We start from the raw sequence: 57671 nt of genomic DNA on the forward strand, positions 1-57671 counted from the left end.
AATTTCCTGCCGCGAAAACCGGTTTTTTTCCAATATACTTTTCTATTGCAACTGGTTTTCCCTCTTTGTCATCATTAAAATCCAGGGCAGGCAGTTTTGTTATCACCGGTTTGCCATTGTTGTAGTCATATTTTGCCTGAAGTGTGCTGCCCACAATCTGGTCTTTTGGGATTCCGTAGACTTCCTCAGCCCATGCGCGCATGAAATCAATACCGCCCCCAGAAACGATAAATACTTTGAAATGGTTATCCTGTAGATATTTAACCAATTCAAGCATAGGCTGGTAAATGAGTTCTTTGTAAAGTTTTTTCTTTGTCGGATGCTTCGCCGTGCTGATCCATTTGCCCACGCTAGCCTCGAATTCATCGGTAGACATTCCTGCATGGCTGACGGCTACAATCTGCATCAATCCAGCTTTGCCCTGCTTCATCAGTTCCCCCATATTATTTTCCAGCACTGCTTTAAAAGGTCGCTTGCTTTTCCATTCCGGATGTTTGGGAGCTAGGGCTTTGACCTGATCCAAGGCGAAGAAAAGTTGGAAATAAAAAGGCTGTTCAGCCCATAAAGTACCGTCATTGTCAAAAGTTGCGATGCGGTCCTTTACAGGTATAAAATTAGGGCTTTCTGTATTGGTTACATCTTTTACATAGGCAATGATGTCCTGTTTTACTTTTGTATCGTTCCATGAGCTCAGAGGAGAATTATTCTCAGATGAGATCTCTTGGGCCGGCCTATCTTTATTCTGATCTTTTAACGTTTCTTTTTTACAGCCTGCAGCTAGTGCCATTAATAACCAGATAAGTGCCAGTTTACATCCTGTAGTTTTTATTGTCTTTTTCATCTTATTTTATATAAATGTTTCGGATTAAAAAAGTCTTGATTCAAAAAAAGGTGAAATTTTTAATCCCACCTTTTTTTTCAGTTTAGATTAGCTGTGAATTAATATTTGACATCTTCAGGCAGTTTCATGCCTTTTTCTTCCATTAATTTTTTCGCCTCCTGAATATTTCTGAACCTTGTTATAGTTTCATTCCCTAAATAAACTTCTCCCTGCAGAGGTCGTGGAGGATACTGGATATATGTTTTCATAAGATCCTGAATGGCTTTATTGAAAACTGGAAGTGTCCATGTTTTTTCTGTAAAGCTGTTCATAAACAAATCATATCGCTCCTGCGGATCCTGCCATAGATCATATATGGCTGGCACAGTTGCAACATAAGTTTCATCACCTCTCCAACCCAGTTGTTGTCCAGGCGCATCACTTCCTGCCTGAGCTCCATTATCACCTCTCGTGTTATATACTGCTTTGAAGTGGCTTACTCGAACTGCACCAGGAGATAATTCAGATTCCGTGAAATAATACCAGTTATTGCGAAGCGGTTTTCCTTTTTGGAATAATACATTAGACATATCATAACTGTCAAAAACCATAGGCTTGCCTTCTCTGTCATTTTTAGGAAGCTCAACACCGGCAAGACTGGCAAAGGTTGCCATCAGGTCAAGGCCACCAACAATATCATGATTTTGTTTCCCTGCTTCGATCTGTCCAGGCCACCATGCAATTGCAGGAACTCGGCTTCCTCCTTCTCTGTCTGTTCCTTTTGAACCTCTAAAAGGCGTATATCCGGCGTCAGGATGCACGTCCTGCCATGCTCCATTATCAACAGTATAAATTACAATGGTGTTATCTGCAATACCCAGTTTCTTAATTTCATCCATTACGCGCCCTACATTATAGTCCATCTCCATAACGCAGTCTGCATATTTGCTTGCTCCCGGGATTTTCCTTTAAACTGTTTTGATGGCAGGTTAGGCTGATGGTTTTTAGCAAAGTTTACGCACATAAAAAACGGGTCCTTTGCAGCTGCATAACCATCAAGCTGTTTCAAAACATTTTCTGTCATCATCATATCAAGTTCGGCTATATTCTCTTCGGTAACTTTAGAAACTTCCCTTACTTTTCCTCCAGCTTCACCTTCTAATACACCTGTAGTTACTTTCTTAAAGAATGCCAGCATTTCCGGGGTCATATCAGGATTCCATGACTGAAAGGCATATGTATATGCATTTAAATGATACAACACTACATTCTGCATTTTATCAAAACCATGTGCTGTCGGCATTGCATAATCTGCTTCTCCCAAATGCCATTTTCCAGAAAAATACGTTTTGTAATTCGCTTTCTTTAAAACGGAAGCCAGAGTCCATTCTCCAGCCGGAAGACCTCCGCCCTGACCTTGGAAAGCCACCGTAGTCATACCGCTTCGGTTTGGAATACGTCCAGTTATCATTGCCGCTCTTCCGGGCGTACAGCTCGGCTGTCCGTAGAACTCCCAGAACTGCATTCCTTCTTTGGCCATCTTATCCAGATTAGGAGTAGGCATTCCACGCGACTCACCTCCTCCATAAACACCAAGGTCTCCCCATCCTGTATCGTCAGAAATCAACATTATGATATTAGGTTTCTTTTTGGACTGTGCTTCAGCGCTAAAAAATAACAGCAAGCAGTAAACTTGTTAAAACTATAGATAAGGCATTTTTTTTCATAAGTACAACATTTATAAATTAGTATCATTATAAAAATAAGAAGTAACCATTAAAGCGCGGCACATTCATAACAATATGATGTTGCAAATTATAATCTGAAACCATTTTTTTTGAAAATGTAAAACTTACAGACTCCAAAATTTGGAGCTTCGTCCTATTTTACCGTAAAAGCTATGTCGATTTTAATACGAGCTTACCCTTTTGTTTTTTATGCTATAAATGTGCAGATGAAACCTTGCGAAAGCTTAAATAGTGTTTACCTGAAAATGTAAAAAGTAGGATATTATGCCTAAAGTTTCTCACTGGCAACTAACTTTATATCTTCCAATTTTAAAAGTATGAAAAATAAGAAGAAAATGTTTACTTTGAATTTTAAGATTCTGACCGCTACCATGAGCATCCACTGCGAAAGAGCGAGTGAGTAGGCAAGAGAGCTCAATATCAGCACAAGTAATCTGCAGTATTGGAAGAAGCTTTACAGGAAGGCACATTTACTAGGAAGGCAGATTTACCACAATAAAGACTTTAGCTGAAATATCACATAAAAATGAACTGCCGAAACTGCGGAAGCAGATCAAAGAGTTAGAAATTGAAAGGGATTCATCAGGGAAAATTCTGAAATATTTCCTCTCGAGAAGACGTGTCTCATTTTTCAGATCCACAAAAGCAGTTTCTTCTGATCGCGCAAAATAACACTCACTGCAAGATTAGTACGAAAAGCCCACAACATAAGCGAAATTATAAGAATTTATCACTAGTGCCAATGTCGATACGGAAGCCCGAGAATTGCTAAATAATTAGATTCTGTCGGGATAAAAGTCTCCAGAAATATACAGATTCAAACCCTCTCTCGCTACCATTTAAAAAGCTTCAGATTTCTCTGAAGCTTTTTTACTTTCAATCAATTTGAATCACTCTCAAATCTGTTTACTAAACATGACATTACTAATTAACTGTCTTTTGGAAGTAATTTATTTGTCAATCAATTTAAACACCATTTCAATAGCTTCATCTCCATTATCTATTTTTTTCTTTAATTTTCTAATAAAGACATTTTCGTTATGGGAATAGTTTATTTTTTTATTTGGGGGAATTCCTATGCTTTCATAACAAGTTCCATTAATATCTTGGTAAATTTCATTGGAAAGGTTCAATATCCAGCCATTAGGCAATTTTTTTTCTAAAATATCAGAAAATATACCTTCAGTATTAGATCCTATGCGCGTAATATTTTGTATTGCAATTGAACCAAGAGATAATACTTCCGGAGCGCTGGCAGTCTGATGGCTTGTGAGAAGAAAAACTGGTTTATTATATGTTGTGTCAGCAGGTAAAATAGAAACAAACTCCGGTTCTGTATAACCGTTTAACAACTTGGCTTTTTTGGAATATAATTTAGTTTCTTCGGCAATAAAATGCCTTAGTATTTCTAATGACACCAAATCATAGCCTCCTGAATTGAAACGCAAATCTATAATTACGGCATTTGTTCCCTGTAACTCTTTGATGATTTTCCCCATTAGCGTTCTAATTCCGCTTTTTTCATCTTCAAAATGATTAGGATTACTTTCGGATGCGTTCAGGTAACCGAATAAATAATCATATCCTGAAAGTGCATCAGGATTTTTGTACTTATCAGAAAAAAACAACATATTGTTTATCTGTATATAACCTATATTATTTTCAGTGATTCCATAGTTTAACAGACCATTACCCTTAATACTCGTTCCAAATCTTATTGGATTCTTGACATAACGTCCTAAAATTTCATTTTCTAAAACGGCTGTTTTATGATTTGTTCTGTAATGGGGAAATGCACTATTTTTTTTAGGTACAATCAAGGTTGTATGCCCATCATTTAACTGTTTGATTATACTTTTCAAAGTATGACGTAACTGAGTTTTATTTTTGATTTTGCCTGAATATTTTTCCTTTATGCTGAGCCAATCCATTTTTCGCTCGCTAAAAAAAGGATAATTTTCATTCATCATATTCCAAAAAACATCAAAATTATAATTAGGGTCCTCGAGTTTTGCTACATTACATTCAGCGGTGTTTGGCAGTTCACTTATTTTATCTAGTGTGTATATTTTGATACCCTGCGTAATGGTAAGCAAATTTTGATCCACTCTTTTAATAGTTCCCAATTGCAAAATATCATTTCTTTTCAATTGAGAACTTAGTGTACATGAAATAGATGTTGTTTCGTAGCTGTTTACTGCGGTGTCATTAATAGTTATAATTTTTCCATATCCTCTCATTTTCCAGATGCCATTTAGAACATCTTCAGTTTCTGTTTGAGCAAACAGGCTTTGGATCGAAGATAAGATAATAAAATAGAAAATAGTTTTTAATTTGAAACAATTTTGACAAATTAGAAATTGCAATTGTAGTTTTCTTCTCATAAATGGATTAGTTTTAAATTGTAAAACTATTCTTTTGTTTTTTAGTGCGTGTTAAAAAAGCTACAATTAAAACTTAAAAAAGCTACAAATTATAAAAGTGAAAAATAGTAGTTGTCTAGTTTATAGGAGTTGATACCTTTTTGCTACTAAAATTTAAGATTGCAGCCTGCAGAAATCAATCACCCTAAATTTTGACATGAATTTGAACAGCATTCCTACTTCAAAAAATTTAGATCAATGTTAATGGCGATTTTTAAAAGCTTGGTCAAATGATTTTAGAATCCACAATTTTTAATATATTTGTGATACAAAAAAAGACTACTACTACTTCCTGTTAATTCGTTAGTTTTTAAAGCTTTGTGAATGTTTTAATATTGAAAAAGTAAAAAATTGAATTTGGTGCAGAATCGGTGCACTTGGTTCAAGACATTTATAAAAACGTAGCGTAGACGGGTTTCAACACATATAGTTCGAATCCTGCTCTCCTCATCCCTAATAAATGCATACATAATTATCTACTAATTAGATTAAAGCGGTTTAAAAAGTTTAATATCCCGACCAAATTTTGATTTGAATAATCTCAAAATTATTATATAATTTTACTAAAAACTAACCCAGTACCAAATTTATTTTCAGGAACTATATAAAAAGCTATTACGTCTTAATAAATTTAAATACACATATGTTTTAACATTTTTTAACGTTTTACCCTTACGATACATACAAACCGTTTACAAATAAAAATTTAAAATAATTATCTTACAAATTCACTTGAAAGTAAGCCAATTTCTTTAAATCGTTCATAAAATGATTTGTAAATTGTTCAGTCGAGGTCACAAAATTAAAATCCCATTTCCGAACGAAATGGGATTTTTTTTATTTTAAAACACAGGTTTTAATTCAAAAAATGGCTTTATCTTTAAGCCTTTAGAAAATTGATATTTGTTATGGAACAGAAAATACATCAAGGAAGAAACGTAAAACGTTTTAGAGAAATGCTAAGTATAAAGCAGGAATCATTAGCTTATGATCTGGGAGAAGACTGGAACCAAAAGAAAATTTCTATGCTAGAGCAGAAAGATGTAATTGAAGAAAGTCTTCTAAAACAAATTTCAGCTGTATTAAAAATTCCTGTTGAAGCTTTTCAGAATTTTGATGAAGAACAGGCTGTAAATTTAATTTCATGCAATTTCTCGGATAACGCAATGTTCAATAACAGAATTGAAATTTTTAACAACAATCCTATTGAGGAAATCAAAAAACTTCATGAAGAAAAAATTGCTTTATTTGAGCGTATGCTGAAAGAGAAAGATGAAATGATGTCTAAGCTTGAGAAATTGATTGGTAAATAATTATTAATAAAGATATTAATTAAAAAAGAGACTTTCAAAGTCTCTTTTTTGGTTTTAGAATATTATTTCTTGGTAAGAAGTCAGAAGACATTCATAAGGCTTTTATAAAAACTCTTTGAAATATTCACGGAACTATCCATACAAATTTTTTATCTCCGACATAACAAAGGTACTTTGGGTACTCCCTATACTTTCAACTGATCCCAATTTATTAAATACAAAATCCTGATAATGCTTCATGTCTTTGGCGGAAACTTTCATTAAAAAATCGTAATCTCCTGAAATATTGTAACATTCTACAACCTCTTCTATTTTCATAATATCACTAACAAACTGATTCCCGATATTACGATCGTGTTGTTTAAGTTTGATATTACAAAAAACAATGAAACCTCTATTTAATTTTTCTGCATCAAGCAGGGCAATGTATTTTTTAATATAGCCGCTGTTTTCTAATCTTTTAATCCGCTCAAAAACTGGCGAAGCAGAAAGATTTACCATTTTAGCAAGCTCTTTTACAGTGTATTTAGAATTATCGTGTAGTATATTTAATAACTGAAGATCAATATCGTCTATTTGTTCCATAGAATATTTTGGTTTAATTTATTGCGAATACAGAATAAAATTCTTCAAATATAACCAAAAACAATACAAAAATCTTGATTTACATAAATTAAAAACATAACATACTGCAGCATTCATCTTCACAGTATAAAAATCTACAAGGCAATGTTTTATACTTCTTTTCTCCGAGCCATACCCTGAGCAATGATACTGGCAGCAATCAATTGCAAGGCATGGTAAAGCATGAGTGGCAATAATACGATGCCGGTGATGGTACTGTGTTGAAAAAGTACTTTTGACATAACGGTGCCGTGTACCAATGACTTTTTAGAACCGCAGAATAAGACAGTAATACGGTCTTCATCTGAAAAACCAAGCAATCGACTGAGTAGTCCGACACAAAAGAATACGGCAAAAAACAATGCCATCATACCTGCAGCGAGTTCTGCAAGTTCAAGGGCGGTGAAACCGTCAAAAAGATGTTCGGAAAATGACTTGCAAAACGACGTATAAATAATCGTTAGAATAACTGTCTGATCAAAATATTTAAGCTGTTTCTTGTATTTTTCGGCAATAGCGCCGAAACGAGAATTGAGGCTTATGCCAATGATGACAGGCAACAAGACTTGAAGAATCAACTTTATGACGATTTGAGTAACATCAAAATCGCCTGTCGCAGAAGCTATAAAGAGTCCAACCCAGAGAGGTGTAACCACTACTCCGATCAAACTGGAAATGCTTGCATTGAAAATGGCTGCGGGAATGTTTCCTTTGGCGATGGAAACCATAACCACCGAAGAGGAAACTGTAGACGGTAATGCTTGCCAGAAAAAATACACCCAGCCAAAGCAGCTCGAAGCCGTTATTGACAAACAACGGGCGAAATGCCAAAACAAGGAGCGGAAAAAACAAAAAAGTTGTCAACTGGACAACAATGTGCATTTTCCAGTTGGAAAGTCCAGCTTTTAGTTTCTCAACGCTCAGTCGCATACCATAAAATAAGAAAATCAAGGAAACGCTTGCATTGGCAATCTCCTCCAGCGAAATAGGTTCTTTGACCATGCCTGGCTTTGGCAAAAAATAAGCCATCAGAATCATGGTGGCTATCATTAACAGGAAATTGTCGAAACCTGCTTTTTTTAGTACTTCTAATAATTTATTCAATGTGTTTTAAATATTATTTCTCCGTGGAGACACGGACTTTCTTATTAATATATTAAGACTAAATCCCAAGTTCTTTGCGTATAATTTCTGCTCCTGCGCTTAAAGCACTTAACTTGCCTCTAGCCACGTTTCGTGATAGCGGAGCCATACCGCAGTTTGTAGAAGGGTAAAGATTTTCGGCATCTACAAACTCAAGCGCTTTACGTAGCGTATTAGCCACTTCTTCTGGTGTTTCGATAGTGTTGGTTGCCACATCAATTGCACCTACCATAACTTTTTTACCACGAACAAGTTCCATTAAATTTAAAGGCACATTGGAGTTGTGGCATTCTAAAGACACCACATCAATTTTAGATTTTTGAATTTTCGGAAAAATTTCTTCGTATTGTCGCCACTCTGAACCTAATGTCTTTTTCCAATCGTTATTTGCCTGTATTCCATAACCATAGCAAATATGAACCGCAGTTTGGCAGTGTAAACCTTCAATGGCTCTTTCTAATGCTGCCATTCCCCAATCGTTTACTTCATCAAAAAATACATTAAATGCAGGTTCATCAAACTGGATAATATCTACACCTGCATCTTGAAGTTCTCTTGCTTCTTCGTTGAGTGCTTTCGCAAATTCCCACGCCAATTTTTCTCGGCTTTTATAATGGTCGTCGTACAAAGTATCTACCATTGTAAGCGGGCCTGGTAATGCCCACTTTATAGGCTTATTAGTCTGTTTGCGTAAAAATTTAGCATCTTCAACAAAAACTGCTTTTTGACGTGCAACCTCACCTACAACTACTGGAACACTCGCGTCATAACGGTTACGGATCTTTACTGTTTTACGATTTTCAAAATCTACACCGCTTAAATGCTCGATAAAAGTCGTTACAAAATGCTGGCGTGTCTGCTCACCGTCACAAATGATATCTAAATCTGCCAACTGTTGTTCCTGCAGAGAAATGCGCAACGCATCTTGTTTACCTTCAAGCAGCTGATCATCTTCTAATTTCCATGGTGACCAAAGCTTTTCTGGTGGTGCAAGCCAGGCAGGTTTGGGTAAACTTCCAACAATAGAGGTGGGTAATAATAATTTCTTCATAATAGTATAATTTTAATGTGTTGTAATCAGTTAAAGGGTAAAATTAGCAGACCATTGTTCCAAAAGGCTTTTGTAAGGCTTAATGAAATGCTCTTCTGCATATTTACCCTGTTCAACAGCCAGTCGGCTGCGTTCTTCGCGGTCATAATCCACGCGAGTTAGTGAATAATCTTCGTGTTTAAGACTAGGTTGATAAATTTTCCCAGCCACTGAATTTGCATTGTAAATTTCAGGGCGATAAATCTTCTGAAAAGTCTCCATCGTACTGATTGAGCTGATTAATCCAAGATCAGTATAATCGGCAAGTAGATCTCCGGAATGATAAAAAGCCATCGGCGCCACACTATTCAAAGGCATGAAAAAACGAACTTTTAAGCCCATTTGAGAGAAATATTCATCAGTGATAGAATACTGATCTTGCAGATACTCAAAACCCAGAACTGGATGCTGATACTCTGTGCGACTATAAGTTTTGTTACTCGATACACTTAGACAAATGATCGGTGATATCTTAAAGTGCTCTTTATAAGTGGCTGAATTCACAAAACACTTATAAAGTTTTCCGTGCAACTCACCAAAATTCTCAGGAATAGAAAAATTAGATTTATTTTTATTATGGTCAATCAATAAAATACTGAAATCATAATCCCGAACATAAGAGGAATAATTATTTCCGGCAACTCCTTCGATTTGCTGGCCGGTCTTACGGTCAATAATATTTGTTTTTAAAACTTCAATCATCGGTAGATCATTACTACCGTTCTTATCATCAATAATCATTGTTACTGTGAGAATTTCAAGTTCTACATGGTAACGATCTCCTTTTGGATTATCCAAATGAGCCAATGCATTGAATCGATTGTTAATCATATTTAAGGCATTGCGTAAGTTTTGCTGGCGATTAGCTCCTCTGGCCAAGTTGGCAAAATTGGTTGTCAAACGCGTTTTACTTGAGGGGTGATAATTTTCATCTAAACAAGTGCTTTTTAGCGTGAACACAAAATCATTTTGGATTGTATTCTGGGTATTTTCAATATCCTGCTTTTCGCTTATTCTTAAATCTTCTTGTATTTTCGCTTTCATTTGATGACAAGGTTTAGTTTTTTTACCTTGCAAATTTTAAAACAAAAGATTTAATATCCTATTAAATCAAAAAATACAGTTAAATATTCTTTTTTAATATATTTTTAAAGATTATTAATCTCTTCACAAATAAAATATTGAAAGAAAACAGATAATTATTCTTTGGAGAGCTAGGACATGACCCATTTGAAATTTCCCATAACAATTCAAACCTCGAAAAAGAAAACAATATAATTTATATTTGCCAAAATTTAAGATAGATATAGTAATGAATTTAATAGAAAATTTAAAATGGCGCTACGCCGCCAAAGCTTATTCCAACGTTAAACTAGCAGAAGAAAAAGTTGATCAAATCTTAGAGGCTATAAATCTCTCAGCATCTTCTTGTGGTCTGCAATCTTACCGTGTTTTTGTTGTAAGCAACCCAGAAATCCAAAAAAAATTAGGTGCTGATTCGTATAATAGACAAATTGAATCTTGTTCTCATTTGTTGGTTTTTGTCGCACTCAATAACATGTCTTCGAGTTACATTGACAATTACATGGCAATGACAGAAAAACAAAGAGGTCTTGATGCTGGCGCTTTATCAGGATTTAGAAATGGATTGCATGCTTATTTTAACGCTATTAACTCAGAACAAAAAGCACTTTGGGCGAGCAAAACAGGCTTATATTGCACTGGGAACAGCACTTATTGCTGCGGCAGAATTGAAAGTGGATGCCACTCCTATCGAAGGATTTAATGCTTCTATTATCGACGAGGTTTTAGGTTTGAAAGAGAAAGGACTGCATTCTACAGTTATTCTTGCTTTAGGATACCGTGATTTGGAAAAGGACTACATGGCAACTATGAAAAAAGTTCGTTTGCCTATAGATGAAATGGTAACGAAAGTTTATTAATACTATTAAATATGTTAAATTATTATGGGAAAAGTATACATTCAACCTTTTGGAATTGATAACTTCTCTGCCATAAAGAGCTAAGCAAATTATACAGTATTGTCTTGTATAAATTTCATGGCAGAATCATGGTGCATTGCATGCTATTTATTTTTTGAATATTGACTCTGTTGCTGAACGAGAAATCTAAAACTAACTGGCATGAAGCTTAAATAAAAAACAGCCCGAAGGCTGTTTTAATTTTTATACTATAATACTATAAAACTCTAATTTTCCGTAAAAGTTAGATGCAATAATTAACCATCGATACATCTGACAAATTACCTTATTTTTTCAAAATAAATTTCTGAGCTTTAAATGAACCGTTATCTGTTTTTTTAATTAAATAAATACCATCTTCAAGATTTTCTAAGTGAATTGTATTTAGAATATCTGCTTTTAGATTTACTGATTTTATAATTTTTCCAGAGGTATCTATTATAATGTAATTTCCATCATATTTGGTAACAATATTTAAAATTCCTTTACTTGGAACAGGGTACATTTTAAAGTCGGATACTTTGAAATCGTCTAGCCCCAAAGTACTTACATTAATACAATCAGAAACAATTGTACACCCTCCAACAGTAATTTCAACTTTATAATCTCCAGCGACTGTTGCTTTAAATGATTGGTTAGTTTCATTTGTTAGCAGTGTGTTTGGACACTTATACCATTGATAAGTCTGCTCCAGAATAATCAGATGTTAATATTCCAGAATTTAAGGTTACTGTTCTCAGAATTGCGGAAGAATTGCTAATGGTTAATGCTAAAGTCTTGGTGTCACATCCAGAAGAATAGGTGTAATTTCCAGAAGAGGTATAAGTAGTACCATTTACTGGCCACGTATAGCTATCGCAAGCGCTTTCAGTTTGTGTAGAACTTGTAGAACTAGTGATTGTTAATGCTAAAGTCTTGGTGTCGCATCCTATTTTATGAGTATAAGTTCCAGATGTTGTATAATTAGTGCCATTTACCGGCCAAGTGTAAGAATCACATCTAGAAATAGTTTCGGTTGGAGACGAAGTTGAGGGGGTGATTGTTAAGTCTAGAGTTTTAGTATCACATCCGACAACTGTAGTATACGTTCCAGTAGCGGTATAAGTTGTTCCATTTGCACTCCATGTGTAAGAATCACATGCAGTTATCGTTTCAGGTGTAGAAGTTGTAGATGGAGTAATAGTCAAATTAAGAGTTTTAGTATCACATCCACTCACAATTGTGTATGTTCCAGAAGCAGTATAAGTTGTTCCATTTGCACTCCATGTATAAGAATCACATGCATTTACCGTTTCAGGTGAAGAAGTTGTAGATGGAGTTCCTGTTACAGTTTTTACCAGAACTCTATCGCTTGCACAATAAGCTGTTTCGCAAGCAACACAATAAGTAGTATTATTTTCTGTAGGTGTTGCAGAAACTGAATTTCCTGTTGCAAAACTTGTTCCGCCAGTCATTGCGTTATACCAGGTAGCAGTTGTACCAAGTGGACAAGAAGCGTTTAAAGTAACAGCAGTACTTCCTAAACAAGGAATATTTTGTGTGTCTTCAGTAACTGTTGCACTTTCTGGTTTAATTGATGTCGTTGTAATATTAGAATTTACAGTTGTAAAATTAGAACCACTAACGGTTGCCAGATTTGTAACAGAACAGGTATTTTGCGGTAATGTGCCCGCAGCGTTAATTGTCGCACTAAAAGTAATTACAGTGCTTTTTCCTGCAGATAAAGCAAATGGTCCGGCAGTAAGCGTTTGATTAACCACTTTTATTGTGGCAGTTTTAGCTGATACTGAATTATTAGTTGTATTACTATTCACGGATTCTGTTGTAGGAGCAGACTGTTTCTTCTTGTCTTGCTTCTTTCTGCGTAGCCATTCTTGAAGCACTTCCATTGTCAGGAATAGTGACAGTTCCTGAAGTTATAACTCCAGTACCTCCTTCATCCACCCCTACTCCTGTTGGAGTGCTAGTATTATTGCTATTCCAGAAAGCTGTCAATGCAGCACTTCTGTCTCCGCTTCCTGGAACATAGGGTGGACTGCCCTGCAAAATTACCGAACAATTTGGCCCCTGAGAGAACACGTCAAAATTTCCTTTTGCCAATCCGGTGGCGGAGTTAACTATATTGCCAGTAACCTTTGCGGCACTAATCATTGTGCTAGCAGACAATATCTGCATTGGCAACTACTCCAATATGAGTGTAAGCATTATTTACAACACTAATGTTATTATTAGTAATAGAAGCATCAATTCTTCCCACACTTAATACAGCATTATCATTTGCTTCAGAGAAAATACCGTAATTAGCGGCATTAGTAATTATATTATTAGCTATTTCAGTAATATGTTTGGCATTTCCATAAGCGGCAACACTAATACCATTACTAGAAGAAGTTGAGCCTCCACCATCAATAGTATTATTATTTATACGCCCTTTTATAGTTCCCGAGCCTTGATTTCCAACACTGCATGCAGAAAGACCATTATAACTTGATTTTAAAGTGTTATTTAGAATATTGTAGCTCACAGTTGCTGTACCGCCTACTTGCAAAGATAAACCATTGCTTCCAGGACTTACAGTTGCTGCATTTATAGTATTAGCATCTGTGGATGCATTATCTCCTCCAATTTGAACTGTATTTACAGAAGATCCGCTAAAATTCAGAGCTAAACCAGTAGTTTTTGAATTAGAAAAATCATTCTTTTTAAAAACTAATGTATTGTTTGTTGTTCCTTTAGCTTGAAAAATAAAATTACTGTCTCCGTTTGATTTATTAAAAGAGTTTTTAAATTGACAACCGGTTACTGTCAAATTAAGTGCAGGATTTTGAGAAAGTTGTCCATTAAATCCAAAAAAGCCTCTTCCCCAAGAATCATTAACATTTGTGTTTGTTATCGAACATGTCCCTTTTAAATTTAATGCAAATATTCCTCCAACACTTACGTTTCCTCCATTTGCACTTCCACAGCCTGTAATTGTACTATTAGCTAATACTAAATTATTAACATCATTCAAGTTTATTCCAACAGAGTTTGTAGTACCAATGATAACAATATTATCTAAACTAACACCTCCAGAGATGGTTTTAAAATGCAGTGCACCATAAGAATTAGTGTTATCATCTTCAGGATCACTAATTACAGTAGTAGAATTATTTGCATTAGTAAAATTCATGTTTTTAAGCGTAACATTGGCACACGATATAAACTCAACACCTCTTAAAGCTATATTTTGTATTGTCCCTCCAGATCCTGCAATAGGTCCTGTTCCAGTAACCTGAAAACTTCCTTGTGAACTACTTACTGAAATTCCTTTAGAGACTCCACTAGCAGAAATACTGGTAAAAATACAATCTAAAGTACCACCGCTGGTAATATTAACGGCCTGTGCATTTGTTGTACTAATAGTTGTATTCCTAACTTTTAAAGCTCCAATAGATGAACCAGATAAAGTACCTGTTAACGCAACAGCTTGAATATCATTATTTGCTTTTAAATTGACACCGGCAATAGTAGGATTTGTTCCGCCAGTAGAAGGTAAAACATTACTATAAGTTGGCACGGAAAGACTTAATATAGAAGCCAGACTTGCACTTGCCCCTTGTCCAATTACTTTTTGATTATCATTTAAAGTCAAAAGTCCAGTAACTGTACCTGAGTAAATAAAAATAGGATATGCAGCGCTTCCTGTAATACTATTTAAAGTTTGGTAAGGTGTAGCTAAAGTTCCGTTTCCTGCTGTTGCAGCCGCACTATTAACAAAGATAATAGGAGTTGTTACCGCAATATTTACTGTTGCAGTTGCGGTTTTACCATTAGCTGATGTTAAAGTGTAGGTAAAACTATCAGATCCGGAATATCCTGCGTTTGGATTATAAGTAAAAGAACCGTTTGCATTTAGAATTACAGATCCGTTTGTTGCTCCTGTCAATAAAGAAACTGATAAAACAGTTCCATCAGGGCTAAAATCATTTGCTAAAACACCGCCTGCTGCATCTACATCTATTCCAACATTTCCGATACAGGAATAAGAATTATTGTTTGCTATTGGTGTTGCTTTAAAAGAGTTTGGAACTAAGGTTAGATTAGAATCTAAAATATCTTCGAAATTCATTCCTAAAGCATCTTCCGCACCTGTATTTGTTATCGTTACTGTAAAATCAAGCTGAGAACCAGGTTGAGCGTTTCCACCTCCATTTACCGCTACACTATTTGTTACGGTAACTGTAGCGACTACAGCTGGCGCGCTTGTTTTACCTGTTTTAATTTCAACTTTTTTAACTTTACTTTCTTTTTTTGAACTATAAAAGTTTTTTCAGCTTTTACAAAACTTTCAACTATAGGAGCAACAAAATTTTTCTTAATAATAGTATTGTATTTCATTCCAAAACTTAGAAATCCAACTAGTATTATTACAACTAAGAGTTTGTTATTTTTCATTTTTTTTGCTTTTAATTAGCCTAATTAAGAAAATACCGCTTCATATTTCATTCCCACTTCATCAAACCCAAGTGGTGTAAGAAATAATTCTAGATTGCCTTCTTCAGGGTGTATAATATTAAAAATCCCCTGTTCGTAATATTCGTCTTTTTGCTGAGTTCGAAAAACTAGAGAAAATGGAGTTCTTTGTAACGGAGAGTAACTATCGAATTCAGTTACAGAAATTAACTCCGCATCATGCTGAATTTCTTCTGAAAATTTAATAACAAATACTCTATTAAGCATAGAATTAAACTTATTTGCAGAGAGTAAAGATATATCCATATAATTTTGTTAATCGTTAAAATCAGTTATTAGAATTCCATTCCATTAAATGGTAAACACCATTTGTTTCACTTATTTTTTTAAATCCTAATCGTTTATATAAATTCATTGCTGGGTTAAAAGCCTCAACATGTATCGAGACATTTAAATTATTGTCGCCTGCTTTTTTAAGGATTTCATTTAAAATGGAGTCGCCAATATTTTTATTTCTCCATTCAGGCAATATTGTAATATCTATAATTCTCACAGGTTCATTTTCAGAAAGGAAATCAATATATAATCTTCCAACCGGAACTTTTTCTTTTTCAATTATATAAAATTTTGCATCTAAAAAATTCTTCTGATAATATTCATGTTGGACAGAAAATTGCTGATCAATAAAAAGTCTTTTCTGTTCATCATTCCAATTAGTTCCTTTATCTAGTTCTTCTTGACGAGTACTGCCATATATTTCCCGAAGAAGAGTTTTATCACTTTTCTGAATCTCTCGAAAACTAATATCTTTTATTTCTAAATTCAAATCCATTTAAATTAGCTTCTTGGTGGAAAAATTCCCTGAAGCGCAATACAAAAATTCATTGTCAAATAAGGCATCATATTATTGTGTGGCAAACCCGAGCCAGCTATAGCTACGGAGTTTAAGCTCATATTGGTATTTGTTCCCGTCTGGCCATAAATTCGTATAGGATTTCCACGGCCTAAACTATTATTAGTCGGAGATGTTGACTGTGAGTTTGAAGTTGCGACCATCAATGAATGATTGTGAGATGGAATTTCAGACTCAAGCAAACTAACATTTTCACTTCCGCCTGTTTCCCCTAAATCGTGTAAAGATAATCCTGGACCTTGTCCTGGATGCATAGGAACACTCCCTTGTAAATTCGGGAGAGCAAAAGTGCTTTTCCCGTCACCTCCATATGTAGTTCCCAGCAAAGAAAAAAGCGATGTATTTTGAGATATAGGCAATAATTGCCCATTGCACATGGCCCAACCTTTTGGTGCAAAATTGAAGGGAAAAAGGCGTATCTCGGCAACAAATTGATCCATAGATATATTGTTTTTTATTTTTATTTAAAAAGTATTGAAAATTTTAAAATTTCTATGTTTGACTAGGAAATATTCCATACAACGAAAGAATAAAATTAACGCACAAATAAGGCTGAAAATTAGTGTGAGGCTGACTTCCTCCTGCACTTGTAACCGATGATGCATTTAAATCTGATGTTGGTACAGCACTAGAAAACATTTTACTTCCTGGAGGATTAGTGCTAAATAGCGCATTAGACGGACTTGCAGTATCTGCCAAATCTGTAGTCGCTATTAAATTATGCGTGTGAGCAGGAATTTGATTAATGGTTAACGTAATATTTTCTGCCCCACCTGTTTCTGCCAATGTATAGTTTGTACCGCTAGAGGATGTGCCGAAATGGATAGGAACTCTTCCGCGTAAATCTGGTAGAGCAAAAGTACTTTGGCCATCACCTCCATAAGTAGTGCCAATTAATTGAAATAATGTATCATACTCAGAAATAGGAAGAATCTGTCCTTCACAGAACATCCATCCTGCAGGAGCAAAGTTTCCTCCAAACATTCTGATTTCCCCAACGAAAGGTTGTGCCATATCTTTACTTTTTACAATTAATAATTAATTTTGAGAAGGAAAAATACCTTGTAAAGAAATACAAAAATTCAAGGTAAGGAATGGCTGCATGTTTAAATGAGGCTGACTTCCGCCGATACTTTTAAGAGAACCAGAGTTCATCGAAGTAAAATTTTGACTTTGACCGCTATAAACTAAATTAGGGGCAGTATTAGCCAATGAATTTAAAGAGCTAGGTACATTGGTACTTACCGAATCTGTTTTCGCCTGCAATATATGAGTGTGCTGAGGCAGTTCTGATACACTTACAGTATGTGCTTCTTCTCCACCTTGGTCTCCTATTGTATGCCCATTTCCAAAATGAATAGGAATTCTTCCTTTTAAATTTGGTAAAGCAAATGTCGTTTGTCCATTGCCTCCATACATTGTTCCTAGTAGAGAAAACAAAGCTTGATTTTGGTTTATAGGCAAAAACTGCCCATTACATAAAGTCCAGCCTTTTGGAGCAAAGTTAAAAGACATGATACGTATTTCTCCTAAATAAGGTGTTGCCATAATATTGACTATTTGTAAGTTTTACGAAGTAAAATATATTAGACCAAAAAAGAATCTGAAGCAAAACTATGCTTAGAAATTATTTCCTTTTGATATACAATAGAATTGCCTTCTTTTATCATAATTTTTGTCACGGTTTGTTCTGGGGATAAATTAGTTTGCAGAGAAACGCTTCCTTTTCTTGTATAAAAGCCATAAGGATCTAATTTCTGTACTGGAGCAGGAAATAAATAATGAGATAAATTAACATCGTTACGATATATATTTAAGTCTTTCATAGCTACAGTAATAGCTTCTAAATCAAATCCCGATAAAGGTCTTAGAGATTTCCAGTTACCATTTGAATCTTTTCCAAAGCATAACAAAACATTATCTACTTTTCCAGTAGCCTCAGTTTGAAGATGCATAGGAAACATTTTTAACAGACCGTCCGAAGAACCGAAACAATAATTTCCAGAAGCAATGTATCCCGTTTTCTCCCAATTTAAAATAGATTTTTTATAGCAATCTGCCAGAGATTGATCTAAAAGGAAAGCATCAAAAAAAGTTATTTTTGAGAATTTGGCTAGAATATTTTCTTCATCATTTTCTGAAATCGAAAAATTTTCCAGAGTGCTCTGAGCTGCTAGAGAGCCACAAAAAAGAGTTGTTACACCAACAAATCCAACATTTTTTATAAAATTTCTTCGTGCTAAATTGATCATAATCCTCTGCTTTTCTGTTAAATTCACAGTAAAAGTAATAAAAGGAAATATGAAATGGTAATTTTTTGTTAAAGAACACAATAAAAACCGTATAAGTACGTTAAATAGCTCTTTTTTTAAAGAAAACACTTATACGGAAAAAATATGCAAAGATAAAGTGTAGAGTTAAAAAGGAAGTCCAACAAATCCTAATAAAATCAATAAGCTAACAATTCTTTGCTATTTCATATTTTTTGTTTTAAAAGTTATTTTACTTCTGGAACAATAATTTGATATTTTCCGCTAAGATGCATTAGACCAAAAAGATACATTAGCCCATCATAATACGGATCAAAATAACCGTCTTCATAAGGTTCGAGCTTTGCATTCCAAACTGCATGAACAAAATCTAAACTTTCTTTATCCTGATTGACCAATGATGCTGTTGCCGAAGTAGCCACTAGACCAATAGAATGTCTTAGTTTTTTAACAGGGCCCGCCTGAAGGACAAATTCGGGAGTCGAACCATCCAAATTAAATTGATCTTCGAACTTGTCTAATCCTTTAGATCTAAGAAAATTTTGAAATCGCTTCGCATAGCCTTCTTGCCATTCTTTATCTTTTCGGTACCAAGTATAATCCATAGCAATATTCATAGGGACACGCCAAGAATCATAACGGAATCCAGGAGGCATCCAAGGTGTCGGATGCGGTTCTCCGTTAAATTCTGTATAATCTGAATTTAGCCCCGTAACAGGATGGCAAGCCTTATGTAAAAAGTTGCGTGACACACCGGCACATTCCTTATAAAACTGTTCATGTCCGTCTTTAGCATAGCATGCCCATATTTCATAAAAGGCTGGAACATGATAAGAAGGATCTGTCCAATTGTAACCGCCTCCTTCTGGCACAAAAGAAATTTGCTTATGTTCTGTATTTATAATATTATGTACATTGCCTGTTCCGTCTTTTTTCCACATGGCATCTAGTATTCTTCTGGCTTCTTTGTAGTAGTTTATTCCTGTATCATTACCCCATTTATTAGAAGCGAAAAGCAAGCTCGTTATATAATACAGTTCTCCATCTGAAGCAGAACCTAGAGAATTTTGTTTTTTAGTCTCTGGATTTACGCTCCACGCAAAATATCCTTCTCTAGGTCCATCTTGATGCTTGCATGTATTTTACAGACCATCTCCATAAACGATCGAAAACCTCTTTTTTGTTAAGCTGAACGGCAACCATCATACCATAAGACATTCCCTCGGTACGGGCATCTTTATTTTTAACGTCAGAAACATATCCTAGAGAATCACCTTCTTCAAAATACACTTTATTTGGACCTTCGAATATATCAAAATAAGCTTTGGCTAATTTCTTGTCTATTTCGTCTTGACTGTAGCCTGCTTCCTTAAAGAGATTTCTATACTGAGGCCTTTCAGATTCTGTTTTAGCTGTTTTCTTCTTATTCTGCCCTAGTCCCGATAACGGCAGTGTCAGTATGAAGATCATCACAAATGCAGAAATTTTAATGTTTAATTTTTTATATTCTATCATGTTTATCTTTTTAAATAGTATTTCTTCATATGAAAAAATAAAATGAGATTTTATTTTACAGAACTTACGCCATCTGTAGTTTGTACAATTTTTTGAATGGTTCCGTCTTTATTATAATGCATATAGTCTACGCAGATTGAACGTCTGTAACTGCCTCCTGTTGGCAAACTTCCATTGTGGTAAAAAAAGTACGACTTTCCTTTATAGTCAATAATTCCGGGATGTGTGGTAAAACTATTTGGTACATTTTCCTGAATAATTCCCTGATACTTCCATGGTCCAGTTATACTTTTTGCTGTACAATACTCTATCATTTCGGGTTTTGTTCCTTCACTGGCGTACACTAAATAATAAAGTCCTCTTCTTTTATAGACCCATGGACCTTCAATATAATTTTTAGGCTTAAAAGTGGTAATTTCACCATCTACCTCTATCATGTTCTTCTTAAGCTTTACCCATTTGCAACTTCCATTTCCCCAAAACATATAGGCTTGCCCATCATCGTCTATAAATACTGTTGGGTCAATATCATCCCAACCATACTTCATATCTGTTGTCATTTCATTTATAATAAGTGCTTTTCCTATTGCATCTTCAAAAGGCCCCGTTGGACTATCTGAAACAGCCACTCCTATTGCAAGCACCGCCTTGGCTTACTTCATCTTTTTTATGAAATGTCGAAACAAACCAATAAAACTTTCCATCTCTCTCGATGCATTGAGCGAGCATAAGCGTCGCCAGTTGCCCATGAAAATGCGCTTGGCGAAAGCAACACTCCGTGATCTTTCCAGTCCTTCATATTTGTTGTCGAAAACACATGCCAGTCAGCCATTTTATAATTGGTATCATCCTGAGTTGCTACATCGTGTCCTGTATATAAATACAAGATTCCTTTATGTACAAGAGGAGCTGGATCTGCTGTAAAGATGTTTCTAATAATAGGATTTTGTGCTTCTATGTTTACTGTAAAAAAACAAGAAATGGTCACAAATAAAATTTTACTTATATTTTTCATTTTTTAATTCTATTAATTCAAAATACAATTTGACTTTTTCTTCAATACTATTTCTTTAAACAATAAACAGCGCATTTACTGCGCTGTTTATAAAAACTAACTTAACTTAAACTAACCAAAATTTAAAGCCTTAATAACCAGGATTATTATCGCTAGGCTTTATTTTAGGATTAGACGAGGTTTCTCTGTTTGGTATTGGCCATAATTCGCTTTTACCAGCAGTAAAACCTGTTCCTTGCAATACAGTACTTGCTATACCCCATCTTATAATATCATCAAAACGAGATTGCTCTCCGGCAAATTCTACTTGACGTTCGTGAACAATTGCAGCAAAAACGGCATCTTTTGATGCTGTAATATTTGTTGTTAAATTTGCCCTATCACGAACTTCTTTAATGTATGCTATGGCCGCTGTTTGTGAGCCGCCATCTCTTTGGTTTTCACATTCTGCTTTCATAAGCAATACATCTGCATAACGCATTACTTTAAAGTTAATGCTTGAACGTGTTGCCTCATCTTCTCTATCGTAATAGTTTTGATATTTTTTCCAACCCGCTCTTCTAATACCAGCAGAGGTTGTAAAATCACTTGCCACCATTACCTTAGTTCCCTTTAAATAAGATGATCCTGGTACATAAAAAGTATCTCCAAAGCGGTTATCGCCTACTTCATAAGAATCTAAAAGATCATCTGAAGGATAAACATTGTACCAGCTAAGATTACCATATTCTTGACCTCTTAGTGTTGATTCTTCAAAACCTGTTCCTTGACTATCACCAGCAGCACCCCATTGATCACCAGTTCCATTTTTTTCATCAAACTCAATTTCAAAAATAGATTCTCTACCATGTTCAGTTTCTTCCATAAAATTGTTGTAAAAACTCCCTTTATCTTCAAGACTATAACTTGTAACATTATTAAGCGCGACTAAAGCTTCATTGTATTTTTTCTGATATAACAATACTTTACCCAATTGAGCATAAGCGGCTTCTTTATTGGCTCTTCCTGCCGCTTCTGATGTTTTTGGCAAAAGGTTTTGTGACGCAAATACAAGATCTTCCTCAATCAGAGCATATACCTCTGCTTTAGGGCTTCTTGCGTTTCCGATAATAGTACCAGTTTTATAAATTGGCAAATCGCCAAAACGTTTCACTAAAAGGAAATAATAGTATGCTCTTAAAAAATGAGCTTCACCTAGATATTTGTTCTTTTTTTCCTGAGATAAAACAGCATTTGGAAGGGCATTAATTTTAGCTTCATTGTCTAACACGAAATTTGCTCTTGAAATTCCGATATAACAAGATTCCCAGTAATATTGAATAATATCGTTTCCTGCATTAAAAGAAAAATCCTGAAAAGGTTTCTTATTACCTTCTAATTGAGGATTTCCTAAAGCATCATGTCCCATAAGATCCATGGCAAAGAAAAGATTTCTTCCATAAAGTCCTCTTGTCTGAAGATTTGCATATGAAGCATTTACCGCAGACTGCACCTGTGCTTCTGTTTTAAAGAAAGTTTCAGGCGATAAAGTATTGGGATTACTCAATTCTAATTCGCTACTGTCACATGAAGTCATTGTTAAAGCTCCAGACAGTACTATAAGTATATATTTAATTTTTTTCATCGTCTTTAAGTATTAAAATGTAACATCAATTCCAAAAATTACTGATTTCGGCTGTGGATATCTTCCTAAATCAATACCTGCTGAATTTGCATTACCGTCTGCACGTGCAATTTCTGGATCTAAACCAGAGTAATTTGTAATTGTTATAAGATTTTGTCCGCTTATATAGAATCTTGCTTTAGAGAAATAGCTCTTAAAGGCATCTCCAGTTAATGTATAACCTAAAGCTATGTTTTTTAATCTTGTGAAAGAACCATCTTCAATATAGCGTTGGTTTGCAGAAGACCAGTTAATATCGGCTCCCTGAGCTCTTGGCAAGGTAGCAGAAGGGTTTGTTACAACACCGTTTTGAACAATTGCCCTGTCTAAAACATCAGTGCTTGCATTAAACAAACGATTCATTCCTTTTAAATCAAAAGTATTTGCATTATAAATATCGTTACCCGCAACTCCAGTTATAAAACAGTTAAAATCAAAGTTTTTATATGCTTGCGCTTAAATTTAATCCGTAAGTAAAATCAGGATATGGATTTCCGATGTTTATTTTATCCTCAGAATTGATGATTTTATTGCCATCACGGTCAACAATTTTAATATCTCCCGGTTTTATAGCAGTCTGGCCCGGTCCAAAAACAGCATCAACTTCTGCTTGGTTTTGGTAAATTCCATTAGTCTGATATCCATAAAAATAAAATAACGGCTGTCCTACTTCTAATCTAGAGAAATTTTCAAGACCCGCTCTTGGTGTAGGACCTCCTAATACGCTAGTTACGCCAGGCGCTAAGCTCGTTACCTCATTTTTACTTGTTCCTAAATTTGCCACTGCAGACCATGTAAAGTCTCCTTTTCTGTCATTGTAGCCAAGCGAAACTTCAAAACCGCTTACTTTTACGTCTGCGATATTTTGAATTTGAGTTCCACCACCTGCAGATCCAACAGAAGCAGACAAGCGGAACTGCAAAAAGAATGTCACTACTTTTATTGTTAAAATATTCAAACGAACCTGTTAGTTTATCATCAAATAAACCAAAATCAACCCCTATATTTCTATCTAATTTTGACTCCCATTTCAAGTCTGGATTAGCCGCAACACCTAAAGAAACCCCAGGCGTATTTGCTCCTCCAATTGGATAGTTATAATTTGCCAATAAAGTAGCGCTATATTGATAGTTGTCTATTCTATCATTTCCAGTGGTTCCTGTACTAGCTCTAAGTTTTAATGTGCTGAAAATAGAATTTTCCATAAAACTTTCTTTAGCTATGTTCCATCCTACAGCAACAGAATAGAAATTACCCCAACGGTTATTTGATCCAAAACGAGAAGATGCATCTCTACGCCCTGAAACAGCTAATAAGTATTTATCAGCATAATCATAGTTGATACGAGCAATATATCCTAAGTTTTTTTCTTCATAATTAGCAGATCCTAAACTTCCTTCATTATAACGCAGCTGATCAATTTCGTTTGAAATATAATAGCGGCTTCCTGCTGCTAAGCTTTGTGATTTTCCGTCAATTTTAGTAATAACTCCTAATACTTCAAGGTTGTGTTTTTGAGCAATAGTTGTTTTATATGTTAAGCTATTATCAAAAACGATAGTTTGTCCTTGTGAATTTGTTTCGTTTGTTGAAGAAAATGCCTGTTTGTGATAAGAACCATCCTGAAAACCAGGAATAAAAGTATGGTCTTTGCTTGTATAGTAATCTAAAGAAACTTGTGATCTGAATTTCAAACCTTTGTAAATTTCTAACTCGGCATAAATATTTCCGATAATAGATAAATTATTAATTTTCTGATATCCTAAATTAGCTACACGCACTGGATTTTCTGCATCGTTTCCATCAATAGCACTAGGACCTTGATAGCCTCCGATATTATCTTCATTATAAATTGGTAAATAAGGAGCCATTTTAATAGCATGCTCTAAGAGTGTTCTTCCGCCCGAGCTGCGTTCTGGATTTATTGTACTGAAAGAAATTCCCATGTTGCTTCCAATTCTTAGTTTACCAATATCTTGTGTATTATTAGCTCTAAAAGAATAACGTTCGAAACCAGTGTTTATAATAGCTCCGTCTTGTTTCATATATTCTGCAGAATAACGTCCTGTCGAAGTTTCTGTACCATTCGAAAAGCTCAGGTTATAATCCTGCATAACTCCAGTTTGAAAAATCTGGTCCTGCCAATTTGTGTTAATGTTTCCAAATTCAGCCGCTCTTGCTGTTAGATCGCTTCCTAAATCTTTAGCATATTGAAGATATTGTTGCGTATTTAAGACATTGTATCTTTTTGTCACTTCCTGTCCTCCAACGTAAGTGCTAAAACTTAATTGCCCTGGACCTTTTTTACCTTTTTTAGTAGTAACCATAATTACACCGTTAAAAGCTTTAGAACCGTACAAAGCTGTAGTCGAAGCGTCTTTTAAAACAGAGATACTCTCGATATCATTAGGGCTTAAACCAGAAAGATTTCCAGTTAAAACTCCATCGATTACATACAAAGGAGCGCTATTTCCCATTGTAGCCAGACCACGAATACTAACGGTAGGATTAGAACCTGGTGCACCATTTACAACTGTAACCCCTGCTGCACGTCCTTGTAAAGCAGATTCGGCATTCGTAATAGGCACTGCGGCAATATCTTTTGAGCTTACTGTTGAAACTGCTCCTGTAACCTTAGTTCTCTTTTGAGTACCATAAGCTACTACAACTTCATTTAAATTTTGTGCAGATTGAATAAGAGTTACATTTATTGAGTTTCTTTCGCCCACAGTAATAGTCTGTGACACTAAGCCAACATAAGAATACGTTATTTTATCAGTAGGATTAACTCCTTTTAAAGAGTATTTACCGTCAAAATCTGTTGATGCGCTATTCTGCGTACCTTCTACATTGATGCTGGCACCTGGCAACGGAAACCCAGAAGGATCTGTAATCACGCCATGAATGGTCTTTGATTGTGCCATTATACTATGACTGCCCACGATCAGCAGTCCGATTAGTGCAATTTTGAGTTTTAAGTTCATGTTAATAGTTTTTTTGTTTGGTTTAAATAGTTAATGGTTTTTTGTTTGTTTTTTAATTCAAGGTTTGGTTCATAAGCTTTTTGTTTAAATCTTTTTTAGTTTCAGGTTGTTTTTATCTTACAGAATATTCTTCTAATTGAGTTATAGGGCGGAGAAATAACGAAAGCAAATATAAAAAAACAACTCAAAAAACAATCGGTTGTTTTATATTTTATTCAAAAAAAACTCACTTTAAAAACACAAAAAATATTTTTTAACTTAAAAAATTAAAAATATACTAATTCAAAGACCTAATATAAATTGAAAATAAATAATTTAATATCCATTTGTCAGATTTTTTGCAAAAAATACAATAATAAAAAATTAGATAAAACTCACACTAACATTAATTTATATAAATAAATTACTACTAATATTAGTTAAAATAATGTATTTTAGAAATTATCTTATACTATTTTAGTCATTGATAGAAGCAAAATGATCGAAAACAACAATCGGTTGCTTAAAAAAGTATTCTATTTTGCATTAGAAAAGTAGATTCTAAAAGATTTAGTTTATCAACCTGTAGCACAAAATTTTACAGTAAACGTTCTCATTTAAACATCAATTTCATAAACTCTCTTTTGATACAATAGATTAGCATTTATAATGTCTTCCATTTTGTAGGAAACCATAATTGGTCTTCATTCTCTAACTGCAATAAAACTTAAAAAAACTGAAGGCTAATCCGTGCCCATAGCTAATAAAAATTAATGCGCTGCCTTTAACTGGAATACCTCATTATTTCTTTAGAAAGAATACCTTTCTCTTGTAGTGGGACTACTTTTGTTGATTCATACATACAACAAAAAAGCCAGCTTATTTATCTTAAGCTGGCTCCTATTGGAATTGAATAAATCAAATTTGACTATATCACATATTTTCTACCCTTTTAATTGGTTAATAGCATCCCACCATTGCATGGTATTTTCATTTCAACTTCTTTATTTTTATTTACCGTCAGCTTGCTGATCTTTCCATTTAGCTGGTCATCATCGCTGTAACAATCTACTTTAGCACCAGAATTAAACATATCTAATTTTAGCTTTATCTTCAGCAATTTTTTCAGCATTAATTCCAGCAACATACCATTTTGCTCCCTTTCTTCTAGCCAGCACTACATATTTGCCAGGATAGCCATCTAAAAAACGAACTTCATCCCATACAGAAGGCACTTCCTTCATAAACTTAATAGCCCACTCCGGAGCATCATATAAATTATTTGGTGCTAAGGCAAAATGTTGCACACCGCTTTGAAAAAGTACCGAAGTAGCTAAAGCAAACACATCAGATGTCATTCTTTTTGATCCTTTACCTGCAATATTATCGCTATTATAGAATCTATTTAAAGCACTTCCTCCAAAATCCATACTTCCTACCGTGTTTCTAATAAAAGTATGTGTTGTGGCATTTAAGGCTTCATTATCGTGACTTAGTTGTCCAAAATGCAGATTTTCACTTGCCAAAACCGCTTCGCTAGATGCATAATTTGGATACATGCGTTCCCAACCTCGAGGTAAAGTACATCCATGAAAAATAACCATAATTCCAAATTCATTGGCATCTGTCAAAATATCTTCATACAATTTCATGGTCACCTGTTTATCTCCTCCAAAAAAATCAACTTTGATTCCTTTAATCCCAATGCTATTCATCCATGCCATTTCCCTGCGTCGGATAGTTGCATTATCCATTAAGCCCCTCGGCCCCTGCGGAGCATCATTCCAATACCCATTTGAATTGTACCATAAATAAAGCCCCACGCCTTTCTGCGCACCGTATGCGGCTAATTCTGCAATTTTATCACGACCTATTTGCGTATCCCAAAGCGCATCAACTAAAATGGTTTCATATCCCATTGAAGCGCTAAAATCGATATATTGTTTTTGTACAGGAAACGTCGTGCTGTTGTCCATCTTCATAATCCAACTCCAAGTTCCTTTTGTGTACTGGTATTCTTTAGAAGCTTCATATTTTGGTTTAACCAAATCAAACGAAACAGTAGTTTCAACTATTGGAGCCAGCGTCTCTCCAATTGTGATGGTGCGCCATGGAGTTTCTCCTGTAAGTGGAATTCCAGGCGCAACTGTACCATTTCCGTTATTTTCTCCCTGCATCGGAAATCCAATTGAATATAATCCGTTCTCATGCCCAATTAATCTGCTTGCACAATAACCGCTGTCTACCCCAGTTTCAGAAATTAAAACCCATCCGTCGCTATTTACTTTAAACAGACATGGAAACGTGTAGCCATTTCCCAAACCATTTTTTCCGACAGCATCATCAAGTGCATATGAAGTTTCATAACTTGGAGCTGTTCTCGCAAATCCTGTCATTGGATTACTTTGCGGACACAAGAATGTCGTGGTTCCTTTTGGCAGTAAAAATCCTGAGACTTCTTCCTCAACTACGCAGGAAACTGTTTCTTTCTGTGGATATATTTTATATTTAAATGCCAGATTATTATTGCTTACTCTAAAAATTACATCAAAAGCTGCCCTGCCTTCTTTTGTAAATGAAAAAATAGCTTCGTTAGCGGTATAATGAACATTGCTTTTTTTTATGTTACGCAATTGATAGGATTCGTCAATTTTATTTTGACTGCTATTTGCCTCTAAAGTCAAACCGAAACTAAAATCTCCTGCACTTGTTTTTAGACCTAACGGAGACTTCTCAATAAACGTTTTTTCATTGTATGTTACATTATACTGCGGTATTCCATTATCTGCAGAAATCGACACAACAAGTTTTCCATCAGGACTTTTTACTATTGGCTGCGCGTTTAGCTGAAAGAAACCAACAAAACATAAGAATATTATTTTTTTAAGATTCATAAACTTTTAAAATTTTTCTTTTGTGAATAATCAAACTTTTTCATCTTCCAGAAATAGCATTGACGTTTAAAATATTATTTACAAAACAGTGTTAAATGAGTCTGCCTATACAGGTTATGTAATGCAATAGTTGTTTTTTTGATTGTAGACTATTTCATTTCTGAAATCGTATCCTCAACACGGAAATAATCAAAATCAGCGAAACCGCCTGCAGTTTTTGAAGCGTAATTAAAAAGTCCAAATCGGTAACCCATAAAATGAGGAAGTGTGTAAGGCATTTTTATAGTTTTTCCAATGCTGATCCATTTTTTCCCATCTAAACTGTAATAAAACTTTCCTTGGTCTGCTTGATTTTTAAAATTGCATTCGGCTTTAAAAAACACTCTGTCCTGATTTAATAAGGCACTTTCTATTTCTTTTGGATTTCCGTTCTCTGCATTTATCATAACTACTTTTTTCTTTCCATTCTCAACTTTTACACCAACTAGACCAAAATCTTTTTGCAGTAATGAAAGCCCTGCAAAATCACCTTCTTTCATATTAGAAAATTCTATCATAGTAGATCCCGAACATACAGGACCAAAAGTTCTTTGTGTCAAAATATTTTTTACCTGCGTAAAACTGCTGTCTATTTTAGATGTTCTTAATCTTAAATAGCCTTTTCTTTCTTTAACAGACCAGTTTGAATTATCCGGATTATGATTCCACTGCCAGACCAACGGCAGATCATTTTCTCCATTTTTACGGGTAAATTCATCTGAATTTACAATTCGGGAATAAAGCTTTTATTGGCTGGAAGATCTAAATTATCAGGCACTTTACCATTTTCCCCCAATACAGGCCATCCATTCTCCCATTTTACAGAAACAAGATACGGAATACGGCCAACACCTCCTGCATCTTTAAACAGATAAGAAAACCATCTGCCATCTGGAGTATCAATAAGTCCGCCTTGTGCTACGCCCAAATCCTGAAGTCCGACTTTTCCTTCCCAAGGACCTGCCATCGAATCAGCTCTGTGTATGATTACAGTACGCATGCCGTTTTTAGGCCAGCAGATATTAAACAAATAGTATTTCCCTTTAATTTTAAAAAGCTGTGATCCTTCTGCTGGCAGCATGATCTCACTCATTGCTGGAGCATTTGCATTTTCAATTAAGACTTTCTTCGTTTCTTCTTTAACTTCTAACAAATCTTCTTTTAATTCTACAACTTGAAGTTTTCCGCCTCCCCAGACAAGATAAACTTTGCCGTCATCATCAAAGAAAAGCGAATGATCATGGTACGATTTGCTTAATACAATTCTTCTCCAAGGCCCTTTTTCAATATCTTTTGTAGAAAAAATATACGTTTTATCTGTTGTTCCCGAAAAAGTACTCACATAATATACCCCATTATGATAGCGCAGACTGCTTGCCCACGAACCTCTACCATAGTCATTTTTTCCATTATCTAAGTTCAGGCGGTCATCTTTATCTTCTAAGGTTTGGTAAGCGTAATTAACGAGATGCCAACTCACTAAATCTTTAGATTTCATAATCGGAACACCTGGATTCATGTGCATAGTTGTACTGCTCATATAGTAAGTGTCGTTTACCCTGATTATGGATAAATCTGGTACATCGGCAAAAATAATAGGATTTTGAGCTTTGCCTTTTTGAGCTTGACCCGCAAAAATGTTCATTGCTAGTGCCAAAAAAGCACATATAAAATCTTGTGTTTTCATCTTAATTTCTGTTTTCGATATTTCTAAAGCTTTAGATTTCATTTCTCTCGAACAACTGTCGAAATCCCATAGAAAAACGGACAGTTAAACAAATATCTTTTCGTCTCATTTTATTCATTTCATTTTTTTGCATGTCCTATTTTCTTTCCAAATCTAGTGGTACTTTCAAATTTGGCCCGTCGTTTCTAAAACAGTATATTTTGCAAAACTCGATTCATCAACGGGTTTGAATAGTAATTGCGAAAACATATATAAGCTGTTTTTCCATACTTTAAAATCGTGAACTCCTGGTTCTAAATAATAAATGTGCGACACATTATTTTTAACTAAATAATCGTGAGTGCGTTGACTGTTTTCAATTAACCAATCCTTATCTCCGCAAGAAATCCAAAGCAGTTTCAGTTTCTTTTTAGTTTCCTCGGGATTTGGCACTAATTCTTCTGTTTTCTTAGTATTTGGAGCCGATGAAAACCCTCCTATCCAAGCAAATTTATCCAAGTTTCCTAAACCGAAATTCAGCGATTGTCCTCCTCCCATAGACAATCCTGCAATGGCACGATGTTCTCTATCTTTGCGAACATTATATTTTTTTTCAATAAAAGGAATTAAATCTTTTAATAGATCTTTTTCAAAATCTGCAAATGCCTGCACTTTCTCTGGCGCCATAATATTTCCCGAAGCACTATCATCTTTCATAGCTCTTCCGTTTGGCATTACCACAATCATTGGCTGTAATTTGCCTTCTGCATAAAGGTTGTCTAATATAATCTGCGGACTTCCGCCGTTAAGCCATTCTTTTTCATCTCCTCCAATTCCGTGCAATAGGTATAAAACTGGGTATTTATTATTTTTAGCAAATCCTGGCGGTGTATAAATAGTTGCTTTTCTAACTGTGCCAACCGTCTTTGAATTATAACTTACCGTTTCTATTTTTCCTGTCGGAACTTTCGGGTCTAGCGCGTCGAATCCTATTGGTGCCTGAACAATAAATGGGTCATTTGAAGCATTTGACTTATAACCTAACAAGGAAAGCATTTTTTCTGCATAACGCTTTCCTAATTCTCTATATCCAGCTGCATTGAAATGAAGAAAATCTGCGGCAACTGTGCAACCTTTTGATGAAATTACATACGAGGTTGGAATAGTCTGAGGCAATGTTGCAATAATTTTATTCATGCTCGCACATTTTCCGTTTTGGTCTTCATTGACGGTCTCTCCAGAAAGTAAAGGCACTTTTTTAGGATCTAAATTGAGATCCCTCATCAGATTATCATAGACTATTTTGACCTTTTTCGGCCATAATGTATCACCCGTATTAGATTCTCCCTGATGTAGCAAAATTCCTTTTATGACACCTTTCTTTTGAGCAATTTTTGCCATCTCTACAAGTCTAGCATACGGACTTCCATCATATTCTTTGATTATACCCAGCATCCAGTCTGGAGCTGTTTTGATGTAACTCTCAAAATTGTCCTTATCAAAAAGTTCTATCTTACATCCTCCAACTGCAACATTTACCACTCCCACTTGTATGTTTTTAGGAAGATTGGCAACCATAATTCTTCCAAAATAATCTGTTGGTGTTAATCCAGTTTTACATCGACATAGAGGTGGTATTGCTGTATACCATTTACCCATTTCGCGGTTTAAATCTGGACAGTCTACTGCTTCCAGCACTTGAAAGCGAGGATCTATATTTATCTTGTCTTCAGCTTCTATTGGCGTGGCACCTTCCATATTAGACTGACCAAAACTTAAATAGATATGAAAATTTGGATCTTGAGAATATCCCTTCTGCCCTGCAAAAAAAAGGACTACAATTAAGAAAAATCTAATTATTGATTTCATGATATCTTGTTAAATCTAATTTTATTTAAATAATTCTAAATGAACTGCTTTACCCATTTTTCGGTATCATGTTCCAAACCAAAATAATGAGCTTTTAATGCTTTTATTTTCTATTTCAGAATTGCATTATTGGAAGCAGTAGCATACAAACCAACCAAAGCCCCTGTAAATCCTCCTGCTACATTTGTTGAAAGAACATCTCCTGAAACTCCTGTTCCAAGATTTTCAAAATTAGCACCGTTTAAAGCATAACTAAACTGATAATTATCTCCTGCAGCTTTAACTTGCAAACGTATTGCACCCATAATTTCAATTTTTTTGCTAGCTATAATTTCAGATTGACCATTTTCTGTTCTTTCTAGCAAAACATAAGTATCTTTTCCTTTTTTAGTTACCCCAAAAACATAATTGAAACTTTCATTCTGCAGACATACAATTCCTGCTAAATCTTTCTCAGATTCAGGTTTATAATCTAATGTGGTTTCAAATGAAAAAGTGTTGTGCTTGCTGTCTATAAAACAATGTTGAAGTTGGCTTTAGTTCTTTAATATTTACCGGAAATGGATTAATCTGCAAGCCTTTTTTAACAATAGAAATAAAATGTTCTCTAGGGCCTCTTAATCCTATCCATCTATAATCTAATTTTTTTGAGGTAAAATTCTCTGTAAATGTAAAATTGCCATTAGGAAGAAAACCTTCATTGCCAGTTTTGTTTATTGCACCATTTGGCATTTTCAATTTTGGCACCATTGGAATTAAACCGTTTTCAAAAATAGGGAAAGTCCCCGACCAGTCTACTGGCAAGATAAATGTTTCGCGTCCTGTATTTACTCTGTCTTTTTCATTTGGACGAATTCCCAAAAACACACCATAATATTTATTATCAGGACCAAGCACTAAATCTGCGTGTCCAGCCCAATCTACTTTATCGGGTCTGTTTTTAGCAAAATATCTTTGAGTAAGAATTGGATTATTGGGTGCTGGCTTAAAAGGACCTTTTGGACTATCGCTAATAAAAATAACTTCACTATGATTATCTCCTGTACCTCCTTCTGCACACATTAAATAATAATGATTGTCTTTCTTATACAAATGAGGCGCCTCAATCCATATTGGTTTCTTAGAAAGATCAACTCCGCCATCTACTATAATTTTATCTGTTCCAGGAATAACCTGATCTTTATCTAGATCATATTCCCATACTTTAATAACACGATGTCCATTATACAATTCTTTTCCTTTATCTGGAGCATCATTGTGCACCACATAACCTTTTCCGTTGTCATCAAAGAAAATAGAAGGATCAATTCCGTTAAAAGCCAATTTAATTGGACTTCCCCATCCATTTTTTGGATCTTTAGTTTTCACAATAATATTTCCCATATTTCCTGTAAATGCCGTTACAATCATATAGAAAGTGTCATTGTGTGGATTGTAAGTAATTCCCGGCGCGTAAACACCACCACTAATGCCTGTATCATGGGGATTAAACTCTGATACATTATTCAATACTCCTCCCAAATCAGTCCAGTTTACCAAATCTTTAGAATGAAAAATTGGAACTCCTGGAAACATAGCAAATGAAGAACAAACCATATAGTAGTCCTCTCCTTTTCTTGTAATAGCAGGATCTGGGTAACATCCTTGCAGAATTGGAGAATAGAATTCATCGGATTTTAAAGGATTTCTTTTATAGATTTCATCATCTCCCTGATATATAACACTAGAAAAGACTGGAGATCGCTTATTTGACGTTTTGTTTGATTTTTTCTCTTGGGCTGTCAGGGAGAAAAAACATAAAAATCCGATAAAGTATAAAAAAGATATTTTTTTTGTAATCATTGTCGCTTTTATTTTAATCGTTTTTACTTGTTTTAATTGTTTGAAAGACTTGATTGAAAAACTAGAAAAAGTTAATTGCCTAACGCAAAAATGGCCGAGCTGTACTCACATAAAATTCTAAGCACATATGCATGCAAAACCTGTAATTATGAGAATACTATAATTACAACGAATTCTGCAAATAGTCCATTTTAGCTTGTTTCACATTCATAAAAAGTTATTTTAATTATTTAAAGTTGGTTTTGTTCGCTAGCTATTTTAAACACTTAAAGAACTTAAATATAACAATATTTTATAAGTGTATTTTTTACAAATATAAACAAATAACCATCAAACACAATCGGTTGTGTTATTTTTTATTGATAACTATAAAAAAAATAGCAATAAAAAACATTTTAATCGCATAAAAAAACATAAAAAACTAACAAAACATTAAATTCAATTAGAATACTGGCATACTATTTAATGAAAATTATCTCTTAATGCGATATCATTACAGAAAATATAAAAAGATAAAATCCTGCCTTTTATTTTAAAGTTTTAAACTTTAGCATTTCTGGCATTACAAATAGCTAAAAAAATAATCACTACAATCATACATTATTGTATCACTGTATAATAACTACTCTTAAGTATAAAAAACGAACATCAAAATGAAAGGAGTTTGCGCATAACGTTCTTTAGCTATCCTGGGTATTTGTAAAATTAAATGCATCCAAAAATCATCAAATTAAGGAAATTTCATTTAGTCCGGAATATTCCAAAAAAAATGCCACTGCTATTTTAATTATACAATACAATAGCTTGAATAAGCAATAAAAACATAATATTTAGCATAATAAATTATTGATAAATCAAAAAAATATCATTTTTTACGAAATAAAAATTTCAGGTTAGACAAATTTTTCTTTTCTTTACGCAATCGGTTGTATTTTTTTTTCTATAACAAAATCGACTTTCGCTTCAAATAAAAAATTATCTGCATGAAAACAAAAAACATAAAATATCAAATTCTACTATTGATCTCATTTTGCATTTCAGCGCAAAATAATGAGCCAAAATTTCTTTTTCAAAATACCAGTGCCACATTTGAGGAACGAGTCGAAAACTTAATCAGTCAACTTACATTAGAAGAAAAAGTAGCGCAAATGCTAAATGCCGCACCAGCAATCCCAAGGCTTGGAATTCCAGCTTATGACTGGTGGAATGAAACTCTACACGGTGTTGCAAGAACTCCTTTTAAAACAACAGTTTTTCCGCAGGCCATTGCAATGGCCGCAACCTTTGATAAAAATTCTCTTTATAAAATGGCCGATTATTCTGCTTTAGAAGGCAGGGCAATATACAATAAGGCAGTAGAGCTTAAAAGAACAAACGAACGTTATTTGGGACTAACCTACTGGACTCCTAATATCAATATTTTTCGTGACCCAAGATGGGGACGCGGACAGGAGACTTATGGAGAAGATCCCTATTTAACAGCTACGTTAGGTGACGCTTTTGTAAAAGGGCTTCAGGGTGATGATCCCAAATACTTAAAAGCTGCAGCCTGCGCAAAACACTACGCCGTACATAGCGGACCAGAATCTCTACGACATACTTTTGATGTTGATGTCACTCCTTATGAACTGTGGGATACTTACCTGCCAGCATTCAAAAAATTAGTTACCGAATCGAAGGTAGCCGGAGTAATGTGTGCCTATAATGCATTTAGAACACAGCCCTGTTGTGCAAGTGATATCCTTATGAATGACATTCTGAGAAAAGAATGGCATTTTGACGGCTATGTCACATCGGACTGTTGGGCTATCGACGATTTTTTTAAAAATCATAAAACCCATCCTGATGCTGAATCAGCCGCTGCAGACGCAGTATATCATGGAACAGATGTTGATTGTGGAACCGACGCCTACAAATCGCTTGTGTCAGCTGTTAAAAACGGAAAAATTACTGAGGAGCAGATTAATATTTCTGTAAAACGTCTTTTCTTGATCCGCTTTAAATTAGGAATGTTTGATCCTGTTTCGATGGTTAAATATGCACAGACTCCAAGTTCTGTTTTAGAATGTGAAGAACATAGCAATCATGCTTTAAAAATGGCCAGACAATCTATAGTTCTGCTAAAAAAATGAAAAAAATACTGCTGCCATTGAGCAAAAAACTCAAAAAAATTGTTGTGTTAGGGCCAAATGCAGATAATTCAATCTCCATTCTTGGAAATTACAACGGAACCCCATCTAAGCTAACAACTGTACTACAGGGCATAAAAGAAAAAGTAAGCGCCGATACAGAAGTTATTTATGAAAAGGCTGTCAACTTTACGAATGATACTCTATTGGTTTACAAAGATCTTAAAAACCAATATTCTTATGAAGGAAAACAAGGTTTTAAGGCAGAATATTTTACTAATAAAACATTGTCTGGTAAACCTGAAACTACAAGAACTGAATCTGAAATAAATAATTTTTGGCAAGAAGGAGAAGTTATTACTAAAAACATCAAAGCAAATCATTTTTCAGCACGATATACCACTAATTTTAAAGCTGACGAAAATGGTTCAATCACTTTTGAAATTCGTGCAGATGATGGCTACAGATTCATCGTAGATGGAAAAGAAGTCATAAATGCTTGGGAGAAAAACCGATGGGGCGAAAAAACCTATAAACTTCAAACCAAAAAAGATGCAGTTTACAATTTAGTGCTAGAATACTGGCAAGGTGAAGGAAAAGCCGAAGTGTCATTGCAAACAGGAAATTTTATAAAAAACGATTTCAATACTTTAATTGAACGTCATAAAAATGCAGACGCATTCATTTTCGTAGGAGGTATTTCACCACAGCTTGAAGGAGAAGAAATGCCCGTAAATGTTCCAGGATTTAACGGCGGAGATCGTACCTCTATATTGCTTCCTGAAATACAGACACAACTTTTAAAAACTCTTAAATCTTCCGGGAAACCAGTAGTTTTTCTAATGATGACAGGTAGTGCAATAGCTGTTCCGTGGGAAGCAGAAAATATACCAGCAATACTTAATATATGGTACGGCGGACAATCTGCTGGAACTGCTTCTGCTGATGTTCTTTTTGGCGATTATAATCCTGCCGGAAGACTTCCTGTGACTTTTTACAAAAGCGACTCTGATTTACCTTTGTTTACTGATTATAAAATGGAAAACAAAACATACCGTTATTTTAAAGGCACTCCTTTGTATGGTTTTGGCTATGGTTTAAGTTATACCGAATTTAAATACAGCGAGCTAAAAATACCAGAAAAAATAAAAAAAGGACAGCCAATCACAATTTCTGTCAAAGTAACAAATTCAGGAAAAATGGAAGGAGAAGAAGTCTCGCAACTGTATTTGGTTAATCTAGATTCGACAATAAAGGCACGTTTAAAAAGCCTTAAAGGATTTGAAAGATTTAATTTGAAACCTGGCCAAAGTACTGTCGTAAGCTTTAATCTTTCTCCAGAAGATCTTTCCTATGTAACCGAAGACGGAAGCTTAAAACAATATCAAGACAAAGTTCAGATAGCTGTAGGTGGCCGTCAACCTGACGAAAAGGAAAAAGGAAAAAATAATTTAATAACTAAAACTTTAAAAATAGAAAAATAACCGCTTTTAAAAACGTTAAAACATTAGTTTTAGCGTTTTTTTTATGTTTTTTCAGAACTGTTTGACCATCTTTTACAACTATAACCTAAAGGTTCAAAAAATTAAAAAGCTGAGCAAGTACAACAGCTCAGCTTCTATATTTACCTTAAGGCTTTTAAATCTTATTTAAAAATATTTCTTATCGCTTTTCCGATTTCAGCAAAATCATCATGACTGCTTACTGATCTTTTTTCGGTATTGTTTGAGGTAGTTTTAGAAAAAGGATAGATGAGCATGTAGTTGTTATTTCTGAATTTCAGATTTAAAAGATCTGGAATATCTCGCATTCGCGAAAAATACGAGTGCATTCCCCTATCTCCCATCATAATAATTAATCCTTCATTTTCTTCAATAGTCAGAGCGGTTTGCTGGGCATCTTCCCAATTTTCAAAAACATCAAATGTTGCTTCTATAGAGGCTTTTTTAGCGATTCGTTTTAAGATATTTAGTGTTTTTTCCTTTCCATAGAAACTCATTTTGGCTCCAGAATTACGGCCAATATTCCAAATTCTCAACATCGAATGAAAAAATCCTGCATCCAATTCGGCATCTGCTGGAATAAAAACCAAATATCTTTTAATAGTCGCTGCTGGCTGAACCGCATGATAGACCATTAAATTGATATTTTTATTTCGCAGATAACCATTATACAAATTGTATACAAATGAAGCCGAAAAGCCTTTTCCGCCTTCTAGACCTACAATAAGATCGGTAATATCTTTTTCTTTTATCACATTGCTTATTCCGCCAGCTGTATCATTATCGTGGCGTGTAATTGGATGCAGTTCTACATCGGCAGCCGAAGCGGCTTTTATCGCGCTTTCTAATATTCTTTCTGCATTTTTTTCAGAAGATTCATTGGCGTCTTCATTAATCACATTTACCGCATAAAGCTGTTTATTGGATGCCGTTTTTACCATCAAGCCAAGATTCACCATTTTTTCTACTGTAGCTTCATGGTTCACAGCAAGCAGTATATTTTCCTTCTCTTTACTATCGCCCGATACTGTATTATCTTTTTCTGCTTGTGCAATACGCTGCGCACTCGCCATAGAAACAAACGATGATATGGTACACGAAACCAAGATAAGAAGAATACTGCCGTTAAGTACATGTTCGTTTAAAAGTCTTATAGGTTCACCCGCATCATTTTCGCCAATAATTATATTATAACCAACCATAACAGAAGCCAATGTCGCTGCCGCTGATGCCGAACTCAGTCCAAAAATTAGCTGTCCTTCATCATTTGTTAGTCTAAATGTTTTTTTCGTCAGAATAGTCGCGACATATTTTCCTCCTATTGATGCCACCAACATAATTGACGCTACCCACAAGGTCTCCCAACTTTGAATAAACGCATTAAAATCAATCAGCATTCCCACACTGATTAGGAAGAAAGGAATAAAAATGGCGTTTCCGACAAACTCAACCCTGTTCATTAGTGATGATGTATGCGGAATTAATTTATTTAAGGCCAATCCAGCAAAAAAAGCTCCAATGATCGATTCGATTCCTGCCAATTCAGCCAAAAGTGCTTGCCAGATAAATCATAACCAATACAAAAAGATATTGCGAGATTTTGTCATCTACAGTTTTAAAAAACCATCTAGCAATTATCGGAAAAATGAGCAGTACAATTAAAGCAAAGACAACCATTGAAACGGATAATTTTACCCAAAAAGCTGTTCCGACTTCTCCCTGCGACATTCCAACAATAGCGGCTAAAACCAAAAGCGAAAGTACATCGGTAATCATCGTTCCGCCTACTGTAATATTTACAGCGAGGTTTTTAGCAATTCCCAAACCACTTACCATTGGGTACACAATTAAAGTGTGCGACGAAAAAAGACTGGCAAACAAAATTGAAGTAAGCAATGAAAAATGAAGTAAATAATAACCGCCTAAAAGTCCTAAAGCAAACGGAACGGCAAAAGTGAAAATCGAAAAGATAATACTCTTCCATTTATTCTTTTTAAAATCGGCCATATCAATTTCCAGACCTGCTAGAAACATGATATACAAAAGACCTGTAGTTCCTGTAACCACAACACTGCTGTCTCTGGAAAGCACTCCAAATCCATTTGGACCAATAAGAGCACCAGCAATAATAAGACCGAGCAAATGTGGCACCTTTATTTTGTTCAATAAAAGCGGAATGCATAAAATAATGATAATTTCGATAAGATACTTTAAAAGAGGATCTTCGATAGGAAATGTGATATGATGTATACTCAGTAGCATAAATTACTTTTTAGTAGATGGAGTAAGTTCGACTGAGAATTTTGCGATACAATTATCCTGACCAGTTATAGTCTGCGTGCCTTTTATGATATTTTTCTTAATATCATCTAACACGACGCTCACTTTTATTTTGTTTTTTGAAGAAGCTTCTTTTGCTGAATCAAGGACGATTTTACTTTCTAAATATTGTCCAGCAAAAACACGTTTAATTTCGTTATTACTTAAAACATTCGTGTACATTCCGGTAGAATCTGACACAAACTCCCAAACCTCGCTGCGCTGATCGCCAATCACATAATTGCTGCAGTTCGATTCTCTGCAGATCATTTTGCTATTCCATGCCACTTTAAGATTTTCTGGCCATTCTTTTATTTGAGGAAGTGTATCTTTTACTTTAGAAATAGACAATAAACTGTCTCTCATTTTTAAGAGCTTATCATAATCTGCTTCTTTATCTTGAAATTGTTTTTCTCTTTCTAAAAGCGCATTTTCACGCATAATAAGTTCCTGTTCTTTTTTATTCGTCGCAGGAAGATAAAACAAGTACAAAAAGGATAAGGAATAGTCTATTTATAGTCATAAAAATTGGTTTTGGATTCTACAAGATAAGCAGAAAAATCCTTTTAGCAGTCCAAAAACGGATAAAAAAAGGTTTTTTTCCTCTTTTTTATCCGTAAAACCAAGATTTTGAGTGCTGTTTTTATAATAAATTTACTTTCACGCTATTTATTTTTCCTTCAAATTTAAAAGGCGCTTTTTTATAGTAACGAATAGAAACTGGCCCTCCTAAATCTTCGCCGACATCAAAAGTTTCGCTTGCGGTAAATACTACAGGAACAGTACGTTTAACTTGCCCTTTAGCATATTCTTTTCCGTCGACCGTAATTACAATATCGGCTGGAGCACCTGGTTTTGCAATAGTCGTTAAAACCTCTATTTTATGTTTTCCTGCGGGAATTTTTTCAGAAGATTCAACATTATAGCGTTCAATAATCAGCATATTATATTCGTAAACTAATTTTCCGTTATCCATAAACAAAGTCACACCGCCACCAGAACCTCCAAGCGCATATAAAACTCCCGAAGCATTTTCTTTAATTTCAACATCGGCAACAACTTTATTGCTTTTTTTGCCTAAACCTGGCGCGCTAAACTCGGGCATTCTTTTGGTTGTTTCATCAAAACTCCATGAAGTATATGGTGCTTTAATAACATCTTCGGGATGAATGCGAAGCCAGATTCCAGCACCAATTGGGTAATCTTTGTTCTTTTTGGCTTCTTCATTAAAGATTTCCTGAAGCTCTTTTAACTTCTGCGGATTCTTAGTCGCCAAATCATAATACTGTGTAAAATCCTCTTTAATGTTGTACAGTTCCCAAACATCTTTGGTAGAATCCCATTCGGCTAAACCTTTCTGAGCAGGAATCCACGGATATAAAGGTCCAAAAGTACAGGCATACCAGCCATCTTTGTAAACTCCTCGGCTTCCATTATTATCAAAAAACTGAACTTTGGATACTTCTTTTGCTTTAGCATCATTAAAAGTATATTTAAAACTTACTCCATCGAGGGGCATCTGCTCAAAACCATTTACCACTTTTGGCGCTTTTATATTCAAAATATCATAAATAGTAGGCACAATATCGTTTATATGATGAAACTGACTTCTAGGCGTGCTGTCGGGTTTAATCATTTTTGGCCAACGCACCACCATTGCATTTTGTGTTCCGCCAAAATGAGAAGCCACTAATTTGGTATGTTTAAAAGGCGTATTTCCTGCCCAAGCCCAAGCGGCATGATAATTATTCTCTAAAAGAGGGCCGCCAATGGCATCCAATCCGCCAAGTTTATCCAAAGCTTCAAGCTGCTGCTGAATGGTATTTGAAACGCCGTTCTGAGCCAATAATTCACTTATAGAACCATTTTGCCCTTCGGCACTCGAACCATTATCTCCCCAAATAAAAAATACGATGGTATTGTCCTTTTGCCCATTCGCTTCAAGCGCATCCAAAACACGACCAACTTCATGATCAGCGTGTTCTACATATCCTGCAAATACTTCCATCATACGAATTTGAAATGCTCTTTCAGACTTCGGAATACTTTCCCATGAAGCCATTGTTTTATCTCTCGCTGTCAGCACCGCGTTTTTCGGAATCCATCCTAATTCTTTCTGGCGTTTAAATACTTTTTCGCGATAAGCATCCCAACCATCATCAAACTTTCCTTTGTATTTGTCTGCCCATTCTTTAAAAATATGATGTGGCGCATGCCCAGCACCTGGAGCGAAATACAACAGAAAAGGTTTGTCTGCTGCATACGATTTATGCTGTTTCATCCATTCTATTGCATGATCTGCCAAATCGGTTGTTAGATGGTATTTTTCGTCTTTTGGAGGTTCTACTGGTGTAAAATCATTGATTAATCTTGGTTCGTATTGTGAAGTTTCTCCAGCCAAAAATCCGTAAAAATGCTGAAATCCGTAATTGACTGGCCAGTAATCAAAAGGTCCCGCAACCGTTGTCTGGTTTGCTGGCGTATTGTGCCATTTTCCGAAAGCAGAAGTGCTGTAACCATAATCTTTTAAGACTTCGGCAACGGTAGTCGCTTCTTTGGGAATAATTCCCGTGTAACCATCCCAATCTACGGCTCGTTCTGCAATTGTTCCGTTTCCTACGTGCGTATGGTTTCTGCCTGTTAATAAAGCGAGCACGGCTTGGAGAACAGATTGAAGTGGTATGAAACTCATTATACGCAATTCCTTCTTTAAATACTTTGGTTAAAGTTGGCGTATTAACTCCGCCTCCAAAAGTTGATGGTGTACCAAAACCCAAATCGTCCATTAAAATGATAATGATATTTGGTGCGTCTTTCGGCAAATGATCTGGCTGTGCTCTTCTTTTGTGTGTGCTTTCTGCCAGTGTTTCGTTGGCCACACTCGCACTAGGAACTGGCGGAAAAGGCAGAACATCTTGGGCATAAATTTTTATCGTACTGCTTAAAATTAAAGCCACTAATAAAAATATACTGCCGATATTGTTTTGGAAAGAACAGTTAAATTTTAAATTGATAATTTGCTTTAAACTATAATATTCTTTCATGATTTCCTGATCTTAAAGGTTCTGATACTATTTTTAAAACTTTGATTCTGTTAGCTTTTCTTGGCATAAACAATTTTTGTCTTTCCTATTTTTCCATTGAATGAAAACGGAGCCTGATCGAAATAGTCTAACGAAACGGGCGAATCTAAATCAGTTCCAATATCAAAAGTGGCGTTTGATGTAAAATGAAGCGACATTGCTGTTGGAACCGTTCCCTGACCAACTGTTGATCCGTTGACTTTTAATGTCACGTTCATTGAACCGCCAATTTTATCTACTAGTTTCGACTCGACTTCAATTTTCACTTTACCTTTTGGAAGTTTATCTTTTGATTTGATTTTTGTACGCTGAATTTCAAACAGATTAAATTCGTAGTTTAGATAACCATCTTTTACATAACACGCAACTCCTCCCGAAAATCCTGCAAGAGCATACAGAACTCCATTTGCATTATCTGGAACTTCTACATCCATCGTTACGGTCTTGCTTACTTTTCCTAATTTCGGAGTTGCTGATTCTGGCATTCCTTTTATAGGTGAATCAAAAGTCCACTCGGTTAAAGGAGAAGAAGGTGCGTCTTCTGGATGATAAAGGGCTGTTGACCATAATCCGCCACCAATTGGTAGGTTTTTATTTTTGGCTGATTCTGTTAAAAATAAAGCTTTCATTTCTTCCAGCTTTTTAGGTTCTTTTGCCGCCAAATCGACTGCCTGCGACCAATCCTGATCCAGATTGTATAACTGCCAAGTATCGGTAAGCGGCGACCATTGTTTAATGCCTTTCAGAATTCCTCCTACCCACGGCTCTCTTGGCCCACGGGCGCTTGCAAACCATCCGTCCTGATAAATGCCTCGGCTTGCCATAATATCAAAAAACTGTGTATGACGCATTCCTTTTGCTTTTGGATCAGTAAAAGTGTACACCATACTTACTCCGTCTAACTCATCTTGCGCAAAACCATTCACTACTTTTGGCGCAGGAATCTTATCAATTTCGTATATCGTTGGTGCAATATCAATTACGTGATGAAACTGCGATCTAGGCGTTTTGTCGTGTTTAATTCCTTTTGGCCATGAAATAGCCATTGGCTGACGAGTTCCTCCAAAATAAGCGCCCTGCAATTTTGTTCCTTGATACGGAGTGCTTGTCGCCCACGCCCATCCTGCATTGAACATATTATCGGTTTTTGGTCCGCCTAAAACATCTAAACCTCCCAATTCATTTAAAGCGGTAATATGCTGTTCTATTTTTGTCGGAATTGCATTTTGTGCCAATTGCTCGCTGATTGTGCCATTTAAACCCTCTGCAGATGAACCATTGTCTCCCCAGATATAAATGATAATCGTATTGTCAAGTTCTCCGAGTTTTTCGATTTCGTCGATAACTCTTCCTGCATTGAAATCGGCATGTTCTGCAAAACCAGCCCAGATTTCCATAAGTCGTCGCTGAAAAGGTTTTTCTGCTTCTGGAATATTTGCCCATGATGTCATCGATTCTGCTCTTGGCGTAAGCAATGTATTCTGCGGAATCCATCCCGATTCTTTTTGACGTTTGAATACTCTTTCGCGGTAAGCGTCCCACCCATCATCAAATTTGCCTTTGTATTTGTCTGCCCATTCTTTCATAACATGATGCGGACCATGAGCCGATCCAGGCGCCCAATACACAAAAAAAGGTTTTTCTGGAGCGTAAGCTTTTTGTTCTGTCAGCCACAAAATTGCATCGTCAGCCAGATCTTCTGATAAATGGTAATAATCATGCCCGCCTGATGTTTTTGGATGTTCTACATAACTTGTATTTCGTACCAAAGTAGGTTCATATTGTGAAGCTTCTCCTGCCAAGAATCCGTAAAAATATTCAAACCCATAACCTGTTGGCCAATAGTCAAAAGGCCCTTTTGATGTGATTTGTTCTTCGGGAGTATTATGCCATTTTCCAAATGCTGCGGTATTATAGCCATAGTCTTTTAATATCTCGGCTAATGTTGCTGAGCTTTTGGGAATTGTACCACTAAAACCATCAAAATCATTCGCAATAGCGGCAATCTGACCGTTTCCTACACGAGTATGATTACGTCCTGTAAGCAAAGAAGCACGCGTTGGCGAACACATGGCTGTTGAATGAAAACGATTGTATGAAATTCCTGTATTGGCAACTCTGGATAATGTTGGCGTGTTTATTTCTCCCCCGTAAGTCGAAGGAGCTCCTGGTCCTGCATCATCCATTAATATTATTAAAATATTAGGCGCATTTTCAGGCAGGTGTTTGGGTTCTGTTCTTTTTTTATAACTCGATGTTTCAATTGTCACTCCAGCCTGAGAAGCAGAAGGAGCTGGAGGAAATGGTAATACATCCTGCGCATTTACAGAAATTGAGGCTAAAAAAATAATACTTAAAAAGAAAATTATCTTACTATATTTTGCAGTTTTCATCGCAGTCAGTTTAGTATTTGAAACATTTATTTTCAATTTTATAATTAACAGCATTATATGCGAAACAAAAACTGAGTCTATAAAAGACAAAAAGCGATTTTTAAATTCTACTTCTGTTTTTTAATACACTCAGTTTTGCTTAGTATTTATAATAAATTCAAAAATTAAGATTTTAAATTCACCGTAACTTTATCTATTTTACCTTGAAATTTAAACGGCACTTCATAATCTCTGATTACAGGAGTTCCAAAATCTTCGCCAACATCTAATGTTTCGTCTGATGAAAATCTTTTTGGAACAGTTTGAGGAATATCTCCTTTTGCGACTTCTTTGCCATCTACCAATATGGTTACTTTGGCGACTTTACCTGCTCCGCCGCCAGCATAATCAAAATTCATAACAAGGGTATGTTTACCTGCTGTTAAAGGAGTTGGAGATTGTATGGTCCATTTATGATCTGGATAATGAGAAAAAGCGTATGTGAAAGTTGGTTTTCCTTTTAAAAGCATGAATGCGGTTCCTCCAAAATAACCTCCTTGTGTAATAATCATTCCTTCATCACCAGATTTCACTTCAATATCTGCTTTTATGCTGTAGGAAGTATTTTTCATATTTGGAGCCATACCTTCTGTAATACGAGATGTTCCTTCATGAAAAACAAATTCATTTCTTCCTTTATTAAAATTAGGTCTGTTTTCGGGATTAAGCCTTTCAATGTATCGATCATCTAACGGATAAACTTCGTATTTAGAAGCTTCTTTATTAAATACATCCTGTAATTCTTTTAATTTCTGCGGATTTTTAGCCGCAATATCATTAGTTTGAGAAAAATCGGCATTTAGATTATAAAGTTCCCATTTATAATCATTTACAGGATCTTTTGATGCAGGATGATTTCCTTCCCATGGCAGTATTTTTGGCGTTGTGCTGGCAATCCAGCCGTCTTTGTAAATTGCTCTGTTTCCTATAATTTCAAAATATTGTGTAGAATGCTTTTCTGGAGCTTTTGCATTATCAAAAGTATATTCGATGCTTGTTCCTGCCATAGGCTCTTGTACAAAACCGTCAACACTTTTTGGAACTGGAAGACTCGCTGCTTCCAAAATTGTAGGCACTATATCTGTAATATGAGTAAACTGACTGCGAATTTGTCCTGTCTGTTTAATTTTTGCAGGCCATGAAATAACCATTCCTGTACGGCTACCGCCTAAATGTGAAGCAATTTTTTTATCCCACTGATAAGGTGTGTTCATTGCATGTGCCCAACTTTGCGAATAATGTTCAGCCATCCAAGGACCTCCAAAATCGTCTAAGTTTTTTAGCATAAATTCTTCTGTGTCTACTTCACCATTAACCATAATTCCTATTTCGCTGGTAAGCCCATGACCAGTAGGATCTTCAGCACTGGCTCCGTTATCACCCATAATATAAATGATTAAAGTATTATCAAGTTCACCCATATCTTTTATGGACTGGATCACTCTTCCTATCTGATAATCGCTGTAAGCTAATTGAGCTGGCATAAACCTCCATTTCTCTTGCGACAATTTTTTTCATATTCGGGCTTAAGGCATCCCATTTTTGATATTCACTTGGCGTTGGTGCCAGTTTTGCATCTTTTGGTATGATTCCCATTGCTTTTTGTTTTTCAAAGGTCATCTGGCGTTGTTTTTTCAAAACCATAATCAAATTTGCCTTTAAACTTTTCAATCCATTCTTTTGGTGCCTGATGCGGAGCGTGAGCTGTTCCGGGCGTGTAATAAACAAAGAAAGGTTTATTTGGTGATACTGATTTTTGAGTCTGAATCCAATTAATTGCTTTGTTGGCTAAATCTTTGTCCAAAATATAGTTTTCGTCTACTTTTCCATCAACAATATAAGGATCTACAGGTTTTGTATTCTCCATAAGAGCAGGTCTAAACTGGTGCGCATCAGCTCCTAAAAAACCATAGAAATATTCAAATCCTAAACCAGTAGGCCATAAATTGAATGGTCCTGCTGGACTGGTCTGCCAATCTGGAACATTATGGTTTTTACCAAACCATGAAGTTCCGTAACCATTATCGGTCAGGATTTTTCCAATTGATGCCACACTTCTCGGCACTAAACTATTGTATCCCGGATATGGTGTAGAAAACTCCATAATAATACCTGTTGCTGCCGTATGATGATTTCTTCCTGTAATTAAAGCCGCTCTTGAAGATGAACAGACTGCTGTGGTGTGAAAACGATTATAAGTTAACCCATTTTTTGCTAAATTATCGAAGACGGGAGTTGGTACCGGACCTCCAAAAGTAGAAGTTGCACCATAACCTACATCATCAATCATAATTAGTAAAACATTTGGCGCTCCATTGGGAGCACTAATTTCTTTTGGCCATTCGATTGGATCAGAATCTTTAATGGTTGGTGCAATTTTGCCAACTTTCTGATAAGGCTCAATTGGCAGTACTGTTCTGTCTGGCCATGAATTTGACTGCTGCGCATTGACTACATTCATTGAAATTAGAAAAGCCAGTCCGATAAATTTATACTTAGATTCCATACTTAATTTTTTTAGTGGCACTATAAAATTATGTATGAAAAACGGAATTGATTAAAATATACATTATCAAACTTGTTGCAAGTTATAATTTGCAACAAATTTATAAATCAAAGAGATAGCGATTAAAAATATAAAAACAGAAAACTCCTTGTATATATGCAGTTTTCTGTTTTTAGACTTACTAAATAATTTTATGAATATTACTCAGCACCTGGCTTTTTAAGACCAATATCTTTCATTGGATATTTTTGATAAGTAGCAAGATGTGTAGCGATTAATTGCATGACGCCAGGAATTCCCCACTCAAAAAAACGATGTCCTGTACTTAATTGTTCTTTTGGATCTGTGTACAAATTATATACCCAAGGACTCATACCAACTCCTTCAATTGTAGATTGGTCAATGTTTTTTCTAAGTCCCGAAGTGTTAAAAACATTCATGTGCATTTTGTATTCCTGCCAGCGTACAGCCATGAATTTAGTTTCTGAATACATAAAAACAGCATTTCGATTCGACACTCCTTTGTCTGACAGAAAAAACGATAACTGATCTACTCCATCAATATAATTGGATGAAGGAATTTTATCTAAAACTCCTGTTGCTGAAAGAGAAGTATTGAACATATCGCAAATATCAAATAATCCATCGCTTATGCGTCCCGGAGCTATCATACCTTTCCAATAAGCAATTCCCGGTACTCGCACTCCGCCTTCCCAAGTTGTTCCTTTTCCTCCTCTAAACGGAGTATAACCGCTATCTGGCCAAACATCCTCATTTGGTCCATTATCTGAAGTAATGAAAACTAATGTGTTTTCATCTATTTTTAAGTCTTGCAAAAGTTTCATTAATCGGCCAACAATATCATCAACTTCTACTACAGCGTCTTTATATGGAAAAGCTGCTGGACTTTTTCCTTTATAACCTTCAGATACGTAATTGTCATTGTGCACTTTAGAAAAAGAATGAATCAAATAAAAAGGTTTATCTTCTTTAACCGAACGTCTGATGAAATCTTCACTGTAATTAGCAAAAACTTGATCTACTTTTGATAGCTCTTCAATAGTAGAAATTGGTCGCACAATTTTATTTTCGCCACCTTTTTTACCTGTTAAGATATTCTGATCAACCAGTTTTTTCATTGTCGCCAATCGTTCTGGCTTATTGATCAAATCAGGGTAAATCCATTCGTTGACAAACTGCGCATATTCTGACTGAACAGAACCAAAACCAAGCCATTCATCATAACCAACATCGTTAGGAAGACTTCCTTTGCTTTCGCCTAAATGCCATTTTCCTGAAAGAGCGGTTTTATAACCATTTTGTGAAAGTAATTTTGCAGTTGTATTTTCAGAAGTCCATGGATTTACTTTAGGATTTTCACCTGTTAAAGTTGGTCGTGTCAATCCTGATCTTGCTGGGATTCTTCCGGTCATAATCGCGGCACGACTTGGCGTACAAGTTGGTCGCGAATATGTTGATGTAAGTCACAAACCTTCGTGAGATACTTTGTCAATATTAGGAGTTGGCGCACCAATAGCAACACCTCCGCCATAAACACCAATATCTCCGTAACCCATATCATCAATAAGAATAATCAAGATATTAGGTTTCTTTTTCAACTTGCTCATTTTGTCCTTCATCTCTTTGTCCTGATCAGGATGCGGAATTGCTGGTTCTAAATAATCTTTTACTTTAACCGTTGGATTAAAATAGTTTTGCTGCGCGCTCATTTCGGTTACAAAAGCTAAGGCTGCTAATAGAACAATATATTTTTTCATAATAATTTATTTAAACTAAAATTCTTAATTCACAATTCACCATTTACAATTCATTATTATTTCAAGTCTATGTCAACTTTGTCAATAATTCCGGTAAACCTGAATGGAAGCTTGTACGAATTTGCAACTGGAGATCCTGTATCTTCACCAATTCCGAAAGTATCGATTCCGAAGCGAGCTGCGACAGTTTTATCAATTCGACCTTCGCCGACTAATTTATCATTGATATACAGTTTTCCAGTGCCACCTTTTCCAGTTCCGCCGCCATCATAAGCGAAATCAAATCTTACGGTGCTTTTTCCAATCGGAAGTGATTCTTTCGAGGTAATGACGTAACGAGCATCATCAAAATAATTATAATGGTAAACCAATTTTCCGTTTTGAACATACAAAGCAAATCCCGCCGAACTTCCGCCAGAGGCCACAATAATACCACTGTCTGATTTTGATTTCAGCTCAATTTCTGCCGTAATGCTGTGCGATTTGTTTTTAGTGTTTGGAGAAGCTGTTTCTGCCAATCTAGTCGCTCCTGCATAAAAAGTAAAATGTTTACGTTTAGGATCTGATGGCGTTGGTTTTGGCGAAATTAATCTTCCCGTACCTCTATCATCCAACGGATAAACGTTATATTTTTTGGCTTCTTCATCAAAAATGGCTTTCAATTCTTTAAGCTTTTCTGGATATTTTTTAGCTAAATCAACCGATTCGCTATAATCTTCATCAATATTATAAAGTTCCCATTTGTCTTTGTCCCAGTTTCCTGGTGCATAATCCTGTCTCCACGGAAAAGTATGCTTGCGTTGCCGCTACCCAACCGTTGTCATAAATCGCGCGGTTGCTAAAGACTTCAAAATATTGTCTGGTTCTAACGGGTTTAGCATTTTTATCTGTAAAAGTTGATAGGAAAGAAACCCCGTCCATAGGTTTTTGCTCTACGCCGTCTACTGTTTTTGGTGCTGGCAAATGAGAAGCATCTAGAACCGTTGGAAGTACATCGATCAAATGTACAAACTGACTGCGCATACCACCTTTATCTTTTATCACTTTTGGCCAGCTAACCACCATAGGATTTCGGCTTCCGCCAAAGTGAGAAGCTACTTGTTTTACCCACTGAAAAGGAGCATTTCCTGCCCAAGCCCATCCTACAGGATAATGTGGCTCGGTATTAGGCCCTCCAATTTCGTCAAGATGTTTTAAGTTATCTGCCAAAGGAGTTGAAATACCGCTTAATGCTTTTATTTCATTAACCGTTCCCTCCATTCCTCCTTCAGAACTTGCGCCGTTATCTCCAACAATATAAAATATTAAGGTATTGTCGGCATCTGGAAGTTTGCTTATGGCTTCTAAAAGTCGTCCCGTTTCATGATCTGCAAACGAAAGATATCCTGCATAATTCTCCATCAAACGTGCAAACAGTTTTTTCTGATCTGCCGAAAGTTTATCCCAAGGTGTAACCCAGTCTGGTCTTGGAGTAAGTTTAGTTCCAGGCGGAATAATTCCCATTTTCAGCTGACGTTCGTAAGTTTCCTGTCTCACAACATCCCAGCCTTTATCAAACTGACCTTTAAATTTGTCACGCCATTCTTTTGGCGCATGATGTGGCGCATGTGCAGCTCCTGGAGCAAAATACATCATAACCGGTTTCTGAGGTGCAACCGATTTACTGTATTCTAACCAATTAATGGCTCTATCGGTCATATCGGTCATAAAATGATAACCTTGTTCTGGAGTTTTATCTGGTTCTACCGCTTTAGTATTTTCAAAAAGAACTGGATAATATTGATGTGTTTCACCGCCAATAAATCCGTAAAAATAATCGAATCCTAAACCTGTTGGCCAACGATCAAATGGCCCAGCAATACTACTTTCCCAATCTGGCGTATTGTGGTTTTTGCCAAACCAGCTTGTACTATATCCGTTTCCTTTTAAAATTCTTCCAGATGTTGCCGTAGTTTTCGGAATCATACAATTGTAACTTGGATATCCTGTTGCCCATTCGGCCAAGAATCCTGAACCTGCATTGTGGTGATTTCTTCCGGTCAACAAAGCAGCACGCGAAGGTCCGCAGATTGCTGTGGTATGAAAACGGTTATATTTTAAACCGTTTGTCTGCCAATTTATCTAATTCTGGTGTTGGAACCGGTCCTCCAAATGTACTTACCTGTCCAAATCCAACATCGTCTAAAAGAATGATAATCACATTTGGTACTCCTTGCGGAGGTGTAACCAATTTTGGCCATTCTTCTTTGGAGTCTTTGTAGGTTTCTCCAATTTTTCCGCCAAAAGGAGGTTCTGGAATTGGCAGTATTGTTCGATCTAGTTCTCCCGAATCGGTTTTTTCTGTTACAGAATCGGTTTTCTGGGATTGATTGCGGCTGAAGAGAAATACAGCTAAAATGAAGAGCAGTTTTGGGCTAATAAACGGTTTCATATTACGGGATTTTGTTATTCGTAATAAATTTACAAACATGGGTTTTACAAAATCTCTTCATGATGTTGCAGATTATAATTTGAAACAAAGTTTTTTAAAACAAACTGCAGAAAAATCATTTTTCTAAATATTGTTTGTTAAAATTCTATTATAAAATGAAGCTGTGCCTTATCTTTGAAATTGTTGTTTTTTTAAATGACTCTTACGGTCTTTTCAGACTTATTTTTAAATCTCAGCTTGAAAGCTAATGCCATCATTCTTAATGCTTAAGAAAAAACTTTTACAAATTGAAGCCCTGCTGATTGTAGGAAGAAAAAAACTATCTCCAAAGCAATTCATATTTTTAGCTAGTGTTTTGGTAGGCATTTCTTCTGCATTTGCTGTTATACTTTTAAAATCTTTTGCCCACTCGGTTTACCTGTCTGCTTCGTATATTAACAGTATTCTAAAACTAAGCTTTATTAATTCTTTACTGCCTATAATTGGGATCATGCTTACGGTTTTAGTGGTAAAAAAAGTATTAGGAGGCACTATTGAAAAAGGAACTTCCCAGATTTTATATTTAGTGGCGCGTAAAGCCAGCATCGTACCTAAAAAACAGATGTATGCACAGATTATTACAAGTTCTCTTACCGTCGGACTTGGAGGATCTGCCGGACTAGAAAGTCCGATTGTTGTGACTGGTGCTGCATTTGGATCTAACTTTGCCCAACAGTTTAGATTAAGTTATAAGGACAGGACGCTTCTCCTTGGTTGCGGAGTTGCTTGCAGGAATTGCCGCAGCATTTAATGCACCAATTGCAGGAGTTTTATTTGCCGTAGAAGTCCTTTTGGTTGATGTGACCATTTCTGCCTTTACTCCTATTATGATTGCTGCTGCCACAGGCGCTCTAGTATCCACAATTGTACTTAATGAAGATATTCTGCTTACTTTTCGAGGACAGCAGACATTTGATTATTATAATATTCCCTTCTATATTCTCTTAGGCTTATTCACTGCCTTTCTTTCGGTATATTATTCACGAAATTTCCTAAAGACCGAGCATTATTTTGCAGGACTTAAATTAGGCATTTATAAAAAAGCTTTTGCAGGTGCTCTAGTTCTTGGGCTTCTTATTTTTATATTTCCGACTTTATTTGGTGAAGGGTATGAAAGCATTAAGACTCTTGCCGACACCAATCCGGGAGAACTGCTAAAAAACACTCTTTTTAAGGATTTTAGTGATAATGAGTGGATTCTTCTCTGCTTTGTGGGTTTATCAATGATGCTCAAAGCTTTTGCATCAGGCATCACGCTTGGCAGCGGCGGAAACGGAGGAAATTTTGCGCCATCACTTTTTCTGGGATCTTATGCAGGCTATTTTTTTCTAAGTTTTTAAATCTTACCGGACTAACAGATCTTCCAGTTAGCAACTTTGCAATTGTAGGCATGGCAGGAATACTGAGCGGACTTTTTCATGCACCTCTTACTGCCATTTTCCTTATAGCTGAGATCACTGGAGGATATGCATTGATTATTCCTCTTATGATTGTAGCCTCTATAAGTTTTGCTATCTCAAAACGTTTTGAAAGACACTCTCTTGATGTAAAAGGACTTGTAAAAAAAGGGAATGTATTTACCAGCAATAAGGACACAAACATTCTTTGGACTTTGAAAATGGAATCTATTCTGCATCCAGATCCTAAAACCCTTTCTCCTGATGAAAACATGGAAGATTTACGAAATGTAATAAAAACTTCTGATCAGGGAATGTTTGCCGTTACGGTTGAAGAAAAACTTGTAGGAGTGATTTATTTTAGTGACATCAAAGAAATTATTTTCAATCAGATCGATGTTACTGTCAAAGAGCTCATGACTGCTCCTTGCGAAATAATTTCGTATACCGACAGTATGGAAACAGTAATGCAGAAACTTGAAAAAAGCAGTAAAAATTATCTGCCAGTAATCAAAGATGATCTTTATTATGGCTATATAGATAAAGGTGGCGCTTTAGAAGCTTATCGAAATCAGCTTAAGTCAATGATTTTTGAATAACGTTATAAACTATTCATAAAGTATTGATTCAAAGAATATGAAATATTCTGCTTGCCTTCATCAAAAGTCTCCCAGTTCATTTCTATTATATTTCTTGCCAGATTTTTAAGATCTCTATAATTACTTGGCTTGACAGCATAAAAATCTGCTCCATGTTCAAATGCTTTTTCAATGCTAGACCTCTCATTGTCGGTTGAATAAATAATGATCTTTATTTTCATACCCGATCCGACTTCTTTCCTGATTGCTTCGATGTAGTGAAATCCCTCTACACCTGGCATACTAGTATTGAGAAAAATAAAATCAGGGAGAATCTCCGACAATCTAGACAATCGATCTGCAAGCTGATCCTTGCCGCCAATTTCTAAAATCTCAAATGGCTGATTTAAAGTTAATAATGCTTCATGTAGCAGCATTCGGTCATCTTCGTCATGGTCAGCAATGCATATAATCTTTTTTGAATTTTGAGACTCAGGCATTATTTTTAGTTTGTCAGGCAAACATAAAACTATAATCTAAGAATCTGCAGCCGTTTATATTTCTATAATCCTTTGTAAATCTTTAAAAAATGGAATTACATCCGTTATCCGGTTAATAGTATTTAAAGGTACCCATACTATTATTAGAAAACAATGTCGTTTTACAATTTCCATCTTTAAAATGGGAATTATGTAATTATAGCATAAGAATTTACGCTCAAAAAAAATAAATCTGAATGATGTAAATTTTTATGTCTATCAAAAACTAAAATCCCATTTCTAACAAATGTTTTTTCTATGATCAGCTACCAAGTGAGAAAAAAAACTCATACCAAAGTTTAAATTTCTTCATGTATTATACATACTTTTGAAATACCTGTCCAGTAGCAGTATGTCCCCTCTTTTAGACCCTTCATTAGATCTGAAAATTGTTTTTCTAAATTTATTTCTTTATCAATAATAGTTATAAGTATCTGAACTTTTCTTCTTAATTCAGTTTTCTCTATTTGTTCTTTGGTTTGAGATTCAGGATAAATTTCTGAAAAATAAGCTTGCTTATTTATTGAGTCAATTTGAATATTAAACGATAAACTGTCACCGTCAAGAAAACCGATAGAATGACAATCTAAATCTTCATTGCATTTTTTTAAAGTTTCAATTCCTGCGTTTTTTAAATCAAGCATTAGTTTTTTAACTAGTACATTATCAAAACTGGTTTTGTTTATAATTTCTTTCCTTTTTCTCAATACTTTTCTCGTAAGTTTAGTTTCTAAAAAGCCTTCTACAAATCCATTTTGGTATTCAATTAATTTTATAGTTTGTGGCTTACCACAAAACGAAATTTCATATGATCGCCTTATATCTAAATTTTGAGAAAAAGTCTGCTGAAATATTAAAAATAGTAATATCGATATTTTTTTCATAGTTTCTAATTTTTAATCCTCAAGTACAAAAAATACTTGAGGATTTCTATGTAAACTACTGCTTAGTAAGCATCAAACCGTCTTTAGGAAAAGTTAGTTCTGCGGTTTTAAACCCAGGACAGTCATCGTTTGAAATCATGATTTTATCAGGCTCATAGCCAAATGACATTGATGTCTTTGCTGTATTTTTTATACGAATAAATACTGTTCCCGCATTTCCACATATTGCATTTTTACCAGCAAAATCCAATGCGTAAACAGACAAATCTTTACCAAAATAAGAACCCGTAATAATGTAAGGACTACTATCTGGTAGGCTCTGCGTATTTTCTAAAATTGTGCCATTTGATGATGTAATTAAATATCGAATTCTTAATTCATCAAAAGTTACTTTATCATAAGTATAAGTGTATTTAGTTATGAAAAGAGTATAAGTTTTACCACCATAACTTCCTTTCCAAGTACCTATGTATTTGCCAAATAAATTACTTAGATCTTTTAGGTAGGTATTGTCAGGGATGCCATTTCCAGCTCTTCTATAATCAATTGCTTTTTCTACTGGTACAATGTTTTGTGCTTTACAGGATATTACTGAAAGTAGTACGAATCCTAATAGAAATATTTTTTTCATAGTCACAATTTTTTAATCCTCAAGTACAAAAAATACTTGAGGATTTTAGATATCAACTATTGTTTGGTCAGCTTTAAACCATCTTTAGGAAATGTTAATTCTGCGACTTTAAATCCTGGACAAGAATCTTCTGAAATCATAATTTTATCTGGCTCAAAACCAAATGATAAAATGTTTTTTGCTGAATCATCTATATGAATAAAGACTGTACCCGCATTTCCACATTGTGACTTTTTTCCAGAAAAATTAAGAGCGTAAGCCGTTAAATCTTTACTAAAATAAGAACCTTTTACTACGTAAGGATTAGTATCGGGCATATTTTGAGTATTTTCTAATACAGTGCCATTGCTAGATGTGATTAAATAACGGATTAATAATCGATCACGAGTCACTGTTTCAAATTTAGAAGTTGTTTTTGTGATATAAAAAGTGTAATTTTTTCCACCGTAACTACCTTTCCAAGTCCCTGTATATTTTGCCAGCAAATTATTCACATCTTTTAAGTAAGTATTATCTGGAATGCCTTCTCCAGCCCTTCTATAGTCGATTGCTTTTTCAACTGGCACTATGGTTTGTGCTTTGCAGGATATTATAGAAAATAATATTAGTCCTAGTAAAAATATATTTTTCATCTTTATTTTAATTACAGTTAGTTGTTGTTACTTTTCCTTTGCTATCTAAGGTTTTTTTTGAATTTCCAGAAGCATCAATTTTATAAAGCTCAATTCCATTGATTCCTATTTTTTCGCTTAAAAATTTTAAAAAACCTTTTTCAAGACCATTATTGTCTATTATTTCTTTGTAGGTATCATCAAGGGCAGTATCATCCCAGTTGATGCTGTTGGCTTTGATACTTACATTGTTTATATTCCCAGTAAATCTTAATTGATAAATTGCTGAACTTGAAACCATTGCCCCCCGCTAGCGCGAGCGTCTCGCTCGTGACACTAAAGTTATGCACGAGCGAGACGCTCGCGCCAGCAAGGGAGAAAAAAAACTCTTACCAAAGTTTAAATTTCTTCATGTATTATACATACTTTTGAAATACCTGTCCAGTAGCAGTATGTCCCCTCTTTTAGACCCTTTATTAGATCTGAAAATTGTTTTTCTAAATTTATTTCTTTATCAATAATAGTTATAAGTATCTGAACTTTTCTTCTTAATTCGGTTTTCTCT

55 protein-coding genes and 5 pseudogenes (2 of these 60 only partly in view) are annotated in these 57671 nt (G+C 35.2%); 6 read left to right on the plus strand and 54 right to left on the minus strand.

Features of this window, described 5'->3' with window-relative positions; translation table 11 throughout:
• From P5P87_RS04885 to P5P87_RS04900, 4 genes and pseudogenes are all read right to left on the minus strand, one after another.
• On the minus strand, positions 1-841 hold the 5' portion of the coding sequence (locus tag P5P87_RS04885; protein ID WP_278021749.1) for an HAD family hydrolase. The gene continues 215 nt to the left of window position 1, outside the view; 841 of the gene's 1056 nt are visible here — the first part of the coding sequence; it begins with the start codon at positions 839-841; the stop codon falls past the left edge of the window.
• 98 nt (positions 842-939) lie between these two features.
• Complete coding sequence (locus P5P87_RS04890; protein WP_340696683.1) at positions 940-1494, minus strand: alkaline phosphatase family protein; 555 nt, start codon at positions 1492-1494, stop codon at positions 940-942.
• A 30-nt stretch (positions 1495-1524) separates the two neighbouring features.
• Positions 1525-2450 (minus strand): annotated as a pseudogene (locus P5P87_RS04895) (sulfatase-like hydrolase/transferase); the annotation flags it as partial.
• 1068 nt (positions 2451-3518) lie between these two features.
• Complete coding sequence (locus P5P87_RS04900; RefSeq protein WP_278021750.1) at positions 3519-4952, minus strand: S41 family peptidase; 1434 nt, start codon at positions 4950-4952, stop codon at positions 3519-3521.
• Between the two features lie 947 nt (positions 4953-5899).
• On the opposite strand from P5P87_RS04900, the gene P5P87_RS04905 reads away from it, so the two are divergent.
• Positions 5900-6304 carry an XRE family transcriptional regulator gene (locus P5P87_RS04905; protein WP_278021751.1) on the plus strand — a complete coding sequence of 135 codons (405 nt, stop codon included), beginning with the start codon at positions 5900-5902 and terminating at the stop codon, positions 6302-6304.
• A gap of 132 nt (positions 6305-6436) precedes the next feature.
• Here the strand turns inward: P5P87_RS04905 and P5P87_RS04910 are convergent, their stop codons facing one another.
• The 4 genes and pseudogenes from P5P87_RS04910 to P5P87_RS04925 all read right to left on the minus strand — a co-directional run bounded on the left by P5P87_RS04910 (position 6437) and on the right by P5P87_RS04925 (position 10205).
• Positions 6437-6889, minus strand: a complete 453-nt coding sequence (locus P5P87_RS04910) for an Lrp/AsnC family transcriptional regulator (protein ID WP_095929232.1) — start codon at positions 6887-6889, stop codon at positions 6437-6439.
• Positions 6890-7038: 149 nt separating this feature from the next.
• Positions 7039-7978 (minus strand): annotated as a pseudogene (locus P5P87_RS04915) (bile acid:sodium symporter family protein).
• A 112-nt stretch (positions 7979-8090) separates the two neighbouring features.
• On the minus strand, positions 8091-9122 hold the full coding sequence (locus P5P87_RS04920; RefSeq protein WP_278021752.1) for a methionine synthase: 1032 nt from the start codon (positions 9120-9122) through the stop codon (positions 8091-8093).
• 30 nt (positions 9123-9152) lie between these two features.
• Positions 9153-10205 (minus strand): DUF1852 domain-containing protein, encoded by a 1053-nt coding sequence (locus P5P87_RS04925; RefSeq protein WP_278021753.1) that lies wholly within the window; start codon positions 10203-10205, stop codon positions 9153-9155.
• Positions 10206-10473: 268 nt separating this feature from the next.
• Between P5P87_RS04925 and P5P87_RS04930 the strand changes: the two genes are divergently transcribed.
• Entirely contained in the window at positions 10474-10947 is a 474-nt protein-coding gene (locus tag P5P87_RS04930) for a nitroreductase family protein (protein WP_278021754.1), read from the plus strand.
• Positions 10883-11104: a nitroreductase family protein gene (locus P5P87_RS04935; protein ID WP_340696684.1), complete on the plus strand. Its 222-nt coding sequence runs from the start codon at positions 10883-10885 to the stop codon at positions 11102-11104. The genes P5P87_RS04930 and P5P87_RS04935 overlap by 65 nt, the downstream gene beginning before the upstream one ends.
• 325 nt (positions 11105-11429) lie before the next feature.
• Here P5P87_RS04935 and P5P87_RS04940 read toward each other — a convergent pair whose 3' ends face one another.
• The 26 genes and pseudogenes from P5P87_RS04940 to P5P87_RS05055 all read right to left on the minus strand — a co-directional run bounded on the left by P5P87_RS04940 (position 11430) and on the right by P5P87_RS05055 (position 34247).
• Positions 11430-11648 (minus strand): T9SS type A sorting domain-containing protein, encoded by a 219-nt coding sequence (locus tag P5P87_RS04940; RefSeq protein WP_278021755.1) that lies wholly within the window; start codon positions 11646-11648, stop codon positions 11430-11432.
• Between the two features lie 163 nt (positions 11649-11811).
• Positions 11812-12957, minus strand: a complete 1146-nt coding sequence (locus tag P5P87_RS04945) for an Ig-like domain-containing protein (protein ID WP_278021756.1) — start codon at positions 12955-12957, stop codon at positions 11812-11814.
• Positions 12950-13318 carry a hypothetical protein gene (locus tag P5P87_RS04950; RefSeq protein WP_278021757.1) on the minus strand — a complete coding sequence of 123 codons (369 nt, stop codon included), beginning with the start codon at positions 13316-13318 and terminating at the stop codon, positions 12950-12952. Before P5P87_RS04950 ends, P5P87_RS04945 begins: the two co-directional genes overlap by 8 nt.
• Positions 13299-15254: a cadherin-like domain-containing protein gene (locus tag P5P87_RS04955; RefSeq protein WP_278021758.1), complete on the minus strand. Its 1956-nt coding sequence runs from the start codon at positions 15252-15254 to the stop codon at positions 13299-13301. Before P5P87_RS04955 ends, P5P87_RS04950 begins: the two co-directional genes overlap by 20 nt.
• Before the next feature lie 3 nt (positions 15255-15257).
• Positions 15258-15407, minus strand: a pseudogene (locus tag P5P87_RS25795) (hypothetical protein); the annotation flags it as partial.
• The gene (locus tag P5P87_RS04960; protein ID WP_278021759.1) at positions 15374-15580 is read right to left on the minus strand and encodes a hypothetical protein; all 207 of its coding nucleotides are present in this window, start codon (positions 15578-15580) and stop codon (positions 15374-15376) included. The pseudogene P5P87_RS25795 and the gene P5P87_RS04960, both read right to left, overlap by 34 nt.
• Positions 15581-15604: 24 nt before the next feature.
• Entirely contained in the window at positions 15605-15865 is a 261-nt protein-coding gene (locus tag P5P87_RS04965; protein ID WP_278021760.1) for a DUF6916 family protein, read from the minus strand.
• Positions 15866-15926: 61 nt separating this feature from the next.
• Positions 15927-16430, minus strand: a complete 504-nt coding sequence (locus tag P5P87_RS04970; RefSeq protein WP_278021761.1) for a GNAT family N-acetyltransferase — start codon at positions 16428-16430, stop codon at positions 15927-15929.
• A gap of 5 nt (positions 16431-16435) precedes the next feature.
• Complete coding sequence (locus P5P87_RS04975; RefSeq protein ID WP_278021762.1) at positions 16436-16951, minus strand: phage tail protein; 516 nt, start codon at positions 16949-16951, stop codon at positions 16436-16438.
• A gap of 52 nt (positions 16952-17003) precedes the next feature.
• Positions 17004-17525 (minus strand): phage tail protein, encoded by a 522-nt coding sequence (locus tag P5P87_RS04980; RefSeq protein WP_233074062.1) that lies wholly within the window; start codon positions 17523-17525, stop codon positions 17004-17006.
• Positions 17526-17549: 24 nt separating this feature from the next.
• Positions 17550-18059, minus strand: coding sequence for a phage tail protein (locus P5P87_RS04985; RefSeq protein WP_278021763.1), 510 nt, complete (start codon positions 18057-18059; stop codon positions 17550-17552).
• A gap of 38 nt (positions 18060-18097) precedes the next feature.
• Positions 18098-18892: a hypothetical protein gene (locus tag P5P87_RS04990; RefSeq protein ID WP_278021764.1), complete on the minus strand. Its 795-nt coding sequence runs from the start codon at positions 18890-18892 to the stop codon at positions 18098-18100.
• Positions 18893-19008: 116 nt separating this feature from the next.
• Positions 19009-19836: pseudogene (locus P5P87_RS04995) on the minus strand (family 8 glycosyl hydrolase); the annotation flags it as partial.
• Between the two features lie 58 nt (positions 19837-19894).
• A complete protein-coding gene (locus P5P87_RS05000; protein ID WP_278021765.1) occupies positions 19895-20296 on the minus strand; it encodes a glycosyl hydrolase family 8 in 402 nt (133 codons plus the stop codon).
• Positions 20297-20346: 50 nt separating this feature from the next.
• Positions 20347-20940 (minus strand): family 43 glycosylhydrolase, encoded by a 594-nt coding sequence (locus tag P5P87_RS05005; protein ID WP_278021766.1) that lies wholly within the window; start codon positions 20938-20940, stop codon positions 20347-20349.
• A 23-nt stretch (positions 20941-20963) separates the two neighbouring features.
• A complete protein-coding gene (locus P5P87_RS05010) occupies positions 20964-21311 on the minus strand; it encodes a glycoside hydrolase family protein (RefSeq protein ID WP_278021767.1) in 348 nt (115 codons plus the stop codon).
• A 130-nt stretch (positions 21312-21441) separates the two neighbouring features.
• Complete coding sequence (locus P5P87_RS05015) at positions 21442-22935, minus strand: RagB/SusD family nutrient uptake outer membrane protein (protein ID WP_278021768.1); 1494 nt, start codon at positions 22933-22935, stop codon at positions 21442-21444.
• 12 nt (positions 22936-22947) lie between these two features.
• Positions 22948-23337: a hypothetical protein gene (locus tag P5P87_RS05020; RefSeq protein ID WP_278021769.1), complete on the minus strand. Its 390-nt coding sequence runs from the start codon at positions 23335-23337 to the stop codon at positions 22948-22950.
• A 79-nt stretch (positions 23338-23416) separates the two neighbouring features.
• A complete protein-coding gene (locus P5P87_RS05025) occupies positions 23417-23884 on the minus strand; it encodes a hypothetical protein (RefSeq protein WP_278021770.1) in 468 nt (155 codons plus the stop codon).
• Entirely contained in the window at positions 23808-25958 is a 2151-nt protein-coding gene (locus P5P87_RS05030; protein ID WP_278021771.1) for a SusC/RagA family TonB-linked outer membrane protein, read from the minus strand. The genes P5P87_RS05025 and P5P87_RS05030 overlap by 77 nt, the downstream gene beginning before the upstream one ends.
• Positions 25959-27022: 1064 nt before the next feature.
• Positions 27023-28831 (minus strand): glycoside hydrolase family 97 protein, encoded by a 1809-nt coding sequence (locus P5P87_RS05035; RefSeq protein WP_278021772.1) that lies wholly within the window; start codon positions 28829-28831, stop codon positions 27023-27025.
• A 149-nt stretch (positions 28832-28980) separates the two neighbouring features.
• A complete protein-coding gene (locus tag P5P87_RS05040) occupies positions 28981-29550 on the minus strand; it encodes a beta-xylosidase family glycoside hydrolase (RefSeq protein ID WP_278021773.1) in 570 nt (189 codons plus the stop codon).
• A gap of 44 nt (positions 29551-29594) precedes the next feature.
• The gene (locus P5P87_RS05045) at positions 29595-30557 is read right to left on the minus strand and encodes a glycoside hydrolase 43 family protein (protein WP_278021774.1); all 963 of its coding nucleotides are present in this window, start codon (positions 30555-30557) and stop codon (positions 29595-29597) included.
• A gap of 165 nt (positions 30558-30722) precedes the next feature.
• Positions 30723-32405: a sialate O-acetylesterase gene (locus tag P5P87_RS05050; RefSeq protein WP_278021775.1), complete on the minus strand. Its 1683-nt coding sequence runs from the start codon at positions 32403-32405 to the stop codon at positions 30723-30725.
• Positions 32406-32515: 110 nt separating this feature from the next.
• The gene (locus P5P87_RS25800) at positions 32516-32920 is read right to left on the minus strand and encodes a beta-xylosidase family glycoside hydrolase (protein ID WP_340696685.1); all 405 of its coding nucleotides are present in this window, start codon (positions 32918-32920) and stop codon (positions 32516-32518) included.
• Complete coding sequence (locus tag P5P87_RS05055; RefSeq protein ID WP_340696648.1) at positions 32889-34247, minus strand: glycoside hydrolase family 43 protein; 1359 nt, start codon at positions 34245-34247, stop codon at positions 32889-32891. Before P5P87_RS05055 ends, P5P87_RS25800 begins: the two co-directional genes overlap by 32 nt.
• A 1148-nt stretch (positions 34248-35395) precedes the next feature.
• Here P5P87_RS05055 and P5P87_RS05060 point away from each other — a divergent pair.
• Together P5P87_RS05060 and P5P87_RS05065 are read left to right on the plus strand one after the other, a co-directional pair.
• Complete coding sequence (locus P5P87_RS05060) at positions 35396-36379, plus strand: glycoside hydrolase family 3 protein (protein ID WP_278021776.1); 984 nt, start codon at positions 35396-35398, stop codon at positions 36377-36379.
• Complete coding sequence (locus P5P87_RS05065) at positions 36376-37860, plus strand: glycoside hydrolase family 3 C-terminal domain-containing protein (RefSeq protein ID WP_278021777.1); 1485 nt, start codon at positions 36376-36378, stop codon at positions 37858-37860. Before P5P87_RS05060 ends, P5P87_RS05065 begins: the two co-directional genes overlap by 4 nt.
• A 161-nt stretch (positions 37861-38021) precedes the next feature.
• Here the strand turns inward: P5P87_RS05065 and P5P87_RS05070 are convergent, their stop codons facing one another.
• The 14 genes from P5P87_RS05070 to P5P87_RS05135 form a co-directional block, all read right to left on the minus strand.
• Entirely contained in the window at positions 38022-39428 is a 1407-nt protein-coding gene (locus tag P5P87_RS05070) for a cation:proton antiporter (protein ID WP_278021778.1), read from the minus strand.
• Complete coding sequence (locus P5P87_RS05075; protein WP_278021779.1) at positions 39421-40140, minus strand: cation:proton antiporter; 720 nt, start codon at positions 40138-40140, stop codon at positions 39421-39423. The genes P5P87_RS05070 and P5P87_RS05075 overlap by 8 nt, the downstream gene beginning before the upstream one ends.
• 3 nt (positions 40141-40143) lie before the next feature.
• Positions 40144-40689 carry a hypothetical protein gene (locus P5P87_RS05080; RefSeq protein WP_278021780.1) on the minus strand — a complete coding sequence of 182 codons (546 nt, stop codon included), beginning with the start codon at positions 40687-40689 and terminating at the stop codon, positions 40144-40146.
• Positions 40690-40840: 151 nt separating this feature from the next.
• Positions 40841-42760 (minus strand): arylsulfatase, encoded by a 1920-nt coding sequence (locus P5P87_RS05085; protein WP_422854094.1) that lies wholly within the window; start codon positions 42758-42760, stop codon positions 40841-40843.
• The gene (locus P5P87_RS26085) at positions 42642-43241 is read right to left on the minus strand and encodes a sulfatase-like hydrolase/transferase (RefSeq protein ID WP_422854087.1); all 600 of its coding nucleotides are present in this window, start codon (positions 43239-43241) and stop codon (positions 42642-42644) included. Before P5P87_RS26085 ends, P5P87_RS05085 begins: the two co-directional genes overlap by 119 nt.
• A 50-nt stretch (positions 43242-43291) precedes the next feature.
• Positions 43292-45673, minus strand: a complete 2382-nt coding sequence (locus P5P87_RS05095; RefSeq protein ID WP_278021782.1) for an arylsulfatase — start codon at positions 45671-45673, stop codon at positions 43292-43294.
• Between the two features lie 164 nt (positions 45674-45837).
• Positions 45838-47196: a sulfatase-like hydrolase/transferase gene (locus P5P87_RS05100; protein ID WP_278021783.1), complete on the minus strand. Its 1359-nt coding sequence runs from the start codon at positions 47194-47196 to the stop codon at positions 45838-45840.
• Entirely contained in the window at positions 47126-47350 is a 225-nt protein-coding gene (locus tag P5P87_RS05105; protein ID WP_278022852.1) for a hypothetical protein, read from the minus strand. Before P5P87_RS05105 ends, P5P87_RS05100 begins: the two co-directional genes overlap by 71 nt.
• Positions 47322-48218 (minus strand): sulfatase-like hydrolase/transferase, encoded by an 897-nt coding sequence (locus tag P5P87_RS05110; RefSeq protein ID WP_278021784.1) that lies wholly within the window; start codon positions 48216-48218, stop codon positions 47322-47324. Before P5P87_RS05110 ends, P5P87_RS05105 begins: the two co-directional genes overlap by 29 nt.
• A 200-nt stretch (positions 48219-48418) precedes the next feature.
• Positions 48419-49651, minus strand: a complete 1233-nt coding sequence (locus P5P87_RS25810) for a sulfatase-like hydrolase/transferase (RefSeq protein WP_340696649.1) — start codon at positions 49649-49651, stop codon at positions 48419-48421.
• A gap of 51 nt (positions 49652-49702) precedes the next feature.
• A complete protein-coding gene (locus P5P87_RS25815; RefSeq protein ID WP_340696650.1) occupies positions 49703-49996 on the minus strand; it encodes a hypothetical protein in 294 nt (97 codons plus the stop codon).
• Positions 49997-50052: 56 nt separating this feature from the next.
• A complete protein-coding gene (locus tag P5P87_RS05125; protein WP_278021785.1) occupies positions 50053-50658 on the minus strand; it encodes a LamG domain-containing protein in 606 nt (201 codons plus the stop codon).
• A gap of 64 nt (positions 50659-50722) precedes the next feature.
• Positions 50723-52117, minus strand: a complete 1395-nt coding sequence (locus P5P87_RS05130; protein WP_340696686.1) for an arylsulfatase — start codon at positions 52115-52117, stop codon at positions 50723-50725.
• Positions 52086-52427 carry a sulfatase-like hydrolase/transferase gene (locus P5P87_RS05135; RefSeq protein ID WP_278021786.1) on the minus strand — a complete coding sequence of 114 codons (342 nt, stop codon included), beginning with the start codon at positions 52425-52427 and terminating at the stop codon, positions 52086-52088. Before P5P87_RS05135 ends, P5P87_RS05130 begins: the two co-directional genes overlap by 32 nt.
• A gap of 262 nt (positions 52428-52689) precedes the next feature.
• On the opposite strand from P5P87_RS05135, the pseudogene P5P87_RS05140 reads away from it, so the two are divergent.
• Positions 52690-54462 (plus strand): annotated as a pseudogene (locus tag P5P87_RS05140) (chloride channel protein).
• Between the two features lie 2 nt (positions 54463-54464).
• On the opposite strand, the gene P5P87_RS05145 reads toward P5P87_RS05140, so the two are convergent.
• From P5P87_RS05145 to P5P87_RS05170, 6 genes are all read right to left on the minus strand, one after another.
• Entirely contained in the window at positions 54465-54941 is a 477-nt protein-coding gene (locus tag P5P87_RS05145) for a response regulator (RefSeq protein ID WP_278021787.1), read from the minus strand.
• 338 nt (positions 54942-55279) lie between these two features.
• The gene (locus P5P87_RS05150) at positions 55280-55864 is read right to left on the minus strand and encodes a hypothetical protein (RefSeq protein WP_278021788.1); all 585 of its coding nucleotides are present in this window, start codon (positions 55862-55864) and stop codon (positions 55280-55282) included.
• A 55-nt stretch (positions 55865-55919) separates the two neighbouring features.
• Positions 55920-56495, minus strand: coding sequence for a DUF6705 family protein (locus tag P5P87_RS05155; RefSeq protein ID WP_278021789.1), 576 nt, complete (start codon positions 56493-56495; stop codon positions 55920-55922).
• Between the two features lie 56 nt (positions 56496-56551).
• Positions 56552-57127 (minus strand): DUF6705 family protein, encoded by a 576-nt coding sequence (locus tag P5P87_RS05160; RefSeq protein ID WP_278021790.1) that lies wholly within the window; start codon positions 57125-57127, stop codon positions 56552-56554.
• Positions 57128-57134: 7 nt separating this feature from the next.
• Positions 57135-57407 (minus strand): hypothetical protein, encoded by a 273-nt coding sequence (locus P5P87_RS05165; RefSeq protein ID WP_278021791.1) that lies wholly within the window; start codon positions 57405-57407, stop codon positions 57135-57137.
• Between the two features lie 98 nt (positions 57408-57505).
• Positions 57506-57671, minus strand: partial view of a hypothetical protein gene (locus P5P87_RS05170; RefSeq protein WP_278021792.1) — the final stretch only. Its footprint extends 419 nt past the window's final position; the window shows 166 of its 585 coding nt (coding positions 420-585); its start codon lies off the right edge, out of view — the gene reads right to left on this strand; its stop codon occupies positions 57506-57508.

The sequence above is a fragment of the Flavobacterium ginsengisoli genome (assembly GCF_029625315.1).
Taxonomy (GTDB): Bacteria; Bacteroidota; Bacteroidia; order Flavobacteriales; family Flavobacteriaceae; genus Flavobacterium; species Flavobacterium ginsengisoli.

What these genes read in the sequence shown, in the direction of transcription:
- P5P87_RS04890 (WP_340696683.1), bottom strand. Translation starts at nt 1,494, where the DNA reads ATGGCAACCTTTGCCAGTCTTGCCGGTGTTGAGCTTCCTAAAAATGAC.
- P5P87_RS04900 (WP_278021750.1), bottom strand. Translation starts at nt 4,952, where the DNA reads ATGAGAAGAAAACTACAATTGCAATTTCTAATTTGTCAAAATTGTTTC.
- P5P87_RS04905 (WP_278021751.1), top strand. Translation starts at nt 5,900, where the DNA reads ATGGAACAGAAAATACATCAAGGAAGAAACGTAAAACGTTTTAGAGAA.
- P5P87_RS04910 (WP_095929232.1), bottom strand. Translation starts at nt 6,889, where the DNA reads ATGGAACAAATAGACGATATTGATCTTCAGTTATTAAATATACTACAC.
- P5P87_RS04920 (WP_278021752.1), bottom strand. Translation starts at nt 9,122, where the DNA reads ATGAAGAAATTATTATTACCCACCTCTATTGTTGGAAGTTTACCCAAA.
- P5P87_RS04925 (WP_278021753.1), bottom strand. Translation starts at nt 10,205, where the DNA reads ATGAAAGCGAAAATACAAGAAGATTTAAGAATAAGCGAAAAGCAGGAT.
- P5P87_RS04930 (WP_278021754.1), top strand. Translation starts at nt 10,474, where the DNA reads ATGAATTTAATAGAAAATTTAAAATGGCGCTACGCCGCCAAAGCTTAT.
- P5P87_RS04940 (WP_278021755.1), bottom strand. Translation starts at nt 11,648, where the DNA reads ATGTACCCTGTTCCAAGTAAAGGAATTTTAAATATTGTTACCAAATAT.
- P5P87_RS04950 (WP_278021757.1), bottom strand. Translation starts at nt 13,318, where the DNA reads ATGCAGATATTGTCTGCTAGCACAATGATTAGTGCCGCAAAGGTTACT.
- P5P87_RS04955 (WP_278021758.1), bottom strand. Translation starts at nt 15,254, where the DNA reads ATGAATTTCGAAGATATTTTAGATTCTAATCTAACCTTAGTTCCAAAC.
- P5P87_RS04960 (WP_278021759.1), bottom strand. Translation starts at nt 15,580, where the DNA reads ATGAAAAATAACAAACTCTTAGTTGTAATAATACTAGTTGGATTTCTA.
- P5P87_RS04965 (WP_278021760.1), bottom strand. Translation starts at nt 15,865, where the DNA reads ATGCTTAATAGAGTATTTGTTATTAAATTTTCAGAAGAAATTCAGCAT.
- P5P87_RS04970 (WP_278021761.1), bottom strand. Translation starts at nt 16,430, where the DNA reads ATGGATTTGAATTTAGAAATAAAAGATATTAGTTTTCGAGAGATTCAG.
- P5P87_RS04975 (WP_278021762.1), bottom strand. Translation starts at nt 16,951, where the DNA reads ATGGATCAATTTGTTGCCGAGATACGCCTTTTTCCCTTCAATTTTGCA.
- P5P87_RS04980 (WP_233074062.1), bottom strand. Translation starts at nt 17,525, where the DNA reads ATGGCACAACCTTTCGTTGGGGAAATCAGAATGTTTGGAGGAAACTTT.
- P5P87_RS04985 (WP_278021763.1), bottom strand. Translation starts at nt 18,059, where the DNA reads ATGGCAACACCTTATTTAGGAGAAATACGTATCATGTCTTTTAACTTT.
- P5P87_RS05000 (WP_278021765.1), bottom strand. Translation starts at nt 20,296, where the DNA reads ATGATAGAATATAAAAAATTAAACATTAAAATTTCTGCATTTGTGATG.
- P5P87_RS05010 (WP_278021767.1), bottom strand. Translation starts at nt 21,311, where the DNA reads ATGAAAAATATAAGTAAAATTTTATTTGTGACCATTTCTTGTTTTTTT.
- P5P87_RS05015 (WP_278021768.1), bottom strand. Translation starts at nt 22,935, where the DNA reads ATGAAAAAAATTAAATATATACTTATAGTACTGTCTGGAGCTTTAACA.
- P5P87_RS05020 (WP_278021769.1), bottom strand. Translation starts at nt 23,337, where the DNA reads ATGAATCGTTTGTTTAATGCAAGCACTGATGTTTTAGACAGGGCAATT.
- P5P87_RS05030 (WP_278021771.1), bottom strand. Translation starts at nt 25,958, where the DNA reads ATGAACTTAAAACTCAAAATTGCACTAATCGGACTGCTGATCGTGGGC.
- P5P87_RS05035 (WP_278021772.1), bottom strand. Translation starts at nt 28,831, where the DNA reads ATGAATCTTAAAAAAATAATATTCTTATGTTTTGTTGGTTTCTTTCAG.
- P5P87_RS05045 (WP_278021774.1), bottom strand. Translation starts at nt 30,557, where the DNA reads ATGAAAACACAAGATTTTATATGTGCTTTTTTGGCACTAGCAATGAAC.
- P5P87_RS05050 (WP_278021775.1), bottom strand. Translation starts at nt 32,405, where the DNA reads ATGAAATCAATAATTAGATTTTTCTTAATTGTAGTCCTTTTTTTTGCA.
- P5P87_RS05055 (WP_340696648.1), bottom strand. Translation starts at nt 34,247, where the DNA reads ATGATTACAAAAAAAATATCTTTTTTATACTTTATCGGATTTTTATGT.
- P5P87_RS05060 (WP_278021776.1), top strand. Translation starts at nt 35,396, where the DNA reads ATGCTAAATGCCGCACCAGCAATCCCAAGGCTTGGAATTCCAGCTTAT.
- P5P87_RS05065 (WP_278021777.1), top strand. Translation starts at nt 36,376, where the DNA reads ATGAAAAAAATACTGCTGCCATTGAGCAAAAAACTCAAAAAAATTGTT.
- P5P87_RS05075 (WP_278021779.1), bottom strand. Translation starts at nt 40,140, where the DNA reads ATGCTACTGAGTATACATCATATCACATTTCCTATCGAAGATCCTCTT.
- P5P87_RS26085 (WP_422854087.1), bottom strand. Translation starts at nt 43,241, where the DNA reads ATGAAAGAATATTATAGTTTAAAGCAAATTATCAATTTAAAATTTAAC.
- P5P87_RS05095 (WP_278021782.1), bottom strand. Translation starts at nt 45,673, where the DNA reads ATGAAAACTGCAAAATATAGTAAGATAATTTTCTTTTTAAGTATTATT.
- P5P87_RS05100 (WP_278021783.1), bottom strand. Translation starts at nt 47,196, where the DNA reads ATGCCAGCTCAATTAGCTTACAGCGATTATCAGATAGGAAGAGTGATC.
- P5P87_RS05110 (WP_278021784.1), bottom strand. Translation starts at nt 48,218, where the DNA reads ATGGAATCTAAGTATAAATTTATCGGACTGGCTTTTCTAATTTCAATG.
- P5P87_RS25810 (WP_340696649.1), bottom strand. Translation starts at nt 49,651, where the DNA reads ATGACCGGAAGAATCCCAGCAAGATCAGGATTGACACGACCAACTTTA.
- P5P87_RS25815 (WP_340696650.1), bottom strand. Translation starts at nt 49,996, where the DNA reads ATGAAAAAATATATTGTTCTATTAGCAGCCTTAGCTTTTGTAACCGAA.
- P5P87_RS05135 (WP_278021786.1), bottom strand. Translation starts at nt 52,427, where the DNA reads ATGAAACCGTTTATTAGCCCAAAACTGCTCTTCATTTTAGCTGTATTT.
- P5P87_RS05145 (WP_278021787.1), bottom strand. Translation starts at nt 54,941, where the DNA reads ATGCCTGAGTCTCAAAATTCAAAAAAGATTATATGCATTGCTGACCAT.
- P5P87_RS05150 (WP_278021788.1), bottom strand. Translation starts at nt 55,864, where the DNA reads ATGAAAAAAATATCGATATTACTATTTTTAATATTTCAGCAGACTTTT.
- P5P87_RS05155 (WP_278021789.1), bottom strand. Translation starts at nt 56,495, where the DNA reads ATGAAAAAAATATTTCTATTAGGATTCGTACTACTTTCAGTAATATCC.
- P5P87_RS05160 (WP_278021790.1), bottom strand. Translation starts at nt 57,127, where the DNA reads ATGAAAAATATATTTTTACTAGGACTAATATTATTTTCTATAATATCC.
- P5P87_RS05165 (WP_278021791.1), bottom strand. Translation starts at nt 57,407, where the DNA reads ATGGTTTCAAGTTCAGCAATTTATCAATTAAGATTTACTGGGAATATA.